The organism is Viridibacterium curvum (assembly GCF_039544165.1).
GTDB lineage: Bacteria > Pseudomonadota > Gammaproteobacteria > Burkholderiales > Rhodocyclaceae > Viridibacterium > Viridibacterium curvum.
On sequence record NZ_BAABLD010000002.1, the window covers coordinates 504,559 to 561,829 of the forward strand.

The 57,271-nt window shown below is 61.7% G+C and carries 55 protein-coding genes (1 of these 55 cut by a window edge); 38 read left to right on the forward strand and 17 right to left on the reverse strand.

Translation table 11 applies throughout. The annotated features are described in order from the left end of the window. Positions 1-169 precede the first annotated feature (169 nt). The gene (locus tag ABEA02_RS03610) at positions 170-2,410 is read left to right on the forward strand and encodes an Orn/Lys/Arg family decarboxylase (protein WP_345531461.1); all 2,241 of its coding nucleotides are present in this window, start codon (positions 170-172) and stop codon (positions 2,408-2,410) included. Positions 2,411-2,475: 65 nt separating this feature from the next. On the opposite strand, the gene dctP is transcribed toward ABEA02_RS03610, so the two are convergent. Next, a complete protein-coding gene (gene dctP, locus ABEA02_RS03615; RefSeq protein ID WP_345531462.1) occupies positions 2,476-3,456 on the reverse strand; it encodes a TRAP transporter substrate-binding protein DctP in 981 nt (326 codons plus the stop codon). 161 nt (positions 3,457-3,617) lie between these two features. On the opposite strand from dctP, the gene bioF reads away from it, so the two are divergent. From bioF to ABEA02_RS03640, 5 genes are read left to right on the forward strand one after another with little or no spacing between them, the layout of a single operon-like run. Further along, positions 3,618-4,826 carry an 8-amino-7-oxononanoate synthase gene (gene bioF, locus ABEA02_RS03620; protein ID WP_425584660.1) on the forward strand — a complete coding sequence of 403 codons (1,209 nt, stop codon included), beginning with the start codon at positions 3,618-3,620 and terminating at the stop codon, positions 4,824-4,826. Continuing rightward, positions 4,823-5,533 (forward strand): alpha/beta fold hydrolase, encoded by a 711-nt coding sequence (locus ABEA02_RS03625; protein WP_345531464.1) that lies wholly within the window; start codon positions 4,823-4,825, stop codon positions 5,531-5,533. The genes bioF and ABEA02_RS03625 overlap by 4 nt, the downstream gene beginning before the upstream one ends. Next, positions 5,530-6,303 carry a methyltransferase domain-containing protein gene (locus ABEA02_RS03630; RefSeq protein WP_345531465.1) on the forward strand — a complete coding sequence of 258 codons (774 nt, stop codon included), beginning with the start codon at positions 5,530-5,532 and terminating at the stop codon, positions 6,301-6,303. Before ABEA02_RS03625 ends, ABEA02_RS03630 begins: the two co-directional genes overlap by 4 nt. After that, entirely contained in the window at positions 6,293-7,012 is a 720-nt protein-coding gene (bioD, locus tag ABEA02_RS03635) for a dethiobiotin synthase (RefSeq protein WP_345531466.1), read from the forward strand. Before ABEA02_RS03630 ends, bioD begins: the two co-directional genes overlap by 11 nt. Beyond that, complete coding sequence (locus tag ABEA02_RS03640) at positions 7,009-8,178, forward strand: DUF2863 family protein (RefSeq protein WP_345531467.1); 1,170 nt, start codon at positions 7,009-7,011, stop codon at positions 8,176-8,178. Before bioD ends, ABEA02_RS03640 begins: the two co-directional genes overlap by 4 nt. Before the next feature lie 33 nt (positions 8,179-8,211). Here the strand turns inward: ABEA02_RS03640 and ABEA02_RS03645 are convergent, their stop codons facing one another. After that, positions 8,212-8,715, reverse strand: a complete 504-nt coding sequence (locus tag ABEA02_RS03645; protein WP_345531468.1) for a phasin family protein — start codon at positions 8,713-8,715, stop codon at positions 8,212-8,214. Between the two features lie 225 nt (positions 8,716-8,940). On the opposite strand from ABEA02_RS03645, the gene clpB reads away from it, so the two are divergent. Continuing rightward, a complete protein-coding gene (gene clpB, locus ABEA02_RS03650; RefSeq protein WP_345531469.1) occupies positions 8,941-11,523 on the forward strand; it encodes an ATP-dependent chaperone ClpB in 2,583 nt (860 codons plus the stop codon). 17 nt (positions 11,524-11,540) lie between these two features. Here the strand turns inward: clpB and ABEA02_RS03655 are convergent, their stop codons facing one another. The 9 genes from ABEA02_RS03655 to gspG are packed head-to-tail and all read right to left on the reverse strand — an operon-like array spanning position 11,541 to position 19,702. Beyond that, positions 11,541-11,942, reverse strand: coding sequence for a type II secretion system protein (locus ABEA02_RS03655; protein WP_345531470.1), 402 nt, complete (start codon positions 11,940-11,942; stop codon positions 11,541-11,543). After that, complete coding sequence (locus ABEA02_RS03660; RefSeq protein WP_345531471.1) at positions 11,942-13,867, reverse strand: secretin N-terminal domain-containing protein; 1,926 nt, start codon at positions 13,865-13,867, stop codon at positions 11,942-11,944. Before ABEA02_RS03660 ends, ABEA02_RS03655 begins: the two co-directional genes overlap by 1 nt. Beyond that, positions 13,864-14,391, reverse strand: coding sequence for a hypothetical protein (locus ABEA02_RS03665; protein WP_345531472.1), 528 nt, complete (start codon positions 14,389-14,391; stop codon positions 13,864-13,866). Before ABEA02_RS03665 ends, ABEA02_RS03660 begins: the two co-directional genes overlap by 4 nt. Continuing rightward, positions 14,388-14,963, reverse strand: coding sequence for a hypothetical protein (locus ABEA02_RS03670; protein WP_345531473.1), 576 nt, complete (start codon positions 14,961-14,963; stop codon positions 14,388-14,390). Before ABEA02_RS03670 ends, ABEA02_RS03665 begins: the two co-directional genes overlap by 4 nt. After that, entirely contained in the window at positions 14,960-15,544 is a 585-nt protein-coding gene (locus ABEA02_RS03675; protein WP_345531474.1) for a hypothetical protein, read from the reverse strand. Before ABEA02_RS03675 ends, ABEA02_RS03670 begins: the two co-directional genes overlap by 4 nt. Beyond that, positions 15,541-16,380: a hypothetical protein gene (locus tag ABEA02_RS03680; RefSeq protein ID WP_345531475.1), complete on the reverse strand. Its 840-nt coding sequence runs from the start codon at positions 16,378-16,380 to the stop codon at positions 15,541-15,543. The genes ABEA02_RS03675 and ABEA02_RS03680 overlap by 4 nt, the downstream gene beginning before the upstream one ends. Next, positions 16,361-18,031: a GspE/PulE family protein gene (locus ABEA02_RS03685; protein ID WP_345531476.1), complete on the reverse strand. Its 1,671-nt coding sequence runs from the start codon at positions 18,029-18,031 to the stop codon at positions 16,361-16,363. The genes ABEA02_RS03680 and ABEA02_RS03685 overlap by 20 nt, the downstream gene beginning before the upstream one ends. Before the next feature lie 17 nt (positions 18,032-18,048). Continuing rightward, entirely contained in the window at positions 18,049-19,236 is a 1,188-nt protein-coding gene (locus ABEA02_RS03690; protein WP_345531477.1) for a type II secretion system F family protein, read from the reverse strand. A 25-nt stretch (positions 19,237-19,261) separates the two neighbouring features. Beyond that, entirely contained in the window at positions 19,262-19,702 is a 441-nt protein-coding gene (gspG, locus tag ABEA02_RS03695) for a type II secretion system major pseudopilin GspG (protein WP_345531478.1), read from the reverse strand. 250 nt (positions 19,703-19,952) lie between these two features. On the opposite strand from gspG, the gene ABEA02_RS03700 reads away from it, so the two are divergent. Genes ABEA02_RS03700 through nth form a run of 11 tightly spaced genes read left to right on the forward strand, consistent with a single transcriptional unit; the run spans position 19,953 to position 29,341 of the window. Continuing rightward, a complete protein-coding gene (locus tag ABEA02_RS03700) occupies positions 19,953-20,831 on the forward strand; it encodes a cation diffusion facilitator family transporter (RefSeq protein WP_345531479.1) in 879 nt (292 codons plus the stop codon). Positions 20,832-20,874: 43 nt separating this feature from the next. Then, on the forward strand, positions 20,875-21,885 hold the full coding sequence (locus tag ABEA02_RS03705; RefSeq protein WP_345531480.1) for a quinone-dependent dihydroorotate dehydrogenase: 1,011 nt from the start codon (positions 20,875-20,877) through the stop codon (positions 21,883-21,885). Positions 21,886-21,902: 17 nt separating this feature from the next. Continuing rightward, complete coding sequence (gene rsxA, locus ABEA02_RS03710) at positions 21,903-22,484, forward strand: electron transport complex subunit RsxA (protein WP_345531481.1); 582 nt, start codon at positions 21,903-21,905, stop codon at positions 22,482-22,484. Further along, positions 22,484-23,038: an electron transport complex subunit RsxB gene (gene rsxB / locus ABEA02_RS03715; RefSeq protein WP_345531482.1), complete on the forward strand. Its 555-nt coding sequence runs from the start codon at positions 22,484-22,486 to the stop codon at positions 23,036-23,038. The genes rsxA and rsxB overlap by 1 nt, the downstream gene beginning before the upstream one ends. Then, positions 23,035-24,624 (forward strand): electron transport complex subunit RsxC, encoded by a 1,590-nt coding sequence (rsxC, locus tag ABEA02_RS03720; protein WP_345531483.1) that lies wholly within the window; start codon positions 23,035-23,037, stop codon positions 24,622-24,624. Before rsxB ends, rsxC begins: the two co-directional genes overlap by 4 nt. Then, complete coding sequence (locus tag ABEA02_RS03725; RefSeq protein WP_345531484.1) at positions 24,621-25,577, forward strand: Gfo/Idh/MocA family protein; 957 nt, start codon at positions 24,621-24,623, stop codon at positions 25,575-25,577. Before rsxC ends, ABEA02_RS03725 begins: the two co-directional genes overlap by 4 nt. Positions 25,578-25,618: 41 nt before the next feature. Continuing rightward, complete coding sequence (locus ABEA02_RS03730; RefSeq protein WP_345531485.1) at positions 25,619-26,629, forward strand: RnfABCDGE type electron transport complex subunit D; 1,011 nt, start codon at positions 25,619-25,621, stop codon at positions 26,627-26,629. Between the two features lie 12 nt (positions 26,630-26,641). After that, positions 26,642-27,349, forward strand: a complete 708-nt coding sequence (locus ABEA02_RS03735; RefSeq protein ID WP_345531486.1) for a riboflavin synthase subunit alpha — start codon at positions 26,642-26,644, stop codon at positions 27,347-27,349. Then, positions 27,349-28,002: an electron transport complex subunit RsxG gene (gene rsxG, locus ABEA02_RS03740; protein ID WP_345531487.1), complete on the forward strand. Its 654-nt coding sequence runs from the start codon at positions 27,349-27,351 to the stop codon at positions 28,000-28,002. Before ABEA02_RS03735 ends, rsxG begins: the two co-directional genes overlap by 1 nt. Then, positions 27,999-28,688: an electron transport complex subunit RsxE gene (gene rsxE, locus ABEA02_RS03745; protein ID WP_345531488.1), complete on the forward strand. Its 690-nt coding sequence runs from the start codon at positions 27,999-28,001 to the stop codon at positions 28,686-28,688. The genes rsxG and rsxE overlap by 4 nt, the downstream gene beginning before the upstream one ends. A gap of 20 nt (positions 28,689-28,708) precedes the next feature. After that, complete coding sequence (gene nth / locus ABEA02_RS03750; RefSeq protein WP_345531591.1) at positions 28,709-29,341, forward strand: endonuclease III; 633 nt, start codon at positions 28,709-28,711, stop codon at positions 29,339-29,341. Between the two features lie 8 nt (positions 29,342-29,349). On the opposite strand, the gene ABEA02_RS03755 is transcribed toward nth, so the two are convergent. Beyond that, positions 29,350-30,345 (reverse strand): alpha/beta hydrolase family protein, encoded by a 996-nt coding sequence (locus ABEA02_RS03755; RefSeq protein ID WP_345531489.1) that lies wholly within the window; start codon positions 30,343-30,345, stop codon positions 29,350-29,352. A gap of 52 nt (positions 30,346-30,397) precedes the next feature. On the opposite strand from ABEA02_RS03755, the gene ABEA02_RS03760 reads away from it, so the two are divergent. Next, positions 30,398-30,826 carry a DUF1841 family protein gene (locus ABEA02_RS03760; protein ID WP_345531490.1) on the forward strand — a complete coding sequence of 143 codons (429 nt, stop codon included), beginning with the start codon at positions 30,398-30,400 and terminating at the stop codon, positions 30,824-30,826. Beyond that, on the forward strand, positions 30,823-31,428 hold the full coding sequence (locus ABEA02_RS03765; protein ID WP_345531491.1) for an HAD family hydrolase: 606 nt from the start codon (positions 30,823-30,825) through the stop codon (positions 31,426-31,428). The genes ABEA02_RS03760 and ABEA02_RS03765 overlap by 4 nt, the downstream gene beginning before the upstream one ends. A gap of 3 nt (positions 31,429-31,431) precedes the next feature. Here ABEA02_RS03765 and ABEA02_RS03770 read toward each other — a convergent pair whose 3' ends face one another. Continuing rightward, the gene (locus ABEA02_RS03770; protein ID WP_345531492.1) at positions 31,432-32,286 is read right to left on the reverse strand and encodes a substrate-binding periplasmic protein; all 855 of its coding nucleotides are present in this window, start codon (positions 32,284-32,286) and stop codon (positions 31,432-31,434) included. A gap of 202 nt (positions 32,287-32,488) precedes the next feature. On the opposite strand from ABEA02_RS03770, the gene ABEA02_RS03775 reads away from it, so the two are divergent. The 3 genes from ABEA02_RS03775 (at position 32,489) to ABEA02_RS03785 (ending at position 38,334) form a co-directional block, all read left to right on the forward strand. After that, entirely contained in the window at positions 32,489-36,088 is a 3,600-nt protein-coding gene (locus tag ABEA02_RS03775; protein WP_345531493.1) for a hybrid sensor histidine kinase/response regulator, read from the forward strand. Further along, positions 36,078-36,992 (forward strand): response regulator, encoded by a 915-nt coding sequence (locus ABEA02_RS03780; protein WP_345531494.1) that lies wholly within the window; start codon positions 36,078-36,080, stop codon positions 36,990-36,992. Before ABEA02_RS03775 ends, ABEA02_RS03780 begins: the two co-directional genes overlap by 11 nt. 97 nt (positions 36,993-37,089) lie before the next feature. Further along, positions 37,090-38,334, forward strand: a complete 1,245-nt coding sequence (locus ABEA02_RS03785) for a GGDEF domain-containing protein (protein WP_345531495.1) — start codon at positions 37,090-37,092, stop codon at positions 38,332-38,334. Positions 38,335-38,364: 30 nt separating this feature from the next. Here ABEA02_RS03785 and ABEA02_RS03790 read toward each other — a convergent pair whose 3' ends face one another. Both ABEA02_RS03790 and ABEA02_RS03795 read right to left on the reverse strand, forming a co-directional pair. Next, on the reverse strand, positions 38,365-39,063 hold the full coding sequence (locus ABEA02_RS03790) for an alpha/beta hydrolase (RefSeq protein WP_345531496.1): 699 nt from the start codon (positions 39,061-39,063) through the stop codon (positions 38,365-38,367). Continuing rightward, the gene (locus ABEA02_RS03795; RefSeq protein ID WP_345531497.1) at positions 39,053-39,913 is read right to left on the reverse strand and encodes a heparin lyase I family protein; all 861 of its coding nucleotides are present in this window, start codon (positions 39,911-39,913) and stop codon (positions 39,053-39,055) included. The genes ABEA02_RS03790 and ABEA02_RS03795 overlap by 11 nt, the downstream gene beginning before the upstream one ends. A gap of 629 nt (positions 39,914-40,542) precedes the next feature. Here ABEA02_RS03795 and ABEA02_RS03800 point away from each other — a divergent pair. From ABEA02_RS03800 to ureG, 14 genes are all read left to right on the forward strand, one after another. Then, the gene (locus ABEA02_RS03800; protein WP_345531498.1) at positions 40,543-41,580 is read left to right on the forward strand and encodes a hypothetical protein; all 1,038 of its coding nucleotides are present in this window, start codon (positions 40,543-40,545) and stop codon (positions 41,578-41,580) included. Between the two features lie 200 nt (positions 41,581-41,780). Next, positions 41,781-43,055, forward strand: a complete 1,275-nt coding sequence (gene urtA, locus ABEA02_RS03805; protein WP_345531499.1) for an urea ABC transporter substrate-binding protein — start codon at positions 41,781-41,783, stop codon at positions 43,053-43,055. A 124-nt stretch (positions 43,056-43,179) separates the two neighbouring features. Beyond that, a complete protein-coding gene (gene urtB, locus ABEA02_RS03810) occupies positions 43,180-44,817 on the forward strand; it encodes an urea ABC transporter permease subunit UrtB (protein ID WP_345531500.1) in 1,638 nt (545 codons plus the stop codon). Between the two features lie 202 nt (positions 44,818-45,019). Then, positions 45,020-46,132: an urea ABC transporter permease subunit UrtC gene (urtC, locus tag ABEA02_RS03815; RefSeq protein ID WP_345531501.1), complete on the forward strand. Its 1,113-nt coding sequence runs from the start codon at positions 45,020-45,022 to the stop codon at positions 46,130-46,132. Continuing rightward, positions 46,129-46,992, forward strand: a complete 864-nt coding sequence (gene urtD / locus ABEA02_RS03820; protein WP_345531502.1) for an urea ABC transporter ATP-binding protein UrtD — start codon at positions 46,129-46,131, stop codon at positions 46,990-46,992. The genes urtC and urtD overlap by 4 nt, the downstream gene beginning before the upstream one ends. An 87-nt stretch (positions 46,993-47,079) precedes the next feature. Next, positions 47,080-47,772 carry an urea ABC transporter ATP-binding subunit UrtE gene (gene urtE, locus ABEA02_RS03825; RefSeq protein ID WP_345531503.1) on the forward strand — a complete coding sequence of 231 codons (693 nt, stop codon included), beginning with the start codon at positions 47,080-47,082 and terminating at the stop codon, positions 47,770-47,772. 196 nt (positions 47,773-47,968) lie between these two features. Further along, positions 47,969-48,832 carry an urease accessory protein UreD gene (locus tag ABEA02_RS03830; RefSeq protein WP_345531504.1) on the forward strand — a complete coding sequence of 288 codons (864 nt, stop codon included), beginning with the start codon at positions 47,969-47,971 and terminating at the stop codon, positions 48,830-48,832. A 116-nt stretch (positions 48,833-48,948) separates the two neighbouring features. After that, positions 48,949-49,251: an urease subunit gamma gene (gene ureA, locus ABEA02_RS03835; protein WP_345531505.1), complete on the forward strand. Its 303-nt coding sequence runs from the start codon at positions 48,949-48,951 to the stop codon at positions 49,249-49,251. An 11-nt stretch (positions 49,252-49,262) separates the two neighbouring features. Next, positions 49,263-49,568: an urease subunit beta gene (locus ABEA02_RS03840; protein WP_345531506.1), complete on the forward strand. Its 306-nt coding sequence runs from the start codon at positions 49,263-49,265 to the stop codon at positions 49,566-49,568. 11 nt (positions 49,569-49,579) lie between these two features. After that, positions 49,580-49,771 (forward strand): hypothetical protein, encoded by a 192-nt coding sequence (locus ABEA02_RS03845; RefSeq protein WP_345531507.1) that lies wholly within the window; start codon positions 49,580-49,582, stop codon positions 49,769-49,771. Between the two features lie 77 nt (positions 49,772-49,848). Next, positions 49,849-51,549, forward strand: coding sequence for an urease subunit alpha (ureC, locus tag ABEA02_RS03850; protein ID WP_345531508.1), 1,701 nt, complete (start codon positions 49,849-49,851; stop codon positions 51,547-51,549). A gap of 2 nt (positions 51,550-51,551) precedes the next feature. Further along, positions 51,552-52,040, forward strand: a complete 489-nt coding sequence (gene ureE / locus ABEA02_RS03855) for an urease accessory protein UreE (protein ID WP_345531509.1) — start codon at positions 51,552-51,554, stop codon at positions 52,038-52,040. Between the two features lie 92 nt (positions 52,041-52,132). After that, positions 52,133-52,813 (forward strand): urease accessory protein UreF, encoded by a 681-nt coding sequence (locus tag ABEA02_RS03860; protein ID WP_345531510.1) that lies wholly within the window; start codon positions 52,133-52,135, stop codon positions 52,811-52,813. 8 nt (positions 52,814-52,821) lie between these two features. Then, positions 52,822-53,442 carry an urease accessory protein UreG gene (gene ureG, locus ABEA02_RS03865; protein ID WP_345531511.1) on the forward strand — a complete coding sequence of 207 codons (621 nt, stop codon included), beginning with the start codon at positions 52,822-52,824 and terminating at the stop codon, positions 53,440-53,442. A 66-nt stretch (positions 53,443-53,508) separates the two neighbouring features. On the opposite strand, the gene pta is transcribed toward ureG, so the two are convergent. Together pta and ABEA02_RS03875 are read right to left on the reverse strand one after the other, a co-directional pair. Next, positions 53,509-55,554, reverse strand: a complete 2,046-nt coding sequence (pta, locus tag ABEA02_RS03870; RefSeq protein ID WP_345531512.1) for a phosphate acetyltransferase — start codon at positions 55,552-55,554, stop codon at positions 53,509-53,511. Positions 55,555-55,959: 405 nt separating this feature from the next. Further along, positions 55,960-56,571 carry a nitrogen fixation protein NifQ gene (locus tag ABEA02_RS03875; RefSeq protein WP_345531513.1) on the reverse strand — a complete coding sequence of 204 codons (612 nt, stop codon included), beginning with the start codon at positions 56,569-56,571 and terminating at the stop codon, positions 55,960-55,962. A gap of 201 nt (positions 56,572-56,772) precedes the next feature. Here ABEA02_RS03875 and ABEA02_RS03880 point away from each other — a divergent pair, with 201 nt between their 5' ends. Continuing rightward, positions 56,773-57,271, forward strand: partial view of a protein adenylyltransferase SelO gene (locus tag ABEA02_RS03880; protein WP_345531514.1) — the 5' portion only. It continues 1,019 nt past the right edge of the window; 499 of the gene's 1,518 nt are visible here — the first part of the coding sequence; it begins with the start codon at positions 56,773-56,775; its stop codon lies off the right edge, out of view.

Sequence of the window (57,271 nt, forward strand, 5' to 3'; positions counted from 1 at the left end):
GGCAGGCCATGCTTGCCGGCGGCCCTGTGTACTTTCATTGTCACAGCACTGCGCTATGATTCCGCACCCGGCCGCTAGAGGATTTGGCTTTCCTTCGCGGCCCTTTTCTTTTGCTCCGCCTTCTCGCCTTGGCATTGAAGGCTTTTGATCGCCCTTTCGGGAGCCCGGCATGCGCTTTCACTTCCCCATCATCATCATCGACGAAGACTTCCGCTCGGAAAACACCAGCGGCTTCGGCATCCGTGCGCTTGCGAAAGCCATCGAAGACGAAGGCATGGAAGTGCTGGGCGTCACGAGCTACGGCGATCTGTCCTCGTTCGCGCAGCAGCAGAGCCGTGGCTCCTGCTTCATCCTGTCGATCGACGACGAGGAGTTCAGCTCCGACGAGATGGATGCCACCATCGAAGAGCTGCGCGCCTTCGTGGAAGAAATCCGTTTCCGCAACTCGGAGATCCCGATCTTCCTGTACGGCGAGACCAAGACCTCGCGTCACATCCCGAACGACGTGCTGCGCGAATTGCATGGCTTCATCCACATGTTCGAAGACACGCCGGAGTTCATCGCCCGCTACGTCGTGCGCGAAGCCAAGGCCTATCTCGACTCACTCCCGCCGCCTTTCTTCCGCGCGCTGACGCATTACGCCTCGGACGGTTCCTACTCCTGGCACTGCCCGGGTCACTCGGGCGGAGTCGCCTTCCTGAAGAGTCCGGTCGGTCACATGTTCCACCAGTTCTTCGGCGAGAACATGCTGCGCGCCGACGTCTGCAACGCAGTGGAAGAACTTGGCCAGCTGCTCGACCACACCGGCCCCATCGCGGCCTCCGAACGCAACGCGGCGCGCATTACCCATTCCGACCACCTGTTCTTCGTCACCAATGGCACCTCGACCTCGAACAAGATCGTCTGGAACTCGACTGTTGCGCCGGGCGATATCGTGGTTGTCGACCGCAACTGCCACAAGTCCATCCTTCATTCGATCATCATGACTGGCGCGATTCCGGTCTTCCTGATGCCCACGCGCAACCACTACGGCATCATCGGCCCGATCCCCAAGAGCGAGTTCAAATGGGAGAACATCCAGAAGAAGATCGCGAAGAACCCCTTCATCGACGACAAGAGCGCCATGCCGCGTGTGCTCACCATCACGCAGAGCACCTATGACGGCGTGCTCTACAACGTCGAGGAAATCAAGGAAGAGCTGGACGGCAAGATCGACACCCTGCACTTCGACGAAGCCTGGCTGCCGCATGCCGCCTTCCACGATTTTTACGGTGATTACCACGCCATCGGCAAGGACCGCGCGCGATGCAAGGAGTCGATGGTGTTCTCCACCCAGTCGACGCACAAACTGCTCGCCGGTTTGAGCCAGGCCTCGCAGATCCTCGTGCAGGATTCGCAGAGCCGCAAGCTCGACAAGGACCTCTTCAACGAGGCCTACCTGATGCACACCTCCACCTCGCCGCAGTACGCCATCATCGCCTCGTGCGACGTGGCGGCGGCGATGATGGAAGAGCCGGGCGGCACGGCGCTGGTCGAAGAGTCGATCCAGGAAGCCATGGAATTCCGCCGTGCGATGCGCAAGGTGGATGAGGAATGGGGTGCGGACTGGTGGTTCAAGGTGTGGGGCCCCGAGTACCTCGCCGAAGAAGGCATGGGCGAACGCGAAGACTGGATGCTCAAGGCCGACGAGCGCTGGCACGGCTTCGGCAACCTCGCCGAAGGCTTCAACATGCTCGACCCTATCAAGGCGACCATCATCACGCCGGGGCTGGACGTTGACGGCGACTTTGCCGAGACGGGCATCCCGGCCGGCATCCTCACCAAGTACCTCGCCGAGCACGGCATCATCGTCGAGAAGTGCGGCCTCTACAGCTTCTTCATCATGTTCACCATCGGCATCACGAAGGGCCGCTGGAACACGCTGGTGACCGAGCTGCAACAGTTCAAGGACGACTACGACAAGAACCAGCCGCTGTGGCGCGTAATGCCCGAGTTCGTCGCCAAGCACCCTCGCTACGAGCGCGTCGGCCTGCGGGATCTCTGCACGCAGATCCACGACGTCTACAAGCAGCACGATGTGGCGCGTCTGACCACTGAGATGTATCTCAGCGACATGGAACCCGCGATGCGCCCGACCGACGCCTGGTCGATGATGGCCCACCGCAAGATCGAACGCGTCGATATCGATCAGCTCGAAGGCCGTGTCACTGCGATGCTGGTCACGCCCTATCCGCCGGGCATCCCTTTGCTGATCCCGGGCGAGCGCTTCAACAAGACCATCGTTGACTACCTCAAGTTCGTGCGCACCTTCAACGAACAACTGCCGGGCTTCGAGACCGATTGCCACGGCCTCGTGAAAGAGGAGGAGAACGGCAAGGTGCGCTACTGCGTGGACTGCGTGAAGCAGTAATACGCTGCCCCACAACGAAAAAGGGCTGCCCGCGGGCAGCCCTTTTTGGTGAATGCATGGCTCGTCTACTTGCCGCTGACGATCTGCAGCACCGCATCCATATCCGGGCCAAACTCGACGTAGCGGTTGTAGAGCTTGACCGCCGAAGACTCGATGCCACTCATCGCAAGCTGGTTGCGCCCGAGAACCGTCACGCCGTTTTTCTTTGCCAACGCGAGCGCGTCACGCTCCTTTTCCTGCCAGAGTTTTGCCATGTACTGCGAGCTTTCTGCCGCAGCACCGCGCAACAGCTCCTGATTGGCCGGACCCAGTGCGATCCAGGCCTTTCGTGATATCAACAGCACGTCTGGGACCATGCCATGCTCATCCAGGCTCAGATACTTCGCGTATTTGTAATGCTCTGCACTGACATACGAAACAATGTTGTTTTCCGCCCCATCCACTTCGCCGCTCTTGAGCGCATCCGCAACCTTGTCATAAGGCAGAACGACTGGCGTACCGCCCAGCTCGGAAATCAGATCCTTGTAGACGGGAGACGGCTGCACGCGAACCTTCAGCCCCGCAAAATCTGCGCGGGTCTTGATAGGCTTGCGTGCATAAAAACTGCGCGAACCGCTGTCGTAGTAGGCGAGAACAACGACACCGCTGGCCGTGATTTCACTATCCAGACGCGAGCCCAGATCACCGCCCAGTACTTTCCAGAGGTGATCACGCGAGCGGAACAGGTAGGGCAAACTCAAAATCTTGGCTGCAGGCACCTTGTCAGCCAAAACCCCCACGGCAACACGTGCCATTGCCAGCTCACCTGAACGCAGCTTTGCCAGTACTTCTGTCTCGTTGCCAACCTCACCGTTGGGCTTGACCTGCATTGTGAGCGCACCCTTCGAGCGCTCTGTCACCAGTTTGGCCAGGTATTCCTGCGCCTTGACGACCGGGTGGTCAGGTTTCTGGACATCCGCCGAAACCAGCGAAACAGCACGAACGGCGGGCGCAACGCTCAACAGACAGAGCGCAAGCCCGCATGCAAAAGCATTGCGGACGGACATCAGACTCTCCACTCGTTATGGGTATGGGTACGGCTGTCTTGCCGGGGCAAAATACCACAATCGCGTTTTGTCGCACGGCACGAAAATCGGTTTGGGCCAATGCGGCGTGGCAACCGAAACCTGCAGCGAGAGGAATAGGGGTGGTGCAACGCGGTAAAATGATGGCCGCTGCGACTTTCAAGACTCTCCCCTTGTCCACCTCCCCCAACTCCCCTTCAACGCTGCAGGCGCTGCGCGAACAGCTCGACCGCCTGGAATCTGAGTCGCTGCTGCGCCGCCGCCGCGTCGTCAACAGCCCCTGCCTGACCGAAGTAAACAGTGAAGGCGCTTCGCTGCTGTCGTTTGCGAGCAATGACTATCTGGGGCTGGCAGCCCATCCGGTGCTTGCGGAATCGGCCGCCGAGGGTGCCAAGCGTTGGGGCGTCGGTTCGGGCGCTTCCCACCTCGTCAGCGGGCACACCGCCGTGCATGAAGCATTGGAGCAAGCGCTAGCCAGTTTCGTTGGCTGTGATGCGGCGCTCGTTTTCTCGACGGGTTATCTCGCCAACATCGCTGTCATGCCCGCGCTTCTGGGTCGCAATGGCGAGATCTTTGCAGATCGTCTCAACCACGCATCCCTCGTCGATGGAGCCCTGCTCTCCCGCGCCACCGTGCATCGCTATGCCCACAACGACACGACGGCGCTTGAGAAGCTGCTGGCTGCCAGTACGGCACGCGACAAGCTGATCGTCAGCGATGGTGTCTTCAGTATGGATGGCGACGTTGCGCCACTGGGCGAACTGCTGTCGCTTGCCGAGCGTCATGACGCCTGGCTGCTGATTGACGATGCACACGGTTTTGGTGTGCTGGGGCCACAGGGGCGCGGTTCGATTGCCTCTGCCGGCTTGCGCTCTGATCGACTGATCCACATGGCCACGCTGGGCAAGGCTGCGGGCGTATCGGGCGCCTTCATTGCGGGCACACGTACCGTCATGGACTGGCTGCTGCAGAAATCCCGTCCATACATATTCACGACCGCCATGCCACCGATGCTGGCCCACGTGCTGCTGCACGCACTGGCCCTGATTGAAGACGCGGACGACCGACGGCATGCGCTGATGCAACGCATCGCCCAACTGCGCAGGGGCCTGCCAGGCAAGCTGCTACCGTCGACGACAGCCATTCAGCCGCTGCTGGTTGGTGACAACGCGGCCGCGCTTCAGCTCTCTGCAGCACTGCGCGAGAACGGCATATGGGTGCCAGCGATCCGCCCACCGACCGTCCCGGCTGGCACTGCGCGCCTGCGCATCTCACTGTCAGCGGCACACACCGAAGACCAGGTCGCACGGCTCGTCGCGGCCCTTGTGCAGCACAGCGAGGCTGCAACATGAATCTGACCTTCCTGCACGGCTGGGGCATGCGTCCCGGCATCTGGCAGGGCCTGCAGCAGACGCTGGGACACAACAGTCAGGTGCCTGTGCTGCATGCGCCAACGGGGTCACTCGATGAGTGGGCAGATGCCGTGGCGCGAACCCTGCTGCCTGAGACCGTACTGATCGGCTGGTCATTGGGGGCCATGCTGGCGCTGACGATCGCCGCACGCCACCCACGGCAGGTACGAGCACTGGTGCTCGTCGCCGCAACGCCCAGTTTCGTCAAGCGTGGAGACTGGTCGCACGGCCTGGACGGCGAAACGATACGCGCCTTTCGCGAGGGCTTCCTGCGCAACCCGGGCCGAACGCTGGAACGTTTCGTCGCATTGCAGGCGTTTGGCGATGCACAGCGCCACGCCGTGACCGACGCCCTGCGTGCGCAACTCGACGATCCAGTCGAACATGCTGCCGCGCTTGGGCACGGCCTGCGATTGCTTGAAGAAAGTGATCTTCGCGTCCAGCGACTCCCTTCTGTCAGCCTGCCCTGCCTGCTGGTGCATGGTGCGCAGGATGCGCTGATTCCCGCCAGCGCCAGCATCTGGCTAGGCCAGCGCTGGCCGGGTAGCGAAACCCTGCTCATCGAAGATGCAGGGCACGCCCCCTTCCTCAGCGCACCGCAACGCGTTGCAGAGGGTATCCAGCGTTTTCTGGCGGCACGTACATGACGCCTGCCGTATCCACGCAAGACGAAAAGCGTGCCATTCGCGAGGCCTTTGGGCGCGCCGCGAATCAGTACGACAGCGTGGCGCGTGTGCAGCGAGCGGTTGCGGATGCCTTGCTGGCCCGCGTCGCGCTGCATGAAGGATTGGCGCTCGACGCCGGCGCTGGCACGGGCTATCTGTGCCGCGCTTTGCGCCAGCGCGGTCAGGCCTGCCTGGCGCTGGACCACGCCGCTCCCATGCTGCTCGGCACACAACAAGCCATCTGCGCCGATATCGAACACCTGCCCATCGCCAGCGCCACCTTGCTGCTCTACGCGTCCAGCCTCGCATGGCAATGGATCCGCCCTGCGCAAGCCATTGCAGAAGCGGCGCGCGTGTTGCAGAAAGGCGGCCAACTGCAGGTCGCAACGCTGGGCCCGCAAACACTAGCCGAACTGCGTGAAGCCTATCGCCAGGCCGATGCACATGACCACGTGCGCCACTTTGACGCGGCCGACCTCTACGCCCCCTTGCTGCAAGCTGCCGGCTTTGCCGACGTGCGCGTCGAAAGCCAGCGCTTCCAGGTCCACGCGGCGTCGCTGCGTGCAGGGCTGCGCGAGCTGCGCACGCTTGGCGCTCACGTCGTCAGCGGCAACCGTCCTCGCGGATTGTCTGGCGTGCGCGGCTTCCGCCGTGCCGAGGCCTGGTATGAAGCCTTGCGCGAAGAAGACGGTTTGCCCTTTACCTATGATGTGGTGTTTCTCTCTGCGCGACTTGAAAACCATGCCTGCTAGCTGCTTCATTACCGGCACCGATACCGATGTCGGCAAAACCTTCGTCGCGTGCGCGTTGCTGCATGCCTGGCGTGCGCAAGGCCTGAGCGCCGTCGGCTTCAAGCCGATTGCGGCCGGTGCCGAACTACACGACGGCGTACTGCGCAATTCTGACGCACTGGCCCTGCAGGCTGCGGGCAGCGGGGGATTTACGCTCGACGAGATCAACCCGCTTTGTCTGCCGGATGCTTGTGCGCCACACATTGCAGCGGAGCGTGTCGGGCAGCACATCAATATCCCGTTGCTGCAGGACGCTTTCCGTAGCTTGCGCGCACGCGCTGATCGCGTGCTGGTCGAAGGTGCGGGCGGCTTCCTCGTGCCCTTGGGGAGCGAAGCCGACAGTCCGGACATGGGTGACCTCGCCACAGCGCTGGGTCTGCCGGTCGTGCTGGTCGTCGGGCTTCGTCTGGGCTGCCTCAACCATGCACTGCTGACGCAGGATGCGATTGCCGCGCATGGCCTTGAATTCGCTGGCTGGGTTGGCAATGTCATCGATGCGGACATGCCCTTCCTGCAGCGGAACATCGAGACCCTGCAAGCACGCATGACCGCCCCCTGCCTCGGCATCCTGCCGCGCCTCGCTTCCCCTGCTGAAGGCGCGCCCCTGTTGCAACACGGGGCGGGAGTACAATTGCTGCCCCTTGCCAACGTTTTGCCATCGTCCTCATGAAGAGACCCAAACTCGGCCGCCGTAGCGGTCTGCCGCGTGAAGCCGAACACCTGCTGTGGTTGGCAAACGGCCTTGCCGAATCCGGCAGCCGCGCAGAGGACATGTTCTGGGATTCGCGCCTTGGCGAAGCGGTCGACGAGATCCTGCACGACGACGGTGAGGACATCCTCAACGCAGCCCTCGATCACCTCTACGCCTCCAATCCGCCGGCACACGACGCGCTTGCCGATGCCGTCGAGTCACGCTCGGAGAGCGGCGCTGCCGAACCCTCGCACCAGCAGGCCTTGCTGATCGCCGCGCCGGTTCTTGCCTGGTCGCGCTTCAACATCCCAGCCACCGTGCTGTCGGCCAGTGTTCTGGCCAATCTACGCGTGCACCTGTCCGCCCACGTACTGGCAGCCAATGTAAAACTGGGGCTCGCCAATGTGCTTTTCAGCCCCGAGCAGTTGCCCCAGGGATACTGCGAAACCTCGCGCTTTGCTGCAGATCTCTCCCAGGTGGCGATGCGTAACCGCGACCTGCAGATCGACGCCGAGACTCTGCCGGAAGCCGCACGCTTCCTCTCCGACGTTCGCTATGTCGTAGCTGCCGTCGTCGCTGACCCGGGGGCGCCCTTGTTCCGCTGGCAGGAGAAGGACGGCAGCCGCGAGTCCGCCGCAGCACAGTGGCGCACGCAAGGCGGTGCCAGCCTGAATTCCGCCCTGCCCGGCTGTGCCATGGAGCTGGTGCTGCCCGACGCTTACTTCGCGGCCAGCCGCCAGGCCGACCGCGCGTCGCGCCCGTACTCGATCCGCGCATCCGTTGCTTTCCTGTCAACCACGCTCAACGTCGCCCCAGGCGAACTGCGCGCCGTGGTTGGTCCTTTTCACGACCGCCAGCTGGAGGAGTACCGCATCGGATTCACGACGTTGCACAGCCCGGCAGTCGTACATGGCGTGGTTTGGCCCCTGCTGGGCATCGAGGACGACAATGCCGATGTGCCGCAGCAGATCGAACAATGCCTGCGCGAATGCGGCATCACCCAGATCGTGCAGCTGGATCAGCGTTTCCCGATGGAGTACTGCGACGATTGCGGCGCCCCCATGTATCCAGGCCCCGACGGCGAAGTCGCACACGCTGAACTGCCCGCAGAAACGGCAGACCAGGTGCCGCGCCACCTGCACTGACCAAGCGCCGCCGGGTAGGCGGCGCTGCGCCGTTCAGTCCTTCTTGCCGTTCTTGGCGACTGCCGAAAACGCGTCGCTCGATGCCTTGGCGACCTGCTCCAGCGTCTTGCGTGCTGCTTCAAACGTGCTCTGCATGGTCTCGGCCGCTGCGTGGCTGTTGAGCGGCATGCCCTGCAACATGCCCTGCACGGCACTGATGAGTTCCTGACTGCCCGAGGTGAGCTGCTGGCTGACCAGCTTGCTCATCGCGTCCTGCATGCCAGCGGTGATCTCGGCGATGTCACGGCTGGTAGAGAACATTTTTTCCGCTGTTTGCTGCGCAGCGCGAGCGCGCAGCTCCATGGCCTCCTGCGGTGTCTTCACATGCGATAAAGCCTGCACGTTGGAGACCCCACTTTCGAACAGATCACGGGCGGTTTCCATCTGCAGCTGCAAGATGCGCTGGGAGTTCTCGATGGAAATCTGCGCCAGCTGCATGGCAGCTTCGAGGTTGCGTTTCTGCAAGGCGGCAACGGTCTGATCGGTCTTGTTCGCCATTCTCTGTTCTCCGCAATGTTCGACTGAACTGTGGCCCCACGGCCAATAAGGCGGCCTAACCGCCAAGGGGTCGCGCACGATAGCACTGGCAGCATGTCAGGTCGATACGCAATCTTGCTTAACGGACGGAAGGGCAGGATGCCTCAGTGCGCTGCAGCATTGCTGGCCTTGAAAGGTTGATTGCAGCCCCAAAATTCATGCTGATCGTTGATGGAGGACTGCGCCATGCGCTTCGACAAACTCACCACCAAATTCCAGCAAGCCCTTGCCGACGCGCAGAGTCTGGCCGTCGGGCATGACAGCCAATACATTGAGCCGCAGCATTTGCTGCAGGCACTGCTGGCCCAGGAGGATGGCGGCACTGCAGCGCTGCTGGCGCGTGCCGGGGTCAATGCGCCGCCCCTTCGCGCAGCATTGGACAAGGCTATCGACAACCTGCCACAGGTGCACGGTCATGCAGGCGAGGTTCAGGTCGGGCGTGATCTGGCTGGCCTGCTCAACCTGACCGATCGCGAGGCCCAGAAGCGCGGTGACCAGTTCATCGCCAGCGAGATGTTCCTGCTGGCCCTGTGCGACGACAAGGGTACGACGGGTCGATTGTTCAAGGAGCACGGCGCCAACCGCAAAGCACTCGAGGCCGCCATCGAGGCCGTGCGCGGCGGCGCCTCGGTGGGTTCGCAGGACGCCGAGTCGCAACGCGAATCGCTCAAGAAGTTCTGCATAGACCTGACCGAGCGCGCCCGCCTCGGCAAGCTCGATCCGGTGATTGGCCGCGACGACGAAATCCGCCGCGCGATCCAGATCCTGCAACGCCGCACCAAGAACAATCCGGTGCTGATCGGCGAGCCCGGCGTGGGCAAGACCGCCATTGTCGAGGGTCTGGCGCAGCGCATCGTCAACGACGAAGTGCCGGAGAGCCTGCGCGGCAAGCGCGTGCTGTCGCTGGATATGGCCGCCTTGCTCGCCGGCGCAAAGTTCCGGGGCGAATTCGAGGAGCGCCTGAAGGCCGTGCTGAATGACATTGCCAAGGAGGAAGGCCGGGTCATCGTCTTCATCGACGAGATCCACACCATGGTTGGCGCTGGCAAAGCCGAAGGTGCCATCGATGCCGGCAACATGCTCAAGCCCGCCCTGGCGCGAGGCGAATTGCATTGCCTCGGCGCGACGACGCTGGACGAATACCGCAAGTACATCGAGAAGGATGCCGCACTGGAACGCCGCTTCCAGAAGGTGCTCGTCGATGAACCTTCTGTGGAATCAACCATTGCCATCCTGCGTGGCCTGCAGGAGCGTTACGAATTGCACCACGGCGTGGATATCACCGACCCTGCCATCGTCGCAGCGGCCGAGTTGTCGCATCGCTACATCACCGACCGCTTCCTGCCCGACAAAGCGATCGACCTCATTGACGAGGCGGCAGCGCGCATCCGCATGGAGATCGACTCCAAGCCGGAGAGCATGGACAAGCTCGACCGTCGCCTGATTCAGCTGAAGATCGAGCGCGAAGCCGTCAAGAAGGAAAAGGATGAAGGCTCACGCAAGCGCTTCGGGCTGATCGAAGAGGAGATTGCACGACTCGAAAAGGAATATTCCGACCTCGACGAAGTCTGGAAGGCCGAAAAGGCCGCCGTCCAAGGCAGCCAGCACATCAAGGAAGCTATCGAAGAGGTTCGCCTGCAGATGGAAGAAGCCCGCCGCCGCGGCGACTGGCAGAAGATGAGCGAGCTGCAGTATGGCGAGCTGCCCAGGCTCGAAGCCCAGCTCAAGAGCGCGGAAGGTGCCCCGCAAGCCACCAAGGCGAACACCTTGCTGCGCACACAGGTCGGGGCGGAAGAGATCGCCGAGGTCGTGTCACGCGCGACCGGCATTCCCGTCAGCAAGATGATGCAGGGCGAGCGCGAGAAGCTGCTGCAGATGGAAGACGCCTTGCACCGCCGCGTGGTAGGTCAGGACGAAGCGGTACGCCTCGTCTCTGACGCGATCCGCCGCTCGCGTGCGGGCCTGTCAGAAGAATCGCGCCCCTACGGTTCCTTCCTGTTCCTCGGCCCGACCGGTGTCGGCAAAACCGAGTTGTGCAAGACGCTGGCAAGCTTCCTGTTCGATAGCGAGGATCACCTGATCCGCATTGACATGAGCGAGTTCATGGAGAAGCACTCCGTCGCCCGCCTCATCGGCGCGCCCCCCGGTTATGTCGGCTACGAAGAAGGCGGCTACCTGACCGAACTTGTGCGCCGCAAGCCCTACTCCGTGATCCTGTTCGACGAGGTCGAGAAAGCACACCCGGATGTCTTCAACGTGCTGCTGCAGGTGCTGGACGATGGGCGCATGACCGATGGTCAAGGGCGCACGGTGGACTTCAAGAACACCGTGATCGTGATGACCTCCAACCTCGGCAGCCAGCTCGTGCAGCATATGGGCAGCGAGGATTACGCGACGATCAAGGCTGCGGTGATGAGCGAAGTCAAGAGCCACTTCCGGCCCGAGTTCATCAACCGAATCGATGAGATTGTGGTCTTCCATGCGCTGGCCAGCCAGCACATCCAGTCGATTGCGCGCATCCAGCTGCGCTACCTGGAGCAGCGTCTGGCGCGGATGGAGATCGGCCTCAACGTCTCGGATGCCGCCCTCGCCGAGATCGCCAAGGCAGGCTTCGATCCGGTATTTGGCGCGCGCCCGCTCAAGCGGGCCATCCAGGAGCACATCGAGAATCCGCTCGCGCGGCAGATTCTTGAGGGTCGCTTTGCGGCAAAGCAGACGGTGGTGGTTGATGCGGAGAACGGACAGATCCTGTTCCGCAAGCCAAGCTGAGTCGGGCGACTCAGCCCTCAGAGACTGCTGTAGGGGCGCCCGCTCTTGGTGGCCCCGCGCGCCCCGCTCTTGATGTCGAACACCTGGCCCTTGTAGGGCGCCTCGGGAGGAACGATGACCCAGGTGCGCGAACTGCCCGTCACCGGGTCGATGGGCAGCGAGCGAAGATACTTGCGCTCGACGAGTTCGTTGAGGGATTCGGGATAGCGCCCCTGGTCGCTGAAGAACTTGTCGATCACCTCACGCGTCGCGTGAAGGTTCTCCATGAGCACGGTGTCCTTGGAATGATCCAGGCTCTGGAAGTAACGCGGGAGCGCCAGGGTCGCCAGCAAGGCGATGACCGCCATCACGATGAGCATCTCGATCATCGTGAAGGCAGCCTGACGCCGCCAGGCCCCGAAAACGCGCTTCTGGTTCATCAGTTCTCGTCGCGGTTGCGGCGCGGCTCGGCCGGTGCAGCCTGTGCGGGCTGCTGCTGAGGTTGCTCGACAACAACCGACGCGCCTTCAGCTTCGTTGCGACGACCACGCACACCGGTAATCGTGCCAGCGTCAAAGGTTTCGTTTGCGGCGTCCGGCTTCGCGATGCCGCGCACGAGGCGCGGAGTGATCGACAGCACGATCTCGGTCTTGCCCTTGTCGTCGGAGTCCGATCGGAACAGGCGGCCAAGGATGGGGATATCACCCAGCAGCGGCACCTTGTTGACGGTCTTGCGGTCGCTATCCTGGATCAGCCCTGCCAAAACCTGGTTTTCACCATCCTTCAGGCGCAACACGGTCGCCGTGTTGCGCGTGCCGATGCGGTAGGCCACGTTGCCGTTGCTCTTGTTCTCGAGCTTCTCGTTGATGCTGCTCACTTCGAGCGAGAGCTTCAGGCCGATCTCGTTGCCCGGGAAAATCTGCGACTCCACTTCGAGCTTGAGACCCACATCGACATAGGTGATGTTCTGGCTCACCACGCCGTTGGAGGTTGCTGTTGCGCTGATGTTCGGCACGCGCTCACCAATCAGCACTTTCGCCTTCTCACGGTTCTTCACGCGGATGCGCGGGCTGGCGAGGATGTTCACGTCGGAGTCGGTGGCACCGAAGTTCAGGGTCAGGCCACCCAAAGTCAGCAGAGTAGACCCGGGAGTCAGGTTGAACAGGTCGCGTACGGTCAGCGATGAAGTCCCCGAACTCGTCACCGTTGAGGTGGTCGTCGTCGTCGTCGAACCACCCGAAGAGAAGGTACGAGCCAGCGGCGATAACGTAGCGGAAGTCGGCCAGGCCACTCCCAGGTTCTCGAGCTTGCCCTTGCTGACTTCCAGAATGGCCACTTCGAGCATTACTTCAGGCTCAGCCACGTCATGCAGTGCAATCAATTGCTCAGCGAGCGCAATCGCCTGAGGGGTATCCCGCACAACGATCATGTTCAGCTTCTCGTCCACCACCACATTGCTGAAACGCAGGATGGTTTTCATGCTGTTGGCGACGAGTTTTGCGTCGGCATTGGCAAGGTGGAAACCGCGCACCACCAGCCCTTGATAATCCGCCTGCTTGGCGGGTTCGTCAGGGTAGATCAACAGCGTGTTGTCATCCAGCGTGCGCCAGCCCAAGCGCGTGGTCAGCACAATCTTTTCAAGCGCCGCGCGAACCGTCGTATCGCGCAGGTAAATCGTGGTCTGCAGATCCTGCTGCACGTCCTTGTCTATGACGATGTTGAGTCCAGAGCTCTTGCCAATGGCATCAAACAGGGAACGTACCGGTGCATCGCGGAACTGCAGGGTCACTTTCTTTTCCATCGCTTCGTCGAGAGGCGTCATGACGCGACCGGTCTTGCTGGCGGCGGACGCAGCCGAGCTTGCTGCAACACTTGATGCACGAGCTGAGGACTGCGCAGGTGCCGCAGGCGTAGCAGGCCGCGGGGGTGTCGCGGTTGCTCCAGGTATTGCTTGCGCGGTTGGCGACGCGACGGGAGCCGGGCTGCTCGCAACCGGCGCCGGTGTGCTGACGACTGTCGGTGCAGGGCTTGCCACTGCTGTCGGCGCTGCGACAGGCGCCACTGCAACTGAAGACGTCTGCCCTGCACTACTGGCTGAAGACTGGCGACCCGCATCGAGTACGGCGAGTTGTGCCGATGCCGTGCGATAAGCGTCTGCTGTTTCAGCATCCCCAGGGCGCGACTCATGCAGCTTGCGCAACACGACAACGGCTTCACGGACGCGTCCGGATGCCAGCAAGGTCTTGCCGTATTCGAGGTCTTCGCGCGGCGCATTCGACGCGCATCCTGTCGCCACAGAGGTGGCGAGCATCAGGCCGCACAGTGCAGCGAGCCAGACAGGCGTGTGATTTTTCTTGATTGTCATTGGCCACCCTCGATCGGGATGATATGGGTTGATTTGGTAGGCAAATGGGTCAGCTGTACCTGGTTCGACTGCACGGCTTCCACGCGGTAATCCTTGATCACCGATCCAGGCGTCACGACATAGGTGCTCTTGTCGCTGTCGAGAAAAACATTCCAGCGACCATCGCGCAGCATGCGGCCGATGAAGCGGAAATCCGGCGCAGGAATCTGTGGCTCTTGCGTTTGCGGACGCTCCGGTTCGGGGGGGCGACCGTTACTGAACAGATTGACCGGGTTGTCCTGATCCAGCAGTGCGCGCACACCGTCGCGGGCAAATCCTGCCGGGGCGCTGCTCTCCACCGCAGACGCTTCGGATGCGCTGCCCGTTACCTGCCCCGTCTCGACCTGCCCTGCGGCGCCAGAGCGCGCTACGGGTTCGGCGATTTCACCATTCGGAGTTTTGTCGGCGAAGAAAGCCAGCCAAGCCGCAATGGCCAGGAAAGGCAGCAGGAACAGGATGCGTCTCTGATCGGCGGGCTTGCTCACTTTGCACCCCCAGCCGTCGGGCGCTGCCACAGTGAGAAGTAGATCTGGGCATCGATCTGATCGGAGCTCGCCTGCTCGCGCTTGACGATCAACTGCTCAACGGACAGCGAAGACACCTCGGCCATGACGGTGAGCAGGAACAAGCGCAGCGTCGGATAGTTGCCCTTCACCGGCATGGCAATTTGCAACTCCGAGTAATCCTGCTGCTGTCCGCCTGCGAGACGGCGGTAATCCGTCTGCGTCACCTGCAAACCCATGCCCGTCGCAAACTCCTGCAACTTGCGGATGGTTGCGGTGGTGGTGGACTGGTCCGCCAGCGTACGTGCCAGACCTTGCGCAGGCGAAAGGCGCTCCGACTCGGGCTTGGCTTGCAGGGAGGCCAGTTGCCGGGTCATGCGGCTAGCGTCATCCAGTGCATTCTGACGCGCGCCACTGATCTGCGGCATGACGATAGCGAGCACCGCGAGCAGTGCGACGAAAACGCCAGCGCCTACAAAAGGCCAGACGCCTTGCCGGGCGTACAGCAAGCCGGCCTGCAAGCGCAGCGCATCCATGCGGGCGACATTGCTCATTGCGCGCCCCCTTCCGTGCGAGCCTGCTTTTCAGCCTTGACGGGTTGCGGTGCATCCAGCGTGAAGCGGATGCGCTGACCGCCATCGACCATCACGGCCTCCTGCCTGGCGAGGACCAGCCCATTGAAGCCAGGCGCAGCTTTGAGGGCTTCGAGATAGTCCAGCCCTGCACCCAGCTCACTGGCTTCGATCACCATCTTGTTGCTCTGGCGCACGATGCCGAACTCCATCGACATGATGTTGACGCCCTGGCGATTGTTCTTCTCGAGCGAGTCGATCAAGGTGGCCCACGGGTAGTTGAGATGCTGGCTGGCATGCGCTACGGCTTCGGCGGATTCGATCTTGGCGAGGTCATCCTCGCCACTGCCCTGACTGGCGCGATCCAGTTCAGCAGCAATCGAAGTCTTGCGTGAGACAGCGCGATCACGCTCGCCCGCCATTTGCCAGCACGCCATGCAAGCGGTGACGAAGGCTGCCACCAGCAACAGGCACAGCAGCCACCACAGCGGACGGCGCCCCTTGTCGGAGCCCGCCTCCCACCAGCCGGCGACCGGTGCGAAATCAATGTGCATGGGCTTCATGCTGCCACCCCGTGCAAGGCCAGCCGGAATGCATCCGAAGCCCGCTCCATGCCGACAGCCTTGGGCATCGGACGAGCACGCGACGGCATCTTGACTCTGATACTTGACCCGGGGACTTCAATGATGGGCGGTGCATCGCCGAGCAGGAAAACCGTTGCTGGCATGTCATGCCCCAGGCGCAAGGCCTCGGTCTCCAGCTTGGCCAGCACTTCAGGCAAGGCAGGCGTCAGGTCGAAGCGGAACTGACGCGCGGCAAGCAACTGGCCACGTTGTTGCAACAGCGCCAGGAAGGCATGCGAACCGAAACAGCAGATCCATCCGTCTTCCTTGAGCTGCGATGCATCGCGGTTGATGAGGCGGATCGCCTCCGGCACCACTGAGGCGATGCGACAGCCGCTGTGACTGGAGACTGCTGTCAGCGCCACGACCAGCGAACGTGGCACTGCACAAGCCAGCATCGGACGATTGGCCGACCAGTCGGCTTCGATGTGCCAGGCTTCTGCAGCAGCACCGAAGAGCTGCTCGAAGCGGCCAGCAGCCAGCGCACGCAGCTCCAGCATGCTGCCGAGGCCCTTCGGCGGCGTGACAGTCCAGTAACGCACCCAGTCATCAGAGATCGACACCTGCAAGCGACCGGAAAGCTTGTTGGCCTGCGACAAGGCCGTGTTCACAGCCGGCTCCCAGATTGCGGTCTCGGGCGAGCCTGCGCCCGGCAGATAGTCGCGCAGGGGCAGCTGACTCGCTACGTGGGCACCTTCGGAATTGATGCGGTCGACGATCACCAGCTCGCCACCGCCCACACCCATGCCCAGAGATTTAGGCCGCCAGAGTGACACGCCTTACCTCCTCAAGAGTGGTTTCACCGCGCGACACCAGACGCAATGCGTCTTCGTAGAGACTGCGCGTGCCGTTACGTTGTGCTGCTTCCATGAGCTGACGGACCGAGCGACGCTCGACCACCATCTCGGCGATTTCGGGATTCATCACGAGGATTTCAGCGACTGCCTTACGGCCACGGTAGCCCGTACCACGGCAATCACCGCAGCCACGCCCGCGTACGAACTGGAAATCTTCGACGTCTGCCCGCGACAACCCCGCCAGCGACAGCTCCGCATCGTCCGGCGTGTAAGGCGCCGCACAGTGCTTGCAGGTAAGACGGACGAGACGTTGTGCTGACACGCCGTTGAGTGCCGACACAAAGGAATACAGATCGACACCGATGTGATGGAAACGGCCAAACACGTCATAGACGTTGTTGGCGTGCACCGTTGACAACACCAGGTGGCCCGTCAGTGCCGACTGCACGGCGATCTCGGCGGTTTCCTTGTCGCGGATTTCCCCGACCATGATCTTGTCCGGGTCATGACGCAGGATGGAGCGCAAACCGCGCGCGAAGGTCAGGCCCTTCTTGTCGTTGACCGGAATCTGCAGGATGCCACCCAACTGGTATTCCACCGGATCTTCAATCGTGATGATCTTGTCGCGGCCGTTGTTGATCTCGGACAGCGCGCCGTACAGCGTGGTCGTCTTGCCCGAACCTGTCGGCCCGGTCACCAGCACCATGCCGTAGGGCTCCTGGACGAGGCGGCGCACGGTCGACAGCGTCTGCTCGTCGAAGCCCAGCGCCTCCAGGGTCAGCGAACCGTGCGACTCGACCATGGCCTGCTTGTCGAGGATACGGATCACGGCGTCTTCGCCATGGATGCTGGGCATGATGGAGACGCGCAAGTCGATCTCGCGGCCCATGGCTTCCACGCGGAAGCTGCCGTCCTGCGGGACGCGGCGCTCGGCAATGTCGAGCTCAGACAGCACCTTGATACGCGAAATGATCTGTTCGGCAAGTGCCGTACCCTGGATCTGCGCAACCTGGTCCAGCACGCCGTCAATACGGTACTTGGAGACCATGCCGCTGGGCGTACTCTCCAGGTGGATGTCCGACACGCCAAGCTTCAGTGCGTCGTAGAGTGTTGAATTGACTAGCTTTACGGCTGGACTGGAGGCGTCACTGACCGATGCGAACGACAGACTTTCCAGCGACTTGGCATCGCCCGTGCCCATTTCGCCGTTGGCGAGCAGGTTATCCATGGCACGCATGGACTCTTCCTGCTTGGTGAGGTAGGCGTGAATATCAGAGGCCAGCGCAATGCGGTAATCGACGTTGGCGCCGACGAGGTTGTCGATCCAGATCTGCAAGTCCTGATCGAACGGATCAGCGATCGCGGCTATCAGCCCATTGCGGCCATGCGTGCCGCTGCGGCGCAGGATGATGGCGCCACGCTGCTGAGCCCGGGCTAGTGGCATCACGTCAAAGACCGGTTCAAGGTCCAGCATCTCGGCTGTCTCGATGACGCTGTAGCGGAAATGCTCCGCCACACCACGCAGCAGGCTGCGCGGCTCGATGCCCGACAGCACCTCGAGCTCTGCCATCACAGGCCGGCCCGAAGCCTGCGCCGAAGCGCGGGCACGTTTGATCAACTCGATATCCAATGTTGCTCCACGCGCATTCACTGAATGGACCCCGCCAGATCGAAAATCGGCATGTACAGCAGCACGACGATCAGACCGACCACGATACCGATGAAGGCCATCAGGGCGGGCTCCACAACTTTGCTGGTCCGTTCGATCCAGCGGGCGCTTTCGCCCTCATAAAACATGGCCGACCGGGTCAGCATGGCACCCATCTGACCAGAACGCTCGCCCACGCGCAGCATGCGCAGCGAGATCGGCGTTGTGAGTCCGTGTGCCTCGAAGGCCTTGGACACCGGATCGCCATTCGTGATGTCGGCGCGCGCCGCAGCCAGCTTGACCCGGAAACCGGCCGACAGCGTGCCGGCCACCATGTCCAGCGCCGTCACGACGGTGATGCCGCCTTCGAGCAGCATGCCTACCGTCAGATACAGCCGGGAGATCTCGATGATCACCGCACGCTCGGCAATGCCCGGAATCTTTGCCGCGATCTGTCCCCAGCGGCCCTCACGCCCGATGCGGCGAACGTGATGCACGACGAAGAAAATCAGCGCTACCACCAGCGGAATGACGATCAACGAATGCTTGCCGATGAAATCCCCCCAGGCCAGCAGCAGTTGCGACATCACAGGCAGGTCACGACCGCTGTCCTTGTAGACCGCAGCGAACTTCGGCACCACGTACATCATCAGGAACAGCGCCACCGCGCCACCCACCGACAACAGGATCGCCGGATAGATTGCCGCACCGACGATGGTCGCACGCACCTGTTCCATGCGTGACTGGTAGTCAATGTAACGACCAAGCGCCCGCGGCAGATCGCTGGTCCGCTCGGCGGCACGCACAATGCCAACGTACAGCGGCGGGAAGTGCTCAGCCTGCAAACCAATGGCATCAGAGAATTTCATGCCTTCGCGCATGCGATGGATCAAGGCCTCCATCACGCCACGCGCGACTTCGCCCGACTCCTTCTCCACCAGCGCCTCCAGGGCCTCAACCAGCGACAGACCTGCGTCGAGCAGCGACAGCAGCTCCTGACTGAAGAGAATCAGGTTGAAGCTGCCACCACGGCTACGACGGCGGCGCGTGGCACCGAGAGCGCGAAGACTCACCGGACGCAGGCGCCGGGTTTCGCAAACCTTGCGCGCAGCGACCTCGTCTTCGGCCTCAAGAGTCAGCGTTTGCAGCTGATTGTCAGCCGTGAGGGCACGGATCTCGAATTGCATGTGGGGACGCCCCCGCGAACCGGGATCAGTTCGTCACGTCGGCGGCGGTGTCGGTACCGCCGGGCTGCCCGTCACTGCCATATGAGGTGATGTCGTAATCACGGCCCTTGGTGCCGGGTGACTTATAGGTGTAGGCCTTGCCCCAGGGATCAGGCGGGACGGCCTTCTGCAGGTAGGGGCCATTCCACTTGGTGGCGCCTGCAGGGCGTTCCAGCAGGGCATTGAAACCTTCGGCAGTGGTCGGAAAACGGCCAACATCGGTGCGGAACAGATCTACAGCCTTGGAGAAGGATTCGATCTGGGCCTTTGCTACGGTCTGCTCGGACTTGCCGATGGACGAGAAGTACTTCGGGCCCACATAAGCTGCCAGCATGCCGATGATGGCTACCACCACCAGCAGTTCAAGCAGCGTAAACCCCTTGTCTGCACGACCGAAGCCGCTCACGTTCCTCTTGCTGTTACGCATTTGTCTCACCAGTATTGTTTTCAGTGGCCCTCTGACAGACTGCCAGAGTGTGAAGTTCAGGCCACGACAAATTGCACAAAACCGCGCAAACCCAATAAATTCGCGGCGCCGCAACAATCCGGCCCGTCTTCACCCAAGACGCGGGAGCATGCCACAAAGCCGCTCCAAGTCCAATTCTGTTGCGCCAGATCGACTGTCTTTACGCTTCCGCACCTATTATCGGGGGCCGGCCAACTCGCCTTTGCAGCCCATGAACGCAACACATTTCCGCGAAGCCCGTTTCTACATCAGCCTGTCGATTGCAGCGGCCGTCGCCACCATCACGCTGAAGTTGTTTGCGTGGTGGATCAGCGGATCTGTCGGTCTCCTCTCGGACGCCCTGGAGTCCTTCGTCAATCTGGTCGGCGCAAGCTTTGCACTGTGGATGATCCAGATTGCCAGCACACCGCCCGACGCAGACCATCCCTACGGCCACAGCAAGGCCGAGTACTTTTCGAGCGGCTTTGAAGGCATGCTCATTTTCGCCGCCGCAGCGCTGATCCTGTGGACAGCCATTCCGCGCCTGTTCGCCCCGACACCGCTGGAGTCCCTGGGGATCGGCTTGTGGCTGTCGGCGGCCAGCACTGCATTGAATTTCATGGTCTCGCGCCTGCTGTCCCGAGCCGGACAGCGTCTGCGCTCGGTAGCGCTGGAGGCAGATGCCCGCCACCTGATGACCGACGTCTGGACGACACTGGGCGTGATCGTTGGCCTGATTGCCGTCGCGCTGACTGGGTGGCTGTGGCTCGACGCTCTGATCGCCATCGGCGTCGCGCTGCACATTTTGTTCGAAGGCTGGAAGCTCATGCGGGCAGCAACCGCGGGGCTGATGGACGAGTCGCTGCCGGGTGAAGATCTGGCAAGCATTGAAACCGTGCTGGAAGATTTCCGCGCTCAGGGCGCTTCCTTCCTGCAACTCAAGACCCGTCAGGCTGGCAGCACACGCTTTGTCCATGTCACCGTGCAAGTCCCCGGCGACTGGCATGTGGACGTGGCACACGATCTGCTCGACAAGGTTGAAGCCCGCATTGCCGAGGCTCTGCAAGGCGCACAGGTCAGCACCCACCTTGAACCCCTGCGCAGCGCATGATGCCGCGCAGGCGGCCGCGCCACTATTCGGATAAAATCCACTGATGCTTTATCACCTCGCCAGACCTCTGCTCTTCTCTCTCGATCCCGAGAAAGCTCACGAATTCACCCTGTCCACACTGCACCACCTGGGTGGCTGGATGCCTGCTTGCCCACGCAATCAGGGCACACCGGTGGAGTTTATGGGCATTCGCTTCCCCAATCGCGTCGGCCTCGCAGCCGGCCTGGACAAGAATGCAGAAGCCATCGACGGACTGGCCGCTTTCGGCTTCGGCTTCATCGAAGTCGGCACCGTGACACCGCGCCCACAGCCGGGCAATCCGAAGCCGCGCATGTTCCGCATCCCGGAAGCCAAAGCCATCATCAACCGCATGGGCTTCAACAACCACGGTGTCGACAACCTCGTCACCCGCGTCAAAGAGGCGAAGTTCACCGGCGTACTTGGCATCAACATCGGCAAGAACTTCGACACACCTATCGAAAAAGCCGCCGACGATTACCTGATCTGCCTGGAGAAGGTCTACGCCCATGCGAGCTACGTGACGGTGAACATCTCCTCGCCCAACACCAAGAACCTGCGCCAACTGCAGGGCGAGTCCGAACTCGACGACCTGCTCGGGCGCCTGAAATCCCGCCAGACCGATCTGGCCGAAAAGCATGGCAAGTACGTGCCGATGACGCTCAAGATCGCCCCCGATCTGGATGACGCGCAACTTACCAACATCGCCGACGCACTTCGTCGCCACCGCATCGACGGCGTAATCGCCACCAACACCACCATCGGCCGTGAAGGTGTCGAAGGCCTCCGTAACGCCACTGAAACCGGCGGTTTGTCCGGGGCGCCGGTGCGCGAGAAGTCGACCCGAGTCGTTCGCGAACTGGCCAGCCGACTCGCTGGCGAGTTGCCTATCATCGGCGTGGGTGGTATCACAGAAGGGGCGCATGCTGCGGAGAAGATTGCCGCCGGCGCGAGCCTTGTTCAGCTCTACACGGGATTCATCTACGGAGGTCCCGGCCTGGTCTGCGACAGCATTTCTGCTACCAGCAAAGGCTGACCACCACAGGAGTCCGCATGACTCACTACCTTCTCTTGCTGATCGGCGCGGTACTGGTCAACAACGTCGTCTTCGTCCGCATCCTCGGGCTGTGTCCGTTCATGGGTGTTTCGAAGAAGTACGAGACCGCAGTCGGCATGGGCGCCGCGACCACATTCGTGCTCACGCTGGGCTGCGGCACAAGCTACCTTATAGACCATTACCTGCTCGCTGCATTCGACGTCGGTTACCTGCGTACCCTGGCGTTTATCGTCGTCATTGCAGCCATCGTGCAACTCACAGAACTGGTGCTGGCAAAGACCAGCCCGGTGCTGCACCAGGTGCTGGGCATCTACCTGCCGCTGATCACCACCAACTGCGCGGTACTCGGTATCCCCCTGCTGTCGGTGGCTTATCGTCACAATTTTCTCGAAGCGCTGTTGTTCGGCTTCGGCAGTTCGCTGGGGTTCTCGCTGGCATTGGTCCTTTTCGCCGGCATTCGTGAGCGCCTTGATGGCGCCGACATCCCTATCCCGTTCCGGGGAACGGCCATTGCGCTCGTCACCGCCGGACTCATGAGCCTTGCCTTCATGGGCTTTGCCGGACTGGACAAATACTGATGCTGAGTTCGCTTGCCGTCATGCTGGGTCTGGCGCTGGTCATCGGCGCAGTGCTCGGCTGGGCATCGCTGAAGTTCAAGGTCGAGGGTGACCCACTGGTCGACAAGATCGACGCCATCCTGCCGCAAACACAGTGCGGGCAATGCGGCTTCCCCGGCTGCAAGCCTTACGCCACGGCTATCGCCGGAGGTGAAGCCGACATCAACCAATGCCCGCCCGGCGGCGAAGAGGGTATCCGCAAGCTGGCCGACTTGCTGGGTCGCGAATTCAAACCCCTGAACGCCGAGAACGGTGTCGAAAAACCCAAGGCCGTCGCCTTCATCGACGAGCAAACCTGCATCGGCTGCACGCTATGCATCCAGGCCTGCCCTGTCGATGCCATCTCTGGCGCAGCCAAGCAGATGCACACCATCATTGCGCCGCTTTGCACTGGCTGCGAACTGTGCGTAGCGCCCTGCCCGGTTGACTGCATCACCATGGAGACCGTGCAGGAGACCTACGACACATGGAAGTGGCGTTACCCGGTTGTTCCGCTCAAGGAGGTAGCTGCGTGAATCCCCTGCGCAAGCTCTTCGACTTCAATGGTGGAGTGAGGCCAGCGACCAACAAGAGCGATTCGACGCGCGAGCCGATTGCTACCGTTCCCTTGCCACCCGAGCTGGTTATCCCTCTGCACCAGAGCATAGGCGGCACGCCGCACCCCATCGTGACGGTCGGCCAATACGTGCTGAAAGGCCAGCGCATCGGCGACGCGGATGGCAACTTTTCGTCGGCTATCCACGCATCCACCTCTGGCAAAGTCATTGCTATCGAGCCGCGTGTGATGGCGCACACCTCGGGCCTCAAGACGCTTTGCGTTGTGCTGCAACCGGATGGCACGGAACGCTGGCTCGAAGAAGCGCCACTCGACTGGCAGAGCGCCGCCCCTGAGGTGCTACGCGATTTCCTGCGCGACGCGGGTGTGGTGGGTTTGGGGGGGGCGGTATTCCCCAGCCACCTCAAGCTGCAACCCGGGCGCGACAAACCGCTCAAGACGCTGGTCATCAACGGCGCAGAGTGCGAGCCCTTCATCACCTGCGACGATCTGCTGATGCGCGAACGCCCGGCAGCCATCTTGCGCGGCGTAGCGATCATGCGCCATCTGCTCGGAGCGGAAGAGGTTCTCATCGGTATTGAGGACAACAAGCCCCAGGCCATTGCGGCGATGCAAACCGCCTGCAAGAGCTTTGCGGGGATCGAAACCGTCGCCGTGCCGACTCGCTACCCCGCAGGTGGAGCCAAGCAATTGATCCGCGTGCTGACCGGCATCGAAGTCCCGCACGGCGAGCGCTCCACCGATTACGGCGTGCAGTGCTTCAATGTCGGCACGGCCTACGCGATTCACGAGGCGGTCGAACTGCGTCGTCCGCTGGTGTCACGCATCGTCACGGTCGCGGGCAATGTTGAACAGCCACGTAACTATGAGGTGCTGTTCGGCACCCCCATGGACCACCTCGTCAAACTCGCGGGTCTCAAGCCCGACACTGACGCTTTCATCATGGGTGGGCCGATGATGGGCTTCCGCATGCCGGCATTCGATGTGCCTGTGGTCAAGGCAACCAACTGCGTCATCGCTGCAAGCCCCACACTGTTTGCGCCGCCACCGCCTGAGATGCCCTGCATCCGCTGTGGCGAGTGCGCACGCGCCTGCCCGGCCGACCTGCAACCTTTCGAGCTCTACTGGCACGCCCGCGCAAAGAACTTCGGCAAGGCTCAGGAGTATCACCTGTTCGACTGCATCGAATGTGGCTGCTGCAGCTACGTCTGCCCCTCATCGATCCCGCTCGTCGATTACTACCGTTTCGCCAAGAGCGAGATCTGGGATCGCGAAAAGCAGAAAGACTCGGCAGACGCCGCCCGTGATCGCTTCGAGTTTCGCAACTTCCGTCAGGAACGCGAAAAGCAGGAGAAGGCAGAGAAGCTTGCTGCACGCAGCAAACCCGCAGCCAGCGCAGAAGTAAGCGCAACGACAACGGGGGATGGCGACAGCGCTGCCGAAGATCCCAAGAAGGCACTCATCGCCGCTGCGCTGGCCCGTGCTCAAGCGCAGAAAGCCGCTGCGGCAGAGAGCGCTTCCAACAGTTCCGGAGAACCTTCATGAGCACGCAAGTTCGCTGGGGCATCCTCGGCTATGCCCGCATTGCCCGGCTATCGGCCATTCCCGCCATCCTGCGCGCCGGCAATGCCGAACTCAGCGCCATAGCATCGCGCGATGCAGCCAAGCTCGCCGAATGTGCCACGCAGTTTCCGCTGGCGCGGCTGCACATGACCTACGACGCCTTGCTGGCTGACCCGGACGTCGATGCGATCTACGTACCCCTGCCCAATTCTCAGCACCGCGACTGGACGATTGCCGCGCTTGAAGCCGGCAAGCACGTGCTGTGCGAGAAGCCCATTGCCCTCACCGCCCGGCAGGCCCGCGACATGGGCGCCGCCGCCAAGCACGCCGACCGGCTGTTGATGGAAGCCTTCATGTACCGCTACACCGACCGTATCCGGCAGGTGCGGACGGTCTTGGCGAGCGGTGAGCTGGGGGTCATCCGCCATGTCAATGCAAGCTTCCGCTTCTTTCTCGATCGTGAGAACACGATCAAGGAACAGGCAGGTCTTGGCGGCGGAGCCCTCTACGACGTGGGTTGCTACCCGATCAACCTGTTGGGCCTCATCACCGAGAAGCTGCCCGTTCGCTGCCAGGCTTACGCCGAGATGAAGGGCGGTGTAGACGTCAATCTTTCCGCCTTGCTGCAGTATGGCGACGGCATGATCGCCAACCTACACTGCGGCTTCAATGCTCATCCGTTCATGCACGCCGAAGTCATCGGCACGCAAGGCCGGCTGGAAATCCGCGACACCTTCACCGACGCAGCTGGTGAGCTCTACGTGTACACCACGACCGGTACACGCAGCATTGCCGTGGCCGAGTCGGATCGTTACGGCGCCGAATTCCGCGACTTCTCCGCCGCCATTCTCGAAGGCCGTACGCCGCTGCTGACCCTCGAAGAGTCGATCCGCAACATGGAAGTGCTGGACATGATCCGGGAGAGCCTGCCTTGAGCCCCCAGCCACTCCAGTGCCACGGAAAGGCGGGCTGCTGAATGTTCCCCAGCCGTCAGAACAATTCGCCCTACGTCCGCGCGCAGACCAGTGTCACGCAGGTCATGCTCAAGGTGCTGCTGGCCCTGCTGCCAGCCATCGGCACCTACGTCTGGCTATTCGGAATCGGAGTGCTGGTGCAGCTGCTACTGGCCAGCGTCACGGCACTCGTCGCCGAAGCCGCAATGCTGAAGTTGCGTGGCAAGCCGACCGGCATGTTCCTGTCGGACCTGTCAGCCATCGTGACAGCATGGTTGATTGCACTGGCGTTCCCATCCATCGCACCGTGGTGGGTCATCGTACTCGGCACCGCATTCGCCATCGTGATCGCCAAGCACCTCTACGGTGGGCTTGGCCAGAACCCTTTCAATCCGGCGATGGTGGCGTACTGCGTAATGATTGTTGCCTTCCCGGCACTGATGTCGCAGTGGCCTGCTGCAGGCCTGGACAATGCAACGCAACTGGCGCGCATCTTCGGTCAGAGCGGCACCATCGACGCACTGACCGGTGCCACGCCGCTTGACGCCTTGCGCACCGGACTCCGCGAAAGCGGTGCCACGGTGGCACAGACGCTCGGCGGCCCTGCCTTCGGTTGGGCGGGTGGCAAGGGCTGGGAATGGATTGCGGCGGCCTACGCCCTTGGCGGCGCCTTCCTGCTGCAACAACGCATCATCACCTGGCACATTCCGGCGGCCTTCCTGGGCGGCCTGGCGGTGATCGCAGGCATTGCCGCGCTGGCCAATGGCAGCAACTTCCCCGGTCCTCTCTATCACCTCGCGACAGGCGGCAGCATGCTTGGCGCTTTCTTCATTCTCACCGACCCGGTCTCGGGCGCCACGACGCCGCGCGGTAAACTGCTCTTCGGCGTTGGTGCTGCGTTGCTGACCTGGATCATCCGCAGCTTCGGCGCTTACCCCGACGGCATTGCTTTCGCCACGCTGCTGATGAATCTCTGCGTACCGATTCTCGACATGAAGACACAACCGCCCGTGTTCGGGCACAAGAACCATTGAAGGAGCGCTGAAATGTTCACCGGCATCGTCAAGGGAACAGCCCGACTGAGCGCACTGGAGCGCAAGGCCGGCCTGTCGACCCTGACCCTGGACTTCCCGCCCGGCTTCGATGCAGAGCTCGAAGCCGGTGCCAGCGTGGCCGTCGACGGCGTCTGTCTCACCGTCACCCGCCACGCATCGGGCTGGGCCGAGTTCGACGTGATGCAGGAAAGCCTTGTTCGCACTACCCTGGCGGACATCGCTGTGGGAGACCTCTTCAACGTCGAACGCGCCGCCCACGACGGTGCCGAGATTGGCGGCCACCCGCTCTCGGGGCATGTAGATTGCACGGCAACCGTTGTCGGCATCGAAACACCTGAGAACAACAAGGTCATGCGCTTCGAAGTCGCGCCTGAATGGATGCATTACATCTTCGCCAAGGGCTACATCGCCGTGAACGGCTGCAGCCTGACGGTCAGCGACGCGGACCGCGCCTCGCGCCGCTTCTCCGTATGGTTCATCCCCGAAACGCTGCGGATGACCACCTTTGACGCAAAAACCATCGGCAGCCGCGTCAACATCGAGATCGAGCGCGCCACCCAGGTGACGGTCGACACCATCCGCAACTACCTTGACGAACGCCTTGGCCCCCTGCTGCCGCGCCTCGAAGCCTTGCTGGGCACCAGTCTTGTCGAGCAGACCACCGCCAGCCTTCCCGGCGCCACGCAGACCAAGCCCTGATGACCAAGCCACAAAGTCCGCTCAGACTCTCACTGCAGACAGCCGCAGTGATGATGCTGTTCACGCTGGTCTTCACAGCTGTGATGGCGGGCACCTACAAGGCCACGCAAAATACCATTGCAGCCAGCGCCGAGGCCGAGAAACTGCAACTCATCAACCAGATCCTGCCGCCGCAAAGCTATGACAACAAGCTGCTGCAGGATGCGCTGACACTGGGTCCGACGCCCGAACTGGGATTGGACCAGGGCGGCCACATCTGGCGGGCACGCAAGGATGGCCAACCCGTCGCTGTCGTGCTGGAAGCCGTCGCACCTGATGGTTACAGCGGCAAGATCCGGCTGGTGATTGCCATCCTGGCAGACGGCAAGGTCAGCGGCGTACGCATCACTGAGCACCGTGAAACACCGGGTCTGGGCGACTACATTGATCCGAAGAAGGACCGCAACAAGCAGCAGCCCTGGATCGCGCAGTTCAGTGGCAAATCCGCGAGCTCGCCGGGAGCGGAGCACTGGAAGGTAAAAAAGGACGGCGGTGATTTCGCCTACATGACCGGTGCAACGATCTCGCCGCGCGCCGTGGTGGCAGCCGTGGCGCGTGCGGTCCGCTACGAACAGGCGCAGCGTGAAGCGCTCTACGCAAGGACGTCGCCATGAGCAAACCCGATTACAAGGAAATCCTCTGGAACGGCGTCTGGAAGCAGAACACCGGCCTCGTCCAGCTTCTGGGCCTGTGTCCCATCCTCGCCGTGTCGAGTACCTTCGTGAACGGCGTCAGCCTCGGTCTCGCCACCATCATCGTGATGATGATGTCTGGCGCCGTCGTCGCCGCGCTGCGCAATTTTATCCCCTACGAAATCCGCATCCCCGTCTTCATCCTCATCATCGCCGCACTGGTCACCGTGCTCGACCTCGCCATGAACGCATGGCTGCATTCGCTCTACGTCGTGCTGGGTATTTTTGTACCGCTGATTGTCACCAACTGCATCGTGCTGGCACGCGTCGAAGCCTACGCTGCCAAGAACGGGCCACTCGCCTCTGCCTTCGACGGCATCGGCATGGGCGCCGGCCTCGTCGTTGTGCTGTCCCTGCTCGGTGGCATCCGCGAGGTGCTGGGTACCGGCATGCTTTTCGCGGGCATCGAAGCCATCATTCCCGGCACACAGCCCCTTCACATCCTGCCAGCAGACTACCCAGGCTTCCTCATCGCCATCCTGCCACCAGGTGCTTTCATCGCGCTGGGCTGTCTGATCGCGTTGCGTAACTGGTCAGAGGCGCGGGCAGCGAGGCGTGCCCCGCCAACACCTGCGGAACCCAGCACGCCGGAAGCACAATCGGCCTGACACACGTCATGCCTCGCAACATGACCAAGGCTGAAATCAGCGAGGCGTTTGCCCGCTGGCGAGCCGCGAACCCACACCCGGTCACCGAACTGGAATACGGATCCCCCTTCCAGCTGCTGGTCGCTGTCGTCATGTCGGCACAGGCCACCGACAAGGGCGTCAACCTCGCCACGCGCAAACTGTTCCCGGTGGCACCTACGCCCGAAGCCATGGCCACACTTGGCGAAGAGGGGATCGCCGGTTACATCAAGACGATCGGTCTCTATCGCAACAAGGCCAGGAATGTCGCGATGTTGTCGCGACAATTGCTGGAGCGACACGCAGGCGAAGTACCGCATGATCGCGAAGCGCTGGAAGCCTTGCCCGGCGTCGGCCGCAAGACTGCCAACGTTGTGCTCAATGCCATCTGGCGTGAGCCAGTGATGGCCGTCGACACGCATATCTTCCGCATCTCCAACCGCATGGGGCTGGCGCCGGGCAAAGATGTGCTGGCCGTCGAAAAGGCACTGATGCGTCGAATTCCCAAGGAATACCTTGTCGATGCGCACCACTGGCTGATCCTTCACGGCCGCTATGTCTGCACGGCACGCTCGCCGAAGTGTGGCAACTGCATCACGCGGGATCTCTGCCAGAGCCCGGACAAGCTTGCCTGAGGGCTATCTCAGCCCTTCAGACCTCTTGCCGCTCTGGCCTCAATCTCCTCGGTGCTCTCTCCGCGCGTGCAGCGACTGGCGATAATCACTGCCGAATTGGCCAGTTGATGCCGGTCTGGTCCTGTGCCTTCTCCGGTCAACAGGGACACCGGGACACCAGCGGCCTTGAGACGCTCCGCAAGCACCGTCTGGGAGGGCCAGACGACATTCCTGTCCTCCGGATCACCCAGTACGAACACGCGCAGGGCTGGATGCATCCTGGTTCGGTCAAGGAAATCGACAGGCTCATAAGAGTCACTGTATCCCGTCATGTCTGTCGTGCGACCACGCAACTTGTAGCGCACGGATGGCGAGGAGGGAGAAGAGGTCGGTACCGCACAGACGATGTCGGAGCGCTCGGTCAACAAGGAAGCCGTGACGTGCCCACCACCGCTTTGCCCGGCGACCACCCATTCACTGATGCCGAAGCGTTGTTTCAGGACGTCCATAGCCACGGTGATCAGCATGGACTCCTGCAGCCGACGTCGTTGCATGTGATCCCCCGAGGAGCCATGCGTGCCCGGCCTGCCAAAGAATATGTATGGAATGCCCTGTCCTTTCGCCACACGATCGGCAACAGCCTGCAGCTTCTCCATGCTGCTCTGCAGGTAGTTGTCGGAAGGGTCATCCACATCGCCGTGAAAAAATATCAGGGCTCGCTTTACTGGCTGGCCATCGAATCCCGCCGCCCAGAATCGCAAGCATTCCGCACCATAATCTCCTGCGTCAGCCCAGACGGCATTCGCAACCCGTGCGCACTGCGCGCGAGTCGCCTGAACGCCGACCCTCACAGCGAACTTCGAGAAGTCGCCTTGTTCTGTGAACTCGATGCGCTCTGCAGCTGTGGCACATACCGAAAGACCGGCGACGACCGTCAGCGCGAACAAAGCCTTGCGCATGCTGTTTTTCATTGAACAAGTATCCATGGTTGGCAATTCAGGCTGCATCTTAGCTTCGCTACCCATGCCCTGCCCTCAGACTTACAATCCCGGCCATTCATCCAGACTCGCATTCCCCATGTTCAACCCCACCCGTGACCAGGCGCGCAGCTTCTTCATCGAATGCTGGCGCAAACGTAAAGGCAACGAACCCATGGAAGCCATGGAGCAACTCGTTGCCGACATCATTGCCTCGCACCCCGAATACCACAGTCTGTTCGAAAATCCGGATGCGGCGGACAAGGACTTCGCACCCGAAGATGGGCAGATCAACCCCTTCCTGCACATCTCGCTTCACCTTGCTGTCGAAGAGCAGCTTGGAATCGACCAGCCACCGGGCCTGCGCGAAGCCTACCAGGCATGCCTGAATCGCTGCGGCAACGCTCACGAAGCACGCCATGACGTGCTGGAGAGCCTTGCTGAAACCCTGTGGGAAGCCCAGCGCAACGGCACGCCCATGGATGCAATGGCCTACGTGGAACGCGTGAAGCGAAGGGGCGGCGCATGATTGATACGGTCGTGTTCGATCTGGGTAATGTGCTGATTCCCTGGGATGTGCGCTGGCTGCTGCGGGACTACTTCGCCGATGATGCTGCAATTGAAGGCTTCATGAAGGAAATCGACTTTTTCGCTTGGCACGCGCAGCAAGATGCAGGCTATCCGGTAGCCCAGGCGGTCGCAGAGCACACTGCACGTTTTCCGCAGCATGCCGTAGCGATCCGGGCTGTCTACGAGCGCTGGTTCGACACCATGGGTCCGGCAATCAGTGGTTCCGTCGCGCTGCTGCGCGAACTTCAGGCGGCAGGTCTGCGCCGCTATGCCCTGTCCAATTTCTCCGCGGAGCTGTTCTATCTGAGTCAGTCGCGCTTCGACTTCTGGGATGCCTTCCAGGGCATCGTGCTGTCGGGTGAAGAAGGGGTGAACAAGCCAGCCGTACGCATCTACGAAGTGCTTTTCGAGCGCTACGACATTGACCCGGCACGTGCAGTGTTCCTCGATGACAGCCTGCCTAATGTCGAAGCATCTCGCGCCCTGGGCATGCGCGCCGTGCATTTCAAGGATGCAGACTCTGCACGCCTGGCGTTACGCGCTATGGGCCTGCCGGTCTGACCGTCAGCGCAGCTTGCCGGCGCTTGCCGTGCGTGGACAAATGCCGCGCTTGGGATCGAAGGGATCGAACCACACCTCCTTGCGTTGAAGCGGTGTGGCCTCAGACAGGGTTGGATTGGGAATCTGGAAGACCGTGCGCTTGCACAGGTCTGCGCGCTTGATGAGGTCGGCATTGAACTTGAGCATGATGCGCTGGAGCGTACCGTCCCTCACAAGCATCTCCATGCCCTCTTCGATGCGCTTGGCCAGACGAGGCTCTTTCGGCGACACGAAAATGTAGGTCGGCAGTGGCATGTTGAGCAGCAAGGCCTGATCGATGGCCAGATCAGGCAGGTCCTTGTGCCATATCTCGTACTCGGAGAACGCTTCGTTGAGACTGCGCGGCAGGTAGTCCGAGCGCCCTGACATCAACATTTTCAGAAGCGCGTCGTAGGTCTCGGCCGGGGCGACCTGAAAACCATTAGCCTCCGCCACCTTGCGAGAGGCCCAGCCAGTTCCGACACCCATCGAAAGCGACTTGAGTGCATCGACGGTCCTGATGGCAGCCATGTAGGGTTGCGCATCCGCGCGGATCAGTGAAATGCGAAGTCCCGACAAACCCATGTCGACCGGTATCCGCACGGTCAGCAGCTTTTCTTCCCACTTGGGCTGGGTCGCCGTCATCGACATGTTGATCATTCGCCCCTCGATCAACTCTTCGAGCATGCGCTCGCGTGAGAGGCTGACCGTAGTGCTCACGTATCGATAAGGCCCGTACTTGCCCTCGGTGCGCTTGAGTGCCTCCTCAAGAACCGAAATCTTGAAATCAGGGATCTTGCCTTTCGCTGGATCTGCGCCCTGCAGCAGAACCAGATCCATTGCCTGCGCAGGCAAGGCACAGGTCAACGCCATTGACGCATGGACAACCAATAGCCAGCGCGACAATACGCCACACCTCATTGAGGTCCCCCTTGCCTGGCAAGCGCCAGAGTGATTGAAAGGGGCCCGTGGCTGCCTCCCCAAGCGCCGGGCCTGTTTCAATCATATCCAGTGCGACCCCTCTCGTGCCAACATACGCATCATGAATTTCCCTGATAGTGCCACCAACGCAGCCGATTCCGAGGCGATCCAGCGCGTCGTCAAGGTCCGGCGCGACTACAACACCTGGGTCGCCAACGAAACCATCGAGGACTACGCCCTGCGATTCACCGCGCGGGGTTTCCGCAAGTGGAGTGAATGGCGGGTTGCCAACACCGCTTTTGGCGCAGCGTCGTTCCTGGTGCTGGAGGCAGTTGGTGCCACCCTGTTGGTGAACTTCGGCTTCGTAAACGCCTTCTGGGCCATCATTGCCACCGGGATCATCATTTTCCTTTGCGGGCTGCCTATCAGCCACTATGCAGCGCGCTACGGCGTGGACATGGACCTGCTCACGCGCGGCGCGGGTTTTGGCTACATTGGTTCGACGCTGACCTCGCTCATCTACGCCAGCTTCACCTTCATCTTTTTTGCTCTCGAAGCAGCCATCATGGCCTATGCACTGGAGCTGGCCTTCGATATCCCACCCTGGGTGGGCTACATGCTCTGTGCGCTGGTCGTGATTCCGCTGGTCACGCACGGCGTCACCGTCATCTCGCGTTTGCAGACCCTGACCCAACCTGTATGGCTGATTCTGCTCGCCCTGCCCTTCATCTACGTGCTGCATAAGAATCCGGGCGTGATCGGGGAACTGACAAGCTACGCGGGCGGTGACGGCAAGGGCGGAGAGTTCAATGTTTATCTCTTCGGAGCTGGTCTCACCGTAGGTATAGCGCTCATCACCCAGATGGGCGAGCAGGTTGATTACCTGCGCTTCATGCCTGAGCGCACTGCTCAGAACCGCAAGAAGTGGTTTGTCTGCATGCTGGTCGGAGGCCCCGGCTGGGTGCTGCCGGGCGTCGCGAAAATGCTCGGAGGCACACTGCTCGCCTACCTCGCGATCCGCAATTCCGTGCCGCTCGATCGTGCCGTCGACCCGAACCAGATGTATCTAATCGGTTTTGAAAACGTCTTCAACCGCAGCGACTGGGCTGTCGCCGTAACGGCGCTGTTCGTCATCATCTCGCAGCTGAAGATCAACGTAACCAACGCCTATGCCGGTTCGCTGGCCTGGTCGAACTTCTTTGCACGGCTGACACACAGCCACCCCGGCCGCGTCGTCTGGGTGGTATTCAACACTCTGATCGCGCTGATGCTCATGGAGCTCAATGTGTTCCAGGCGCTGGGCCAGGTACTGGGCCTGTACTCGAACATCGCCATCTCCTGGATTGTTGCCGTCGTAGCCGACCTCGTAATCAACAAACCCTTGGGGCTGTCGCCCAAGGGCATCGAGTTCAAGCGCGCCCACCTCTACGATGTGAATCCAGTCGGCGTAGGGGCCATGCTGATCGCTTCAGCGCTATCCATCTCGGCATACGTCGGCCTGTTCGGCCCCAAGGCCGAAGCCTTTGCCTCCTTCATTGCACTGGCGACGGCTTTACTCGTGTCACCCCTGCTGGCCTGGCTGACCCAGGGCAAGTACTACCTCGCACGGCAAAGTAATCGCGAGGCTTTCGCCACAGGCGTTGTACCCTGCGTAATATGCGAGCGTCACTACGAGGCCGACGACATGGCGCATTGCCCTGCCTACCAGGGTGCGATCTGCTCCCTGTGCTGCTCGCTGGACGCACGCTGCAACGACCTCTGCAAGCCAGAAGCACGACTGTCGTCCCAGTGGTCACGATTGTTGCAACGCCTGCTGCCCCAGCGCTTCTGGCCCTACATCAACTCCGGCCTCGCTCACTACCTGCTGCTGATGAGCTGCATAGTGCCGATGATTGCCCTGTTGCTGGGGTTACTCTATTTCCACGAATCACAGATGCTGGCGAGGGCCGACCAAGACCTGCTGGAGTCCCTGCGCATCTCGTTCATCAACGCCTTTGCTGCGCTGTCCCTCGTCAGTGGCATCGTCTGCTGGTGGCTGGTGCTGACGCACAAGAGCCGCCAGGTAGCGCAGGAAGAATCGAATCGTCAGACACATCTGCTGATGCGCGAAATCGAATCGCACAAGCGTACTGACGAACAGCTTCAGCGCGCCAAGCAGGCAGCAGACCAGGCCAACCAGGCCAAGAGTCGCTACATCACCGCCATCAGTCACGAGTTGCGCACGCCGCTCAACAGCATCCTCGGCTACGCACAGATCCTTGACGGTGACCCAACCATCCCCGCGCACAGGCAACAAGCCGTCAAGGTCATACGCCGCAGCGGCGACCACCTGCTGTCACTCATCGAGGGCACACTGGATATCGCCCGCATCGAAGGCGGCAAGCTGCGCCTCGACATCCGCGCCGTGGACTTCTCCGAGCTGATGCAGCAGCTGGTGCGCATGTTCGAGCAACAAGCACGCGCAAAAGGATTGGCCTTCGAGTTCGAGGTTCAGGGTGAGCTGCCCCGCGTCGTACGCGGTGACGAAAAACGCCTGCGACAGATCCTCATCAACCTGCTCGGCAATGCCGTCAAATTCACCAGCGAAGGTCGGGTCGACCTGCGTTTGCGCTACGCCCGTGAAATGGCGGTTTTCGAGATCGAGGACACCGGCCCTGGCATCCCCGCCGACGAGCTGGATCAGATCTTCGAGCCCTTCTCGCGCGGCACGGCAGCGCACGCCGAAGCCGCTGGCGGCACTGGCCTCGGCTTGACTATCGCGCGTATGCTCACCGACCTCATGGGTGGCGAAATGAGCGTACGTAGCGAACCGGGCGTCGGAACCTGTTTCATCGTGCGCCTGTTCCTGCCACAGGTGCATGGCAGTCACCGCCCTGCGGAGACCCCCGCATCGCAACGCATCGGCTATCGCGGCGAGCGTCGCCGCATCCTTATCGTGGACAACGAACAGGTCGACCGTGAGCTACTGGCGAGCATCCTCGCACCGCTGGGCTTCGAACTCGACCAGGCCGCATCCGGCCTCGAATGTCTCGAAGTCCTGCCGCGCTTTGCACCGCACCTCATCTTCATGGACCTTGCCATGCCCGGTATCGACGGCTGGGAAACCATCCGCCGCATACGCGCCATGTACAACAACAGTCTCGCAAATCATTCGTCGGGCCGTCCCAAGAATGATTTGCCTGCCCCCTTGGGGGGCGGCTTGGCCGAGACGGCCACAGCCGGGGGCTCACTCCCTCATTCGCCGGGCCGTCCCAAGAATGATTTGCATGCCCCCTTGGGGGGCGAGCTGGCCGAAACGGCCACTGCCGGGTGCGGGCAACCATCGATCGCGATCATCTCGGCCAATGCTTTCGACAAGGGCCTCGACAACGATGTGGGCATCGGCCCGCAGGATTTCATCCTCAAACCAGTCAAGGTCCAGGAATTGCTTGAATGGATAGGCAGCCGTCTTTCTCTTGAATGGGAAACCGGCCCGGCACCGCTCGCCACGCCTCCCCGCAAGCCCGTTCAGCGCACCGACACGCCACCGCATGACCAGCTCATCGCACTGCAGGAACAAGTCAATCTCGGCTATGTGCGCGGAATTCACGCCGCACTGGATAAAATCGAGGCCCACTACCCTGCCAGCCAGGCATTCGTCACCGACATGCGACAACTCGCCAACCGCTTCCAGCTGGAAACCCTGAGTCTGCAGCTGAGGAGGATTCTCGATGCCGCTTGACCGGCAGAGCGCCGACCTCGTGCTGATCGTCGACGACGTACCCGAGAATCTGTCAGTGCTGCACGACGCACTCGACGAGTCCGGTTTCACCGTGCTGGTCGCCACCAACGGCGAAACCGCACTGGCCCGTGCGCGGCAGGCTGTGCCCGACGTCATCCTGCTTGACGCCATGATGCCCGGCATGGACGGCTTCGAAGTCGCGCGCCGCCTCAAGGCCGACTTCAGCACCCAGCACATCCCCATCATCTTCATGACCGGGCTGACCGAGACCGAGCACGTCGTCGCCGCCTTCAACGCCGGCGGCAGCGACTACGTCAGCAAACCCATCCGCACCGGAGAAGTGATTGCCCGCATCAGCGCCCATCTGCAAAGTGCGCGGCAGATGAAGCAGGCGCGCAGCGCGCTCGACGCATTCGGCCAGGCCACCATCGCCGTGCGGCCCGACAGCGGCCTCATCACCTGGCAAACCCCCCTGGCCCGCAGCGTACTCGGCCGCCATTTCACGCCGGACATCCGTAGCGCGCCGGAAGAAATCCTCGAGTGGATACGCAATGCCGCTGCTCAGCAAACCGCATCGACGCTGACGCTGCATCGTGCGGACACGCGCCTGATATTCACGCTGCATGCCCAGACCAGCGACGGAGACTGGCTGCTGGTGCTGCGCGAAGAATCCGACAGAGCCCCCACCGAAGCCCTCATCGCAGCCTTTCGCCTCACCCAGAAGGAAGCCGAGGTCCTTTACTGGGTCACCCAGGGCAAGACGAACAAGGACATCGGCGACATCCTTGGCTCCAGCCCACGCACTGTGCATAAGCATCTTGAGCACGTTTTCGAAAAGCTCGGTGTCGAAACACGCACAGCCGCAGCCAACCTGGCGCTGAGCCGCCTGCGGCAAGGCGGCTGAATCCGCCGGCTGCATTCACCACTAAGAACAGAACGCAGCTGTGATAAAACGGCGGCGAACACTTCTGTCATCCAGATCGCGCAGCCCGGCAGACCCGATGGAACCGACTCCCCTACCCCCCAGCGTCCCACCCACTCACGAGCCCCCTGCCATTCCGGTCCCCGCTGACTGGGAGGCGGCACTACGTACCTATCTGAAAGTGCCGCCATTCTGGCTGGCCTTCCCCGAGGCCATCGAGAGCGTCTTCCTGCATCGCGCCCATGGGTCGCGCATACATCGCTTCCGCCAGTCGCTGTACGCCTCCATGGCTCTGTTTGCCGTACTGGCCCTCTGCGATGTCCTGCTGTTGTCAACATTCCGCGTCGAAGCGTTGAGCATCCGCTTTGGCGCCATCGCCGCCACACTGCTTGCAGTGTTTTTCCTGCCACGCGCTGCGCTGGCACCGCATCGCGAAAGCTTCATCGCCGGCGTGTTTGCACTGCTCTGCGTCGCACAGGCTGTCATCAGTCTGCATGGCGGCCAACGCGCATTGCTTCTCTATGACGAAGTGCTGATTCTCGGACTCCTGCTCTGCAACCAGGTTGCACGCGTGCGTTTTCGCCAGGCTGCGCCCTTCACGCTGTTCTGGACACTGCTCTACATAGCCACCGTGCAGACTCGCGACTCGCCCGACGTGGCCGCATTGATCTTCAAATGTGGCTTCATCCTCCTTGTCGCGCTGATCAGTCTTTACACCAAGCGCGCCATGGAGCTGGACAACCGCAATACCTTCGCGCTGCGCAGTCTGAACACCATCGCCGGCGACAAGCTCAACGCCGTCAACGCCGAGCTGAGTGCGCAAGCCCGTTTCGACACGCTGACCAGCCTGCCCAACCGTAGACAGTTCGAAGAGCACGCTGAACGCATGCTGCGCGATGCCGCACGCAACCAGAGCAATCTCTCGGTGCTGTATGTCGATATCGACTACTTCAAAGCCTACAACGACCACTACGGCCACAAGGCCGGTGACGACTGCCTGTGCGTTGTCGCGTCGGTCCTGCGCTTCACTACCGCCCGTGCGCTCGACATGAGTGCCCGTTATGGTGGAGAAGAATTCGTCATCATCCTGCCCGACACCCGCCTGAACAACGCCATCAGCTTCGCGCTGGATTTGTGCCAGAACCTGCGCGAGCTGAAGGTCCCCCACGACGCCAGCCCCATCCAGCGCGTCAGCGTCAGCATCGGAGTCACCGGCCGCCTGATCACGCCAGACACGACGCTGTCCGACCTGCTATCCGAAGCCGATGCCGCACTCTACAAGGCCAAATCCGCCGGGCGCGACCAGGTATATCCCCCTGCCTGATTTCACCTCCTGGGGCGCGCAGGTCAGATATCACGCAGCTTCAGCCGTACCGCTCAGCGCGGCCAGCTGCGTTGCCAGAAACTCCTTTGCATCCTTCAGCATGCCCGGCGTCACCGTGTGACCGGCGGGGTATTCTTTCAGCGCCTGCTTGACGCGCATCTCGGCAAACAGATTGCATGCCGTGGCCGACTCTGACGCCGGCACCACCTCGTCCTGCGAACCGTGTTGCAGCAGCACGGTCAGGTGCGCCAAGGCTTCGGGCTCCTTGGCAAAAGGCGCAATCGCCGGCAGCAAACGCCCAGCCATCGACACCACACCACGCACCAGCTGCGGCGCTGTCAGTGCCACAGTCAACGCCATCGCCCCGCCCTGGCTGAAACCCAGCACGAATACGCGCTGCGGATCTGCCCCCGTAGCCATGACGGCGTCCTTGATCGACTGGATGAGGAACATCCGGCTGCGCAATACTTCAGCTTCGTCAAATACGGAGCCCGTCGGCGAATCAGTTCGTTCGTACCATCGATAGTATCCCGGCGCCATTTCGTGGGGCGCGCGAACGCTCAGCACGACGAAGGCATCATCAAAATGCTGCTCGAGACCGAAGAGATCATCTTCATTCGCGCCTTTTCCATGAAGAAGAATCAGCATGGGAGGGCGAGTCCCTGTCACCTGTCGAGGAGCCCGCAATCGATATTCGAAATCCATTTCCAACCCTTGACTACAAAGCACCTGCTACCTGCGTGGCACGACGATAGTTGTCTATCGTGTAATGCAGAACCTGCGGCTGGGCTGCCCGGTAGATGCCAACATGCGCACTGTAGGTACCGTAAATCGTCTTACCAAGAAAGGCGGCGGGAAAGCCGAGCTTCCCGGTCCAGTTAAGCACTTGCGCACCATCGAGCCAGAGCTGAACTTGTCCAGATCCAGAAACACTGGCGTCTGGATTGAAACCGATGACGAATCGATGCCAGCTCCCCGTACTGATTGAACCGCTCCATATGGGCAGTGCATTGCCGGAAGGCCCATTCGAACCGGCAATGAAATAGTAGTCCGTGTTGCGCACGAGGAACTGCATTTGCCAGGTCGTGCCACCAGGCACGAGCTCAAGCGCGCCAATCGGTGATCCTGAATCCGCGCCTTCCTGACGAAACTGGTGGAGGATGACCCAGTTGCTTGGAACACTGTCTCCCAGGTCGAGCTTGAAATCCCAACCGTAGTAACGCATACCACTGGAAAGACTTTGGGCTGTGACCATGTAGTGCTCAACGCGCTGTGTCGTGGCAGTCCCGGCATAAGCATCGGCTTGGTACAACAAGGCCGAACCGGCGCCGCCGGCGCCTGGCGTTACCAACAGCGGAGCCTGAACGCCGTTATTCGCAACGTTGTTGAGCCCATAGGTAACACCAGCATCGGTAACTGCCCAGGCAGCATCAATGCTAGCCCCCTCCAGGTCGAGAGGCTGCCCGATTAATCCTGCATACGATGAACTCGAGGAGCTGATTGAGGAAGCACTGGAGCTGGCTGTGGCGGAACTGCTCGCCGAACTCGCAGCACTGCTACTCGAACTCGATACGGACATCGATGATGTGCTGCTGGCGCCAGAGCCGCCACCACTTCCCTTTCCGCCACCGCATGCTGCGAGGAACAGAAACAAACTCAAACCGATTATTCGCACACTTCCCTCACAGAGCTTTACGCCAGAAGGTATCCTATTTCTTTCGGTATGGCCCCACAACCCACCTTCATCGACGCGGAATATCACGTCGTTCGTCGCAAACCCCTCAAGTTTTTATCGATGCAGTCGACAGAAGGCTGCAAGGCGCTAGAAGTCATCCGCATCTGAACACCCCCCGTCTGAGAGATATTCGTATGTCCAAGCGTTTCAAGCCGACCCGTCGTGACTTTGTAAAGCACCTCTCTGTCGGTGTTGGCGGGCTATACCTATCCGCCTGTGGCGGAGGCGGTGGCAGTGCTGGTGGATCAACCTCCAATACGTCAAGCGCCGGCACGTCGAGCAGCTCAGTGGCCTCCAGTACAAGTTCCGCCACCTCGGCAAGCAGTTCGTCGTCAGCAGCATCCAGCGCCTCGTCCAGCACAGCTAGCAGCTCGTCCAGCAGCGCAAGTTCGACCGCAAGCTATTCCGAAATCAATGCGTATTTCGACCGCGGCTACTACGCTGCTGCGTGCTTCCAAGACGGAGCAATGTCGGTGGCAGCCACCGACGGATCATCTGTCGCCGCGTTTCGCGAAATGGTGCAGGCCGCTGGAAAAAAACTCTCACTCAATAGCGGCTCGGGGTCGCAAACGCCGTCCACGTTTCCTGTGCCCGGCGCACCGCACGGGGGCGTGCCGCTCTATTCTTCCGATGACGGCGGATTCGTGCACCTGTTCAATGGTTTCAACAAAGGCTACAACGCAACCGCAGAGGCGGACCTGCCACCGAAAATCGAGCTCGTTTATGTCTGTCGTGCCTATCCAACGATTCGACAAGAGAACTTCCACTCCGGCTACGGTTGGCCCAACTACAAATTCGGCAATGATGGGAGTGCCATCGTTGGCATCGGGAACTTCGTCAATACCTACACGGGAGGCAAAGGCGGGTTCGACGAGCTCGAAGTCGTCGTGATTAACGAGGTGTACACGAATGACGCCAGTCGCACTGGCGAGATCTTCATCTCGGATAGCCGGGGTGATCTGATTTCACAAGGAAGTTTCGTCGACGCAGCCAGTGGCAGCAATTTCATCCGGAACGCAGGCATTGGTTCGGGCGGGCACGGTCAGAACCATGATTTTTTCGGCATGTGGTACACCTTGGGGCGAACCTTGAGCGCCAGTGAACGCTTGGCGGTTCTTGCGAAGCTAAAAACGCGCTACCCCATAGGCAAGACCCCGACCAAACCACATTGTCGCCCTAGCATTTCGTGGAATAGCGCCACACAATCTTTTGTAGTCACCTTGAACTACAAGCCTGGCACGGCCGGCTTGCCAATCGATCTGGCTCAAACAGTGATCCGTTGGTATCTTGGAGACCAGCTCGGCTCCAGCACCGGAAACATGCTGGACAAACAGAGCCTGTTCCGGACCACTGATGGCAATACCCTCACCCTCAAGCGCAGCGATTTCCCGACCCAGTTTCCCACGCCACCGAGCACGAATTATCTGAACGTCGGTGTGACTGTGGCCAACACCGCGGGCACCAAGTGGCGGGAAGTTTGCGCTTTCCCGTTCCGGGACGACCAGACCTGAACGTGCTCGGGCCGATTGGCCCGGTATTGCGCGCATCTCAAAGTTGAAGCGCCAAGCCTGCGAGGGGCCGGACAACCCGCGTCCTGAGTCACTCTACGCAATCTGGCGTATTCCGTGTAAACCCCAGCCTCCCTACAGTCTGCCCATCCGGTCAGGTTCTGAACCGGTAGTCCTTCAACTTCTGTCAGGGAGTCTCACACATGCAATCCCGTCGCAGCTTCATCAAGGCAACCACGCTGGCCTCCGCGCTGGCCATTGCTGGTCTCTCATCGTTCGCAGTGTCCGCGCAAGAAACCATCAAGGTCGGCATCCTGCACTCGCTGTCCGGCACGATGGCGATCTCCGAGACCGTCCTCAAGGACGTAGCGCTCATGACCATCGACGAGATCAACGCCAAGGGTGGCGTGCTCGGCAAGAAGCTTGAGCCCGTGGTCGTGGACCCGGCCTCCAACTGGCCGCTGTTCGCCGAAAAGGCGCGCCAGCTGATCTCCAAGGACAAGGTTGCCGTGACCTTCGGCTGTTGGACCTCGGTGTCGCGCAAGTCGGTGCTGCCGGTCTATGAGGAACTCAACAGCCTGCTGTTCTACCCGGTGCAGTACGAAGGTGAAGAACTGTCGAAGAACGTGTTCTACACGGGTGCAGCCCCCAACCAGCAAGCCATCCCCGCGGTCGAATACCTGATGAGCAAGGACGGCGGTTCGGCCAAGCGCTTCGTGCTGCTGGGTACCGACTACGTCTATCCGCGTACGACCAACAAGATCCTGCGCGCCTTCCTGAAGAGCAAGGGTGTGGCTGAAGCCGACATCATGGAAGAGTACACGCCGTTCGGTCACAGCGATTACCAGACCATCATCGCCAAGATCAAGAAGTTCGCTTCCGAAGGCAAAAAGACCGCCGTCGTATCGACCATCAATGGCGACTCCAACGTGCCCTTCTACAAGGAACTGGGCAACCAGGGCCTGAAGGCCAGCGACGTGCCTGTCGTCGCCTTCTCGGTGGGTGAAGAAGAACTGCGCGGCGTCGACACCAAACCGCTGGTGGGCCACCTTGCCGCCTGGAACTACTTCCAGTCAATCAAGAACCCGACCAACGACGCCTTCATCAAGGCATGGTCCAAGTACGCCAAGGACAAGAAGATCCCTGGCCACATGGACAAGCCGCTGACCAACGACCCGATGGAAGCCACCTACATCGGCATCAACATGTGGGCGCAAGCCGTCACCAAGGCAAAGTCGACCGATACCGACAAGGTCATCGCAGCCATGGCCGGTCAGACCTTCAAGGCGCCGGGTGGCTTCACCTCGACGATGGACAAGGAAAACCATCACCTGCACAAGCCGGTCTTCATCGGCGAAATCAAGGCTGACGGCCAGTTCAAGGTGGTGTGGAAGACCAAGGGTCCGGTGCAAGCCGACCCGTGGAGCGACTACATCCCCGAGAACAAGGACAAGAAGAACGTCCCCGAGAAGAAGTAAGTCGCAAAGCCAGCTTCCTCTCCCTTCGCGGAGAGGAAGCGTAGGTCGGCCTTCAGGCCGACAACACAGTTCCTTCAGTGCGATGTCGGCCTGAAGGCCGACCTACAAACGCAATCCGGACAAAATGACGAACTCCATTTGTGCCCGTAGCCTGAGTGTTCGTGCGGCGCGCGCAGCGGCTGCCTTGCTGATGTGCTGCTTCAGCCTCCTGGCCAGCGCCAAACCCTCCCCCGAGCTGATCCTCAAGCTCGCCAACGAGGACAACGACATCAAGGTCGAAGCCCTCAACGCCATTGCCGGCACTGCCGACCCCGAAGCCTTGCCCATACTGCAGGCGCTTGCGAATGACTCCCTCAAGCTCGTCGACGGCAAGCAGGTGCTGATCATCGACGGCGACAAGATCACCGACGCCATCACCGGCAAAACGCTGGATACGCTGCCCGAGACGGCTGAAGACGTGGTCACAAACAACCGCGTCAGCGCTGCACTCGATGCCGCGCTCGCCTCGCTTGCCATTACTTCGTCCGATCGCGAGGTACGCCTCGACGCGGTCAAGAAGCTGCAGGCCTCGGCCAATGAAGCCATCCTGCCCCTGCTTGAAAAGGCACTCAGCGTCGAAAAGGACCCGACGATCCTGAAGCTGCTGCAAGTCACGCAAGCCATCGCGCAGATTCAGAGCAAGGACCGCGCATTGCGTCTCGCGGCAATCAGGAAGATGGGCGAGACCGACGACGCATCGCTAAAGCCCCTGCTTGAAGAAGTGCTCGCCAAGGAGGGCGACACCTTCAAGGAAAGCGACGAAGCCCTGCGCGTCGAAGCACAGAAATCCATCAATGCCATCAACGCACGCCTGACGCGTGGTGAATGGCTGGGCGGCATTTTCACCGGCATCAGCCTTGGCAGCATCCTGCTGCTCGCCGCGCTGGGCCTCGCCATTACCTATGGCCTGATGGGCGTCATCAACATGGCGCACGGCGAACTGATCATGATCGGCGCCTACGCTACCTTCGTGACGCAGAACCTCATCCGCGCCCACGCACCCGGCCTGTTCGAGTTCTATCCGCTGATCGCCCTGCCCGTGGCCTTCTTCACGTCAGCACTCATCGGTGTCGCGATGGAGCGCCTCGTCATCCGTCACCTCTACGGCCGTGCGCTGGAAACCCTGCTCGCCACCTGGGGCATCAGCCTCATCCTCATCCAGCTCGTGCGCAGCATCTTCGGCGCGCAGAATGTGCCCGTCGAGAATCCGCAATGGCTGTCGGGCGGCATCCAGGTCATGAGCAACCTGATCCTGCCGTACAACCGCCTCGCCATCATTGCCTTCGCTGCCCTCGTCGTACTGGGCATGACGCTGATCCTGACCCGTACGCGCCTCGGTCTCTTCGTGCGCGCCGTGACGCAGAACCGCCAGATGGCCAGCTGCGTCGGGGTTGCCACCCCGCGCGTCGACACCATGGCCTTTGCGCTGGGTTCGGGCATCGCGGGGTTAGCCGGCGCGGCGTTGTCGCAGGTCGGCAACGTCGGCCCGGACCTCGGCCAGAGCTACATCATCGACTCGTTCATGGTGGTCGTGCTCGGCGGCGTCGGTCAGCTTGCCGGCACCGTGTATGCCGCACTCGGCCTCGGCATCCTCTCCAAGCTGCTCGAAGGCTGGGCAGGTGCAGTGCTCGCCAAGATCGCCATCCTCGTGTTCATCATCATCTTCATCCAGAAGCGTCCCCAGGGTCTCTTCGCGGTGAAGGGAAGGTTTGTGGACAACTGATGAACCGATCGAGCCGCCTTTATGCCGTCATTGCTGCCGGCTTTACGAACGGCGTAGCCGCTCAGCGCTCCCCTCGCCCGCTTGCGGGAGAGGGGTTGGGGGAGAGGGTTATGTCGGGAATCCAGCGACGTTGCATCAACAGCCTTGCCTCACGAGAAACCCAAAGACACTGGATTCCCGCCTGCGCGGGAAAGACGAAATCATGAACAAGACCATCGTCGAACGTCTCTTCGGCCCGCGTGGCTGGACCCTGCTGGGCATCTTCGCCGCCATCATGATGGTGCTGGTGCCCATCCTCAACCTGGCCGTGCCCGAGGGCAGCGCCTTCCACCTCTCGACCTACTGGGTCAGCCTGATTGCCAAGATCATGTGCTACGCCATCGTGGCGCTGGCGATGGACCTGGTGTGGGGCTACACCGGCATCCTGTCGCTGGGCCATGGCCTCTTCTTTGCACTGGGCGGCTACGCCATGGGCATGTACCTGATGCGCGCCATTGGCCGCGACGGCAACTACAAGAGCGACCTGCCTGACTTCATGGTCTTCCTCAACTGGAAGGAGCTGCCCTGGTACTGGCATGGCACAGACAGCTTCCTTTACACCTTGCTCCTGATCCTCGTCGTGCCCGGCCTGATCGCCTTCATCTTCGGCTTCTTCGCCTTCCGCTCACGCATCAAGGGTGTGTACTTTTCGATCATCACACAGGCCATGACTTTCGCCGCGATGCTGCTGTTCTTCCGCAACGAAACCGGCTTCGGCGGCAACAACGGCTTCACCGACTTCAAGCGCATTCTCGGTTTCCACATCGCATCGCCCGAAACGCGCATCGTCATGTTCGCGCTCACGGCGCTGCTGCTCATCGGCTTCCTGCTGCTCGGCCGTTACATCGTCACCAGCAAGCTCGGCCGCGTGCTCGCCGCCATTCGCGATGCCGAGTCACGCACCATGTTCTCCGGCTACAACCCGCTGCCCTACAAACTCTTCATCTGGACTGTCTCGGCCGTCATCTGTGGCATCGCAGGTGCGCTGTTCGTGCCCCAGGTCGGCATCATCAATCCCGGCGAGATGTCGCCCGCCAACTCCATCGAGATCGCCATCTGGGTGGCCGTCGGCGGGCGCGGCACCCTCGTCGGGCCTCTCCTCGGCGCAGGTCTCATCAACGGTGTGAAGAGCTGGTTCACCGTGGCTTTCCCCGAATATTGGCTTTACTTCCTCGGGCTTATCTTCGTGCTGGTCACGCTCTACATGCCAAAGGGTGTCATCGGACTCTCTGCACAACTCAAGAGCCGCTTCGGCAAACGGGAGGGTTCGGCATGAACGCCGCCGTCAACGAACAACCGGTCCAGCACGCCAGCCAGATCAGCGGTGACGGCGGCTTCCAGTCGAGCGCGACCAGCGGCCGACCGACCGACAGCAGCCAGCTCGACACCACGCACGGCGTCATCCTCTACCTGGAAGATATCGTCGTGACCTTCGATGGCTTCAGAGCCATCAACAAGCTCAACCTCAACATCGACAAGGGCGAGCTGCGCTCCATCATCGGCCCCAATGGCGCCGGCAAGACGACCATGATGGACGTCATCACCGGCAAGACGCGCCCCGATTCCGGCAAGGCCTTCTTCGGTCAGACCATCGACCTGACCAAGCTCAACGAAGCACAGATCGCTCACGCCGGCATTGGCCGCAAGTTCCAGAAGCCCACGGTGTTCGAACAGCTCTCGGTTTTCGAGAATCTCGAACTCGCGATGAAGATGGACAAGGGCATCTGGACCAGCCTGCGCGCCAAGCTCAGCGGCCAGCAGCGCGACAACATCAACAGGACGCTTGAACTCATCCGCCTGCAGGACCAGGCGCACCGCCCCTCCGGCCTGCTATCGCATGGCCAGAAGCAGTGGCTGGAAATCGGCATGCTGCTGATGCAGGAACCCGTCGTGCTGCTGCTCGACGAACCGGCCGCCGGCATGACGGATGAAGAGACCGAACGCAGCGGCGAACTCTTCCTCTCGCTGGCCGGCGAGTACACGCTCATCGTTGTCGAGCACGACATGGACTTCATCAAGCAGATTTCCGGCGGCCGCAAGGTCACCTGCCTGCACGAGGGCAGCGTCCTGTCCGAAGGCTCGCTGGAGCAGGTGCAGAACGATGAGCGGGTTATCGAAGTGTATCTCGGGCGCTGACGCCTACCGAGGTAGGGTGCGCACTGCGCACCACGTAACGCAACAATGGTGCGCAGTGCGCACCCTACGAGACAGGTGTGCCACGCAATGTTGAATGTCGAAAACCTCAACCAGTACTACGGCGGCAGCCACACACTGCGCGGCGTGTCGCTCTCGCTCAAGCAGGGTGAAGTCACCACCCTGCTCGGTCGCAACGGTGTCGGCAAGACCACCCTGCTCAAATGCCTGATGGGCCTGCTGCCTGTGGCCAAGGGCTCGGTGAGTTTCGACGGCCGCGACATCACGAAGATGGCCGCCTACCACCGCGCTGCACTGGGCATGGCCTACGTGCCACAGGGCCGCGAGATCTTCCCGCGCCTCACCGTCGAAGAAAACCTTCTCATGGGCCTCGCCAACGGCAAGGCTTCGCGCGGCATCCCTTCCTACATCTACGAGATGTTCCCCGTGCTCAAGGACATGCTTGGCCGACGTGGCGGCGACCTCTCCGGCGGCCAGCAGCAGCAGCTCGCCATCGGTCGCGCCCTCACCATGCGCCCCAAGGTGCTGATCCTCGACGAGCCCACCGAAGGCATCCAGCCCTCCATCATCAAGGACATCGGCGCTGCCATCCGCAAACTCGCCGAAGGCGGCGAGATGGCCATCCTGCTGGTCGAGCAGTACTACGACTTTGCCGAATCGCTGGCTGACCAGTACGCCGTGATGGCGCGCGGCGAAGTCGTCAAGGCCGGACCCGGTAGCGAGATGAAGGAACAGAATGTGAAGAGTCTGGTGGCGATCTGAGGGTTCTTCACGGATTGCGACATATCCCCTCTCCCGCCCCTGACGGGGCACCCTCTCCCCGAGGGAGAGGGAACGGCAATCAGGGCGCGATCTTTGTAGTCCCCTCCCGTTGAGGGGGAGGGTGGCCGTAGGCCGGGAGAGGTGAAATCTCTCGCCACCGCCCAGCCTCCACGCGAAGCGGCATAATCACTCCACCATGAACGCCCCGCTCCCACCCGACTCGCTCACGCAGACCACCAGCGCAAACTGGTACGCCTCCCTGAGTCTGCGTGTCGAGCAGCGCGAGCAACGCAGCGTCCTCACCCACAACCTGCACAAGGGCCCGCTGCGCGTACAGAAAGCGCTCTACCCCGAAGGCGACGCCGTCTGCCAGATCCTCACCCTGCATCCGCCCGCCGGCATTGCAGGTGGCGACCAGCTTGAGATCAGCCTGCAGGTCAACACTGGCGCACACGCCCAGGTCACCACCCCCGGCGCAGGCAAGTGGTACAAAAGCCTGGGCCCGCTCGCCACACAGCACATCCAGCTCACGCTTGCACCACAGGCCGTTCTCGAATGGCTACCGCAGGAAGTCATCGTCTTCGACCGCGCCTGCGCACAGTCCGCCACCACCATAACGCTCGGTGAAGGCGCACGCTGCATCGGCTGGGACATCCTGTGCCTCGGTCGCACTGCCAGCGGTGAGCACTTCAACCAGGGCAGCTTCCGTCAGCGCATCCGATTGCAACGAGCCGATGGCACACCACTTTGGCAGGAGGCCATGCATCTGCAAGGCGCGGACGACGCCATGCGCGCCAAGGTCGCACTGGGCGGCTACTCCGTCACGGGCACCCTGTGGCTCGCAGGCGTTGCGCCCGATGCGACGCTGCTGGAGTCTTTACGCACCGTGGCAATACCGGGCGTCCAATGCGGCATATCGGCTTTGCCCCATGTCACCCTCGTGCGTGTACTGTCACACTCTGGTGAGGCCGCGCGACAATACCTCGAAGCGGTCTGGGCGCTCGCCCGCCCGCACATCTTGCAACGCGCTGCCATCAAACCGCGCATCTGGAGAACCTGATGCCATTCCAGAAACGCCCTGCTCTTTGTCGACTTCGCCTTGCCGTAGGCCTACTACTGTCTGCGGCTCGTCTTCGCGAGCAAAGCATTTCTGAAATGGCATGACCTGGAGAGAACATGGAACTCACCCCCCGCGAGAAAGACAAGCTGCTGATCTTCACCGCCGCCCTGCTGGCCGAGCGCCGCAAGGCACGCGGTCTCAAGCTCAACTACCCCGAAGCCATCGCCTTCATCACTGCCGCCATCATGGAAGGCGCCCGCGATGGCCGCACGGTCGCCGAGCTCATGCACTACGGCACTACCCTGCTCTCGCGTGCCGACGTCATGGACGGCATTGCCGAACTGATCCCCGAAATCCAGGTTGAAGCCACGTTCCCCGACGGCACCAAGCTGGTCACGGTTCATCACCCCATTCCCTGAGGAGGCCACAGATGATTCCAGGAGAACTCCTTGTCGATGACGGCGTTCATGAACTGAATGTCGGTCGCCCCACGATCACGCTCGAAGTCGCCAACACGGGTGATCGCCCGATCCAGGTGGGCTCGCACTATCACTTCTTTGAAACGAACGACGCGTTGTCGTTCGATCGCGACGCTGCGCGCGGCTTCCGCCTGAACATCGCGTCAGGCACGGCGGTGCGTTTCGAGCCCGGCCAGAAGCGTACGGTCGAGCTCGTAGCCCTCGCCGGCGACCGCAAGGTATTCGGATTCCAGGCCCGCATCATGGGCAAGCTTTAAGGAGAATGACAATGCAAAAGATTGCTGCTGCCCTCGCACTTTCCACGACCTCGCTCAGCGTGTTTGCTCACCCCGGTGAACATCACATGAGCCTTGCCGGCATGCTTGCGCACTTCTTCTCGCAACCCGATCACCTTGCGCTGCTGGCGCTGGTCATCGTGGGTGGCCTGGCACTGGCTCGCAGACTCAGCCGCAAGGACTGACAGAACGGGCTGCAACGCCCCCACGTGTGAGATGGCAGATTGGCGGACGCGTTATCGCCGCCTGATGGAGCACAAGAATGGCAAATATCTCTCGCCGCGCCTACGCGGAAATGTTCGGCCCCACCACGGGTGACCGTCTGCGCCTCGCCGACACCGAGCTGATCATCGAAGTCGAGAAAGACTTCACCATCCTCGGCGAAGAAGTGAAGTTCGGCGGTGGCAAGGTCATCCGCGACGGCATGGGCCAGAGCCAGCGTCCGGCGAAAGACGTGGCCGACACCGTCATCACCAACGCGCTGATCATCGACCACTGGGGCATCGTCAAGGCCGACATCGGCATCAAGAACGGCTTCATCAGCGGCATCGGCAAGGCCGGCAACCCTGACGTGCAACCGGGCGTCACCATCGCCATCGGCGCTGCCACCGAAATCATCGCCGGCGAAGGCATGATCGTTACCGCTGGCGGCATCGACACTCACATTCACTTCATCTGCCCGCAGCAGATTGATGAAGCCCTCATGAGTGGCGTCACCACCATGATCGGTGGTGGCACCGGCCCTGCGACGGGCACCTACGCCACCACCTGTACGCCGGGCCCCTGGCACATCGCCAGCATGCTGAGCGCCGCCGATGCCTTTCCGATGAACCTCGGCTTTCTCGGCAAGGGCAACGTCAGCCTGCCCGACCCCGTACGCGAACAGGTCGACGCTGGCGCGATCGGTCTCAAACTGCATGAAGACTGGGGCACCACGCCCGCCGCCATCGACAATTGCCTCACCGTCGCCGAAGAGATGGACGTGCAGGTCGCGATCCACTCCGACACGCTCAACGAATCCGGCTTTGTCGAGGACACGGCTGCCGCCTTCAAGGGCCGCACCATCCACACCTTCCACACCGAAGGTGCCGGGGGCGGCCACGCGCCCGACATCGTCAAGCTCGCCGGCCTCAAGAACGTGCTGCCCAGTTCGACCAACCCCACGCGCCCCTACACCATCAACACCATCGACGAACACCTCGACATGCTGATGGTGTGCCACCACCTCGACCCCAGCATCGCCGAAGACGTGGCCTTCGCCGAATCGCGCATCCGCCGCGAGACCATCGCCGCCGAAGACATCCTGCATGACATCGGCGCGCTGTCGATGTTCTCCAGCGACTCGCAGGCCATGGGTCGCGTCGGCGAAGTCATCATCCGCACCTGGCAGACCGCGCACAAGATGAAGACACAGCGCGGCGCACTCAAGGGTGATGGTGCCCGTAACGACAACTTCCGCGCCAAGCGTTACATCGCCAAGTACACCATCAACCCCGCGATTGCTCATGGGATTGGCCACGTCGTCGGTTCCATCGAAGTCGGCAAGCTCGCCGACCTCGTGCTGTGGCGCCCCGCCTTCTTCGGCGTCAAGCCCACCACCATCCTCAAGGGCGGCATGATCGCCGCCGCCGCGATGGGCGACGCCAACGCCTCCATCCCCACCCCGCAACCCGTGCACTACCGCCCCATGTTCGGCGCCTTCGCCGGTGGCCTCAAGACCTCGATGACCTTCGTGTCGCAGGCTGCGCTCGACAAGGGCACACTCGAAGGCCTCGGTCTGCAGAAGCCACTCATCGCGGTCAAGAACATCCGTGGTGTGCAGAAGACCGACATGGTGCACAACGGCTGGCACGGCGACATCACCGTCGACCCTGAAACCTATCAAGTGCATGCGGACGGTGAGTTGCTCACTTGCGAGCCCGCCACATCACTCCCGATGGCCCAACGCTACTTCCTCTTTTAAGCATGCTACTGATCGAATCCCTCCACACCGGCGACGACGCACCAAGCGCCCAACTGATCCTCAACTTCGACGCACGCACCAAGAGCCGTCTGCGCACTCAGCTCGCCAGCGGCGAAGAGGTCGGCATGTTCCTCCCGCGAGGCACCATCCTGCGTGGCGGTGACAGGCTGCAGGGCGCTGACGGCCGCGTTGTCGAGGTCGTCTCTGCCCCCGAAGCCCTTGTCGAAGCATGCTGCGACAGCGCCTTCGAACTTGCACGCATCGCCTACCACCTTGGCAACCGCCACGTCGCCGTACAGGTCTGCGACGGCGCCTTGCGCATCCAGCAGGATCACGTGCTCGAACACATGCTCGAAGGCCTGGGCGCGAAGCTCACCCATATCGATGCCGCCTTCGAACCCGAAGCCGGTGCCTATGCGCATGGCCATCACCACTCGGAACGTGGGGCAACCGAGGCGCGCATTCATGTCATGGGAGGGTCTCATGGTTAAAGCCCGTCGTTCCCGCGAAGGCGGGAACCCAGTGACGTTAACCAGCGCTTGCCAAGTCGCTGGATTCCCGCCTTCGCGGGAATGACGATCTGATGAACCTCCAGCTCGCTCGCCTCCTCCACCTCGCAAGTCCGGCCCTCCCCGTCGGAGCCTTCTCCTATTCGCAAGGTCTGGAGTGGGCGGTGGAGAGCGGCGCGGTCACGAACGAAGCGCTGGCGCAGCAGTGGATCAGCGACGCGCTGCATTTCGCCCTCGCACGTTGCGAAGCCCCGGCGCTGATCGGGCTGATGCGTGCCTGGCAAGCTGGCGACAGTGCCGAAGTCCAACGACTCAACGCCGAATTCATCGCCACACGCGAAACCGCCGAGCTGCGCGCCGAGACGCTGCAGATGGGCTATTCGCTCGCACGCCTGCTGCGTGACCTACCCGACATGCCGGACCGCATCCGCGAGACGCACGCAGGCATGACCGAAATCGCCTTCCCGACCGCCTGGGCTGCGGCGGCCGCACACTGGCAGCTCGGTGAAGAAGACGCTGCGACCACCTACCTGTGGGCCTGGCTCGAAAACCAGGTGATGGCCGCCGTCAAGCTGGTCCCGCTCGGCCAGACCGCAGGCCAGCGCATGTTGGTCGCACTTTCTCCGGCGCTGACGCAACTCGCGGCAACGGCCATCGAACGCGCCGACGCGCAGGACTGGGAGAATTTCACGCCTGGCATGACCCTGGCCTCGTCGCAACACGAAACCCAATACACAAGACTCTTCCGATCCTGAGGCAGAACATGAGCACACAATCCCAACCTCTCCGTGTCGGTATCGGCGGCCCCGTCGGCTCCGGCAAGACCGCGCTGACCCTGGCTCTGTGCATTGCACTGCGCGACAAGTACAACATCGCTGTCGTGACCAACGACATCTACACGGCTGAAGACGCGCAGTTCCTCGTGCGCAATGCAGCCCTGCCGGCCGAGCGCATCCTTGGCGTGGAGACCGGTGGCTGTCCGCACACGGCGATCCGCGAGGATGCGTCAATCAACCTCGAAGCGGTCGAACAACTGACGCGCAAATTCGCGGGACTGGAAATCGTGTTCGTCGAAAGCGGTGGCGACAACCTCGCCGCGACCTTTTCGCCAGAGCTCTCTGACCTCACGCTCTACGTGATCGATGTGTCGGCCGGCGACAAGATCCCGCGCAAGGGCGGCCCCGGCATCATGAAGAGCGATCTGCTGGTGATCAACAAGATCGACCTCGCACCCTACGTGGGCGCGTCGCTCGAAGTGATGGATCGCGACGCCCGCAAGATGCGTGGCGACAAGCCCTTCGTCTTCAGCAACCAGAAGACCGGGCAGGGCCTTGACCAGATCATCGCCTTCATCGAAAAGCAGGGCATGCTGGCAACGCATTGATTGCGCATCGGCACGGAACAGAAAGGCGGCCCGCAGGCCGCCTTTCTATTTGCCGGGCGTCGTTGACTACTTCTTCATCTCACTCGCCTGGATTGCGGTCAGCGCTATCGTGAACACGATGTCATCGACCAGCGCGCCGCGTGACAGATCATTCACCGGTTTGCGCAAACCCTGCAGCATCGGCCCGACCGACACCACCTTGGCGCTGCGCTGCACGGCCTTGTAAGTCGTGTTGCCGGTATTGAGGTCCGGGAACACAAACACCGTTGCTTGCCCGGCGACTTTGGAGTTCGGCGCCTTCTGGCGCCCCACCTCCAGCACCGAAGCGGCGTCGTATTGAAGTGGGCCATCCAGCGCGAGTTCCGGTGCGCGTTCCCTGGCGAACCGCGTGGCTTCCGCAACCTTCTGCACGTCGGCACCGGCACCTGACGTGCCCGTCGAATAGCTGATCATCGCCACACGCGGCTCGACACCAAATGCTTGCGCCGAGGCGGCGCTCTGCAATGCGATGTCTGCAAGCTCTTCCGCACTGGGATCGGGGTTGATCGCACAGTCGCCATAGACCAGCACCTGGTCAGGCATCAGCATGAAGAAGACCGATGAAACGATGGACTGTCCCGGCGCGGTCTTGATGAGTTGCAAGGCTGGACGCACAGTGTTGGCCGTGGTGTGTACCGCGCCAGACACAAGACCATCCACATCGTCCTGCGCCAGCATCATGGTGCCGAGCACCACGGTGTCCTGCATCTGCTCCCGCGCCTGACCCGGCGTTAGACCTTTGCTCTTGCGCAGCTCCACCATCGGCTCGACGTATTGTTCGCGCGCTTCATCGGGATCAATGATCTCCAGCGCAGCAGGCAAACTCACACCCTGAGTGGCCGCCACCGCTTCGATGGCAGCGCGTTTGCCGAGCAGCACACAGCGTGCGATGCCCTTCTCGGTACAGATGACAGCGGCCTTGATTGTGCGCGGCTCGTCACCTTCGGGCAGCACGATGCGCTTGTTCGCTGCTCGCGCCTTCTGGATGAGCTGGTAACGGAAGGCTGGCGGCGACATGCGCGTAGTGGCCGGAACGCTGACGCAGGCCATGATGCTGCCCGTATCCAGTTGCTCGGCCATGTCGTCAAGTACGGCATCCATGCGCTCATGATCGTCGGCTGCCACTGCCAGCGGCACGCGGCTGATATTCGATGCGGTCACGAAGGTATCGGTATCGACCCCCAGCACTGGCAGACCATTGTGGAAAGCCTTGCCCGCGAACTCGACGATTCGCGGATCGACACTCGTACCATGCGTCAGCACCAGGCCTGCAAGCTGTACATTCCGGTTGGCCGCCAGCGCCGTGGCCAGCATGATGTCTTCACGATCACCGGAACTGACAATCAGTGCGCAAGGCGTCAGACGCGGAATGACCTCCAGTGCCGAACGCCCGGCAACCACGGTCTCCAGCACACGACGCGTATTCATCTCACCTTCCGCAAGGATGCGGGCATTCAGATGCCGCGCTACGTCCAGCGTACGCGGCGCCAGCAAGGCCTGGTTAAGGTGGATGAGACCCCACAGCGGCACATCACCAAGCTGTGCGCTGACAGTTTCGCGCGCCTGGCCCGGCGGTACCTTGTTGATGATGCCGCCACCCACGTTGCAGCCCGTATTGCGCACACGTGCAGCCATCTGGCGGATGTCGTCGGCAGCGTGGCCGCTTTCCGCACTGGCGACTAGAATCATCACGGCATGCAGGCTGCGTACGATCTCGCTGTTGAGTCGCGGGGTGAAGGGATGGTCAGCATCGGTGTGCAGGCCTTCCACAACCAGCACATCGGCACCCTCGGCAGCACGCATGCAGAGGCTCACGACGTCTTCGAGCAACTCGCCCTCTTCTCCACCCGCGAGCCGTTCCGACACGTGACTCATGGTCAATGCCGCAGGGGTATCGATGTGGCAGATCTCGCGGGCAAAATGGACAGAGCGCTCGTTGCCACTCTCATCCTGAGATACCGGTTTGACGAAACCCACGCGCAAGCCTTCGCGCTGCAAAGCACGCACAACACCCAGGGAGATGGAAGTCAGACCGACGTTCTGGCGAACGGGAGCAAGAAAGAATGTCTGCATTGCAGGACCTCGACAACGACCAACCCCGGGCTGGGGTTAGTACCGAGGGCCTGTTCTCATTTGCCCGCTGGTTGCAAAGCCCCCGAATCCGGTGCGGAACGCGGCGCGGCGACGCTGACAGGGTGCCCCCCCCTGTCAAGACGCTGCAACAAAGCGCCGCACCGGATTCGGGGGCTGCCCGGAGGGTTCAAAGGTATGGCTCCGCGCTACCGCGTTGTTCGTCTCGTGCGGGGGGCACCCCGCACGGCGACTCACGCCTTGTCCCGCGCGCCATACCTTTGAACGCAATCCACCGGGCAAATGAGAACAGGCCCTGAATAGCCGAATCCTATTATGACCCCGCTTCTGCAGTGCGGAAGACTGGAGCTTGTTTGATCTTTCTCAGCTGTTCTCGCGCGCGGGTATTCAACCCACCGCAACCTGCTTGTAACGCGCTTTCTCAACTTCGACACGGTCGAACAGGAAAGCCTTCCAGTCCTGCCCATTGCGGTTGCAGACAGCCAGCGAGGTGAAGAAGCTGTGCATCAAATCATCAAAGACGCCGGGTGACGCAAAGTGCAGCGCCTGCCACAACGACTCGCCCCCGATGCTGGCTGTCGCGATGGCATGCGCCAGCCAGCTGCTGTCCTCGTCTTCCACCGTGCGATGCAGGATCAGCAGCTGCGCGAGGCGCGCAACAAATTCCGCCTCGCTGCTCCGCGCGAAATCCGACGGCACCCGCATCTCCTGCCAGGCACGGCCAATCAGCGCCTGCGCACCGGGAAAGTGCACGGAGAACATTGCACGCGTGGCATCACCATCCAGTCCCGCAATCGGCAGGTAGTCCATACCATGCCGTTCCCAAGCGCGTTCGACCATGCCGGCAAGTGCCAGCGTGACACCATATGCTGGCCGCGGTGCCAGCAACAACAGGGCGCGGCGCAGATCGTGCGCCCCGGCCTCACTGCTGCGAGCGCTTCGTTGCAACAGCGTCGGCAATTTCTTGTCGGATACTTTGGAGAATGAATGGGTCTGCATGACTGGCTCTCCTGAAAAACCAACAAGAGACAAAAAGCAGATTCCGTACCGCAACAAAATCCCTTATGGACGCAGCCGATTGGCTAAGATCTGCCCACAGCTTCCACCGTTTTGCGCTGTGAGACTGGCCTTTCACGATTTGTAAAAGCCACTGCCCTCACCAGCGCACTTCCTGTCGTTTCCCCCATTTCCGGCATCGTCATGCGAGATCCAGCCCCCGCCCCCGAATTCCGCACTTCCGCGCTTGAGCGCTTGTCGTTCGACAACAGCTTTGCGCGCCTGCCGGGCGATTTCTACACACGCCTTGCCCCCGAGGGACTGCCGGCGCCACGGCTCCTGGCCTTCAGCCCCGAAGCCACTGCGCTGATAGGTTTGTCGCCCGAATGCTGGGCCCAGCCTGAAGCTGCCGACTATTTCGCCGGCAACAGCCTGCTGCCCGGGAGCGAGCCCCTGGCAGCCGTGTATTCGGGTCATCAGTTTGGTGTATGGGCAGGTCAGCTCGGCGACGGTCGTGCGCACCTGTTGGGTGCCGTGCAGACGCCAGATGGCCCCATCGAGTTGCAGCTCAAGGGGGCAGGTCAGACGCCCTACTCGCGCCGAGCAGATGGCCGCGCCGTGCTGCGCTCGTCGATCCGCGAATTCCTGTGCTCGGAAGCCATGGCCGCGCTGGGCATCCCGACCACCCGCGCCCTGTGCCTTG

Bases quoted from the DNA above. Each gene is read 5' to 3' on its own strand.
- ABEA02_RS03610 (WP_345531461.1), top strand. From the start codon at position 170: ATGCGCTTTCACTTCCCCATCATCATCATCGACGAAGACTTCCGCTCG.
- dctP (WP_345531462.1), bottom strand. From the start codon at position 3,456: ATGTCCGTCCGCAATGCTTTTGCATGCGGGCTTGCGCTCTGTCTGTTG.
- bioF (WP_425584660.1), top strand. From the start codon at position 3,618: ATGGCCGCTGCGACTTTCAAGACTCTCCCCTTGTCCACCTCCCCCAAC.
- ABEA02_RS03625 (WP_345531464.1), top strand. From the start codon at position 4,823: ATGAATCTGACCTTCCTGCACGGCTGGGGCATGCGTCCCGGCATCTGG.
- ABEA02_RS03630 (WP_345531465.1), top strand. From the start codon at position 5,530: ATGACGCCTGCCGTATCCACGCAAGACGAAAAGCGTGCCATTCGCGAG.
- bioD (WP_345531466.1), top strand. From the start codon at position 6,293: ATGCCTGCTAGCTGCTTCATTACCGGCACCGATACCGATGTCGGCAAA.
- ABEA02_RS03640 (WP_345531467.1), top strand. From the start codon at position 7,009: ATGAAGAGACCCAAACTCGGCCGCCGTAGCGGTCTGCCGCGTGAAGCC.
- ABEA02_RS03645 (WP_345531468.1), bottom strand. From the start codon at position 8,715: ATGGCGAACAAGACCGATCAGACCGTTGCCGCCTTGCAGAAACGCAAC.
- clpB (WP_345531469.1), top strand. From the start codon at position 8,941: ATGCGCTTCGACAAACTCACCACCAAATTCCAGCAAGCCCTTGCCGAC.
- ABEA02_RS03655 (WP_345531470.1), bottom strand. From the start codon at position 11,942: ATGAACCAGAAGCGCGTTTTCGGGGCCTGGCGGCGTCAGGCTGCCTTC.
- ABEA02_RS03660 (WP_345531471.1), bottom strand. From the start codon at position 13,867: ATGACAATCAAGAAAAATCACACGCCTGTCTGGCTCGCTGCACTGTGC.
- ABEA02_RS03670 (WP_345531473.1), bottom strand. From the start codon at position 14,963: ATGAGCAATGTCGCCCGCATGGATGCGCTGCGCTTGCAGGCCGGCTTG.
- ABEA02_RS03675 (WP_345531474.1), bottom strand. From the start codon at position 15,544: ATGAAGCCCATGCACATTGATTTCGCACCGGTCGCCGGCTGGTGGGAG.
- ABEA02_RS03690 (WP_345531477.1), bottom strand. From the start codon at position 19,236: ATGCAATTCGAGATCCGTGCCCTCACGGCTGACAATCAGCTGCAAACG.
- gspG (WP_345531478.1), bottom strand. From the start codon at position 19,702: ATGCGTAACAGCAAGAGGAACGTGAGCGGCTTCGGTCGTGCAGACAAG.
- ABEA02_RS03700 (WP_345531479.1), top strand. From the start codon at position 19,953: ATGAACGCAACACATTTCCGCGAAGCCCGTTTCTACATCAGCCTGTCG.
- ABEA02_RS03705 (WP_345531480.1), top strand. From the start codon at position 20,875: ATGCTTTATCACCTCGCCAGACCTCTGCTCTTCTCTCTCGATCCCGAG.
- rsxA (WP_345531481.1), top strand. From the start codon at position 21,903: ATGACTCACTACCTTCTCTTGCTGATCGGCGCGGTACTGGTCAACAAC.
- rsxB (WP_345531482.1), top strand. From the start codon at position 22,484: ATGCTGAGTTCGCTTGCCGTCATGCTGGGTCTGGCGCTGGTCATCGGC.
- ABEA02_RS03725 (WP_345531484.1), top strand. From the start codon at position 24,621: ATGAGCACGCAAGTTCGCTGGGGCATCCTCGGCTATGCCCGCATTGCC.
- ABEA02_RS03730 (WP_345531485.1), top strand. From the start codon at position 25,619: ATGTTCCCCAGCCGTCAGAACAATTCGCCCTACGTCCGCGCGCAGACC.
- ABEA02_RS03735 (WP_345531486.1), top strand. From the start codon at position 26,642: ATGTTCACCGGCATCGTCAAGGGAACAGCCCGACTGAGCGCACTGGAG.
- rsxG (WP_345531487.1), top strand. From the start codon at position 27,349: ATGACCAAGCCACAAAGTCCGCTCAGACTCTCACTGCAGACAGCCGCA.
- rsxE (WP_345531488.1), top strand. From the start codon at position 27,999: ATGAGCAAACCCGATTACAAGGAAATCCTCTGGAACGGCGTCTGGAAG.
- nth (WP_345531591.1), top strand. From the start codon at position 28,709: ATGACCAAGGCTGAAATCAGCGAGGCGTTTGCCCGCTGGCGAGCCGCG.
- ABEA02_RS03755 (WP_345531489.1), bottom strand. From the start codon at position 30,345: ATGGGTAGCGAAGCTAAGATGCAGCCTGAATTGCCAACCATGGATACT.
- ABEA02_RS03760 (WP_345531490.1), top strand. From the start codon at position 30,398: ATGTTCAACCCCACCCGTGACCAGGCGCGCAGCTTCTTCATCGAATGC.
- ABEA02_RS03765 (WP_345531491.1), top strand. From the start codon at position 30,823: ATGATTGATACGGTCGTGTTCGATCTGGGTAATGTGCTGATTCCCTGG.
- ABEA02_RS03770 (WP_345531492.1), bottom strand. From the start codon at position 32,286: ATGGATCTGGTTCTGCTGCAGGGCGCAGATCCAGCGAAAGGCAAGATC.
- ABEA02_RS03775 (WP_345531493.1), top strand. From the start codon at position 32,489: ATGAATTTCCCTGATAGTGCCACCAACGCAGCCGATTCCGAGGCGATC.
- ABEA02_RS03780 (WP_345531494.1), top strand. From the start codon at position 36,078: ATGCCGCTTGACCGGCAGAGCGCCGACCTCGTGCTGATCGTCGACGAC.
- ABEA02_RS03785 (WP_345531495.1), top strand. From the start codon at position 37,090: ATGGAACCGACTCCCCTACCCCCCAGCGTCCCACCCACTCACGAGCCC.
- ABEA02_RS03795 (WP_345531497.1), bottom strand. From the start codon at position 39,913: ATGTCCGTATCGAGTTCGAGTAGCAGTGCTGCGAGTTCGGCGAGCAGT.
- urtA (WP_345531499.1), top strand. From the start codon at position 41,781: ATGCAATCCCGTCGCAGCTTCATCAAGGCAACCACGCTGGCCTCCGCG.
- urtB (WP_345531500.1), top strand. From the start codon at position 43,180: ATGACGAACTCCATTTGTGCCCGTAGCCTGAGTGTTCGTGCGGCGCGC.
- urtC (WP_345531501.1), top strand. From the start codon at position 45,020: ATGAACAAGACCATCGTCGAACGTCTCTTCGGCCCGCGTGGCTGGACC.
- urtD (WP_345531502.1), top strand. From the start codon at position 46,129: ATGAACGCCGCCGTCAACGAACAACCGGTCCAGCACGCCAGCCAGATC.
- urtE (WP_345531503.1), top strand. From the start codon at position 47,080: ATGTTGAATGTCGAAAACCTCAACCAGTACTACGGCGGCAGCCACACA.
- ABEA02_RS03830 (WP_345531504.1), top strand. From the start codon at position 47,969: ATGAACGCCCCGCTCCCACCCGACTCGCTCACGCAGACCACCAGCGCA.
- ureA (WP_345531505.1), top strand. From the start codon at position 48,949: ATGGAACTCACCCCCCGCGAGAAAGACAAGCTGCTGATCTTCACCGCC.
- ABEA02_RS03840 (WP_345531506.1), top strand. From the start codon at position 49,263: ATGATTCCAGGAGAACTCCTTGTCGATGACGGCGTTCATGAACTGAAT.
- ABEA02_RS03845 (WP_345531507.1), top strand. From the start codon at position 49,580: ATGCAAAAGATTGCTGCTGCCCTCGCACTTTCCACGACCTCGCTCAGC.
- ureC (WP_345531508.1), top strand. From the start codon at position 49,849: ATGGCAAATATCTCTCGCCGCGCCTACGCGGAAATGTTCGGCCCCACC.
- ureE (WP_345531509.1), top strand. From the start codon at position 51,552: ATGCTACTGATCGAATCCCTCCACACCGGCGACGACGCACCAAGCGCC.
- ABEA02_RS03860 (WP_345531510.1), top strand. From the start codon at position 52,133: ATGAACCTCCAGCTCGCTCGCCTCCTCCACCTCGCAAGTCCGGCCCTC.
- ureG (WP_345531511.1), top strand. From the start codon at position 52,822: ATGAGCACACAATCCCAACCTCTCCGTGTCGGTATCGGCGGCCCCGTC.
- pta (WP_345531512.1), bottom strand. From the start codon at position 55,554: ATGCAGACATTCTTTCTTGCTCCCGTTCGCCAGAACGTCGGTCTGACT.
- ABEA02_RS03875 (WP_345531513.1), bottom strand. From the start codon at position 56,571: ATGCAGACCCATTCATTCTCCAAAGTATCCGACAAGAAATTGCCGACG.